The sequence below is a fragment of the Micromonospora sp. NPDC003816 genome, from assembly GCF_042874705.1.
Taxonomy (GTDB): domain Bacteria; phylum Actinomycetota; class Actinomycetes; order Mycobacteriales; family Micromonosporaceae; genus Micromonospora.
Genome location: NZ_JBIANP010000016.1, coordinates 1 through 55738, shown reverse-complemented (window position 1 = coordinate 55738; position 55738 = coordinate 1). Strand labels below are relative to the sequence as shown.

Below are 55738 nucleotides of genomic sequence, written 5' to 3'. Positions count from 1 at the left end.
GGTCGAGTACGGCCCGCGCGGCATCCGGGCGAACACGGTAGCCCTCGGTTCGGTGGCCACCGAGCGGCACGAGGCGTTCCTGGCCGCGCAGACGCCGGAGCAGGCGGGACGGGTCGAGGCGGAGCTACACCGCCTGCACCCGGTGGGCCGGATCGGCCGGCCCCAGGACGTCGCCGAGGTGGTGGCGTTCCTGCTCTCCCCGGCGGCGGGCTTCGTCACCGGCGCCACCCTGCCGGTCGACGGCGGACGCGCGGCCCTCGGCCTCGATCCGGAATCCCGCTGACCTGGGCCGGTCACGGCAGCGGAGCGACCAGCAAGGACTGGCGGGGCTGAGGCGAGCCCCGGTTCGTCGGCGGGAGGCGTCGTCCACCGGCTGCTCTCCTCCTCCGCCCTGTCGCCCTCGGCAGGATTCGTCTCGCCGTCACCGCCCTGTCGCCGGTCGCTCATAGCCAATGAACGGTGCACGCCCTCCGAGCGGAAGATCACGCTCGATCCGGGATCGAGTGGCATCCGAGCGCGACGGTGACCACTCGATCCGGGATCGAGCGTGATCTTGCGGTGGAGGCGACAGCGACCTCGGTGGCAGCGCAGCACGGAAGCATCCCCGGCCCGGTGAGGTCCGTCGGGTCCGCCGGGTCCGACGGGTCCGGCCATAGCACGAACGATGCGTGATCAGGCGGTTGTCCACAGACGACCGGTTATCCACAGCCGGGGCGATCGACGGCGGCGCGCGTCGTGCTCGCCGTCCTAGCCTCGCGCCGTGTCCAACGACGACGAGGAGACGGCGGTCCGGGATCGCCTGTGGCGGCTGATGCCCGGCACGACATCGCGGGATCCCGTCGTGCCTGCCGGTCGACCGCCACCGGCAGGCCAGGACGTCGACCCGATGTCCGTGCACGTCACCGGCCCTCACACCTACGGCTACCCTCCGGTGTCGTCGTCGATGCGGCGCGCGCCGGTGGAGTGGCCGACCGTCGCGCTGCCCGTCCACACGCCGGTCGCCCCGGAGTTCTCGTCGGACACCGGGACCTACGCCACCGGTCCGCAGCCGTCTCCCTCGGCACCTGGCGGCACGGTGGTCACCGATCCGTACCCTGCTGCGGCACGAACCGGCCGGTCGAGTGCCGAGGCGCAGACGAATGCCGACGCGACGCCGGCACCGTCCCGGCTGCCCGGGCCCGGGGCGTTCGACCCCGGGCGGCGCGGGGTCCGGGTGCTCGCCGTCGTCGCCATTCTGGTCGTGGTCGTCGCCGCCGTTTGGGCGTGGCGGTCCCGTCCGCAGGTCGAGCCGGTCGTCACGGTCACCGGTCCCAGTGGCGTCGCCGACACCGGGGACCCGTCCGTTCCTGCCGGTGACGAGCAAGTGACCGACCCGTCGGCCGTACCCGTCGGTGAGGTGGTCGTCGCCGTCGCGGGCAAGGTGCGTCGGCCGGGTCTGGTGCGGCTTCCGGCCGGGGCTCGGGTGGCCGACGCCGTCGAGGCGGCCGGTGGAGCGCTGCCCGGGGTGGACGTGGCGATGCTGAATCCGGCCCGCAAGGTGACCGACGGTGAGTTGATCGTGGTCGGCGTACCGGCGCCGACACCGGCCGCCCCGGCGCCCGGTGTCGCCGTACCCGGTGCCGTACCCGGCGGCCGGGTGAACCTGAACACGGCCACGCTCGCGCAGCTCGACGCGCTGCCCGGGGTGGGACCGGTGCTCGCACAGCGGATCATCGAGCACCGCGACCAGCGCGGCGGCTTTCGCGCCGTCAGCGACCTGCGTCAGGTCAACGGCATCGGCGACGCCCGGTACGAAGAGCTGAAGGACCTGGTGACGGTGTGACCGCCGAGGCGACGGTTCCCGATCTCCGGCTGGCCGGGCTGGCCGTGGCGGCCTGGCTCACCGCCCTGGCCGGACTGCACCTCGGCGCGGGGCGGACGTTGCTGGTGGCCGTGGTGGCGGCGGCAGTGGCGATGCTGGTCGCGGTGCACCTGCTCGGGTTCGCCGGGCGGCAGGGTGCGGTCAGCCGACGCTACGGCTGGATCGTGGTGGCGGCGTTGATCGGGATCGTCTGCGGCGGTGCGGCGACCTCGGCCCGACTGGCGGTGCGGGACGCCGGTCCGTTGCGCGCCCTGGTCGAGGAGGGCGGGCAGGTCACCGCGGAGCTGGTCGTCCGGGACGATCCCCGGGCGCTACGCGGCGGCATCGTCGGCCGCCCGCCGACGTTGCTGGTGCCGGCCCGGCTGGTGGGCGTCACCGGCCCGACGGGGCAACGGGTCACCGCGCCGGCCCGGGTGCTGGTGCTCGCCGACGAACCCGCCTGGCGCGGGTTGCTGCCCGGGCAGCGCATCACGGCCGAGGGCCGCCTGACCGAGCCGCGTGGCGGTGACCTGACCGGTGCGGTGCTGCTGGCCGAGGGCGAGCCCGTCCGGCTCGGGTCGGCGTCGGCGCTGCAACGGGCTGCCGGGCTGCTGCGGGCCGGTCTGCAACGCGCCTGCGCGCCGCTGCCCGACGACCCGGGCGGCCTGCTGCCCGGTCTGGTCGTCGGCGACACCAGCGCACTGCCCGACACGGTCGAGGAGGACTTCCGGGCCACCGGCATGACGCATCTCAACGCGGTCTCCGGGTCCAACGTGGCGATCGTCGTGGGGGCGGTGCTGTTGGCGGCGCGCTGGGCCCGCGCCGGTCCGACGCTGGCCGTCGTCCTCTGCGGGCTCGCCCTGGTGGGCTTCGTCATCCTGGTCCGGCCCTCGCCGAGCGTGGTGCGTGCGGCGACCATGGGGGCGATCGGACTCGCCGCGTTGGCCACCGGGCGACCTCGGGCGGCAGTGCCGGCCCTGGCCGCCGGGGTGGCGGTGCTGGTGCTCGTCGACCCCGATCTGGCCGGGGACGCCGGCTTCGCGCTGTCGGTTCTGGCCACCGGTGGTCTGCTGCTGCTCGCGCCACGATGGCGCGACGGGTTGCGTCGACGGGGCGTACCGGCGGGGGCGGCCGAGGCGCTGGCGGTACCGGCCGCCGCGCAACTGGCCTGCTCCCCGGTGATCGCCGGGCTGTCGGGCACGGTCAGTCTGGTCGCGGTCCCGGCGAACCTGCTGGTCGTGCCCGCTATCGCCCCGGCCACGGTGCTCGGGGTGCTGGCCGCGACGATCTCGCCGGTCTGGCCCGCCGGTGCCCAGGCCGTCGCCTGGCTGGCGCACTGGCCGGCGTGGTGGCTGGTGCTGGTGGCCCGGCACGGGGCCCGCGTGCCGGCCGGCAACCTGCCCTGGCCGGGTGGGGTGTCCGGGGCGCTGCTGCTGGCAGCGCTGACGGTGGCCCTGCTGGTGGCGGCGCGGCGGCCGGTGGTGCGCCGCCTGGTGGCGGTGCTGACCGCAGCCGTCGTGGTCGGCACCCTGCCGGTGCGGGTGGCGGCGCCGGGCTGGCCCCCGAAGGGGTGGGTGGTCGTCGCCTGCGCGGTGGGTCAGGGCGACGTCGTGCTGCTGCCGGTGGCGGCGGGGCGCGCCGTCGTGGTCGACGCCGGACCCGATCCGGCGGCGGCGGACGCCTGTCTGCGCCGGCTCGGCGTACGGCGGGTGCCACTCCTGGTGATCAGTCACTTCCACGTCGACCACACCGGGGGAGTGGCCGGGGTCTTCCGGGACCGTCGGGTGGACACGGTGGTGACACCTCGCTGGCCGGAGCCGGAGATGGGGCGGGACCTGGTGCACGACACGGCCGCCGCGAACGGCACGCCTCTGGTGGCCGCCCCGGCCGGGTGGCGGTACCAGGCGGGCGCGGTCGACCTGGTGGTCCTCGGTCCGCCCTACCCGATGCGGGGGACCAGGTCCGACCCGAACAACAACTCCCTGGTGCTGCGGGCCACCGTGGCCGGGGTGCGGATCCTGCTCGCCGGGGACGCGGAGACCGAGGAGCAGGAGGCGCTGCGGGAACACCTGCCGCCGCACGGGCTGCGGGCCGACGTGTTGAAGGTCGCCCACCACGGCAGCGCGTACCAGGATCCGGCCTTTCTGGACGCGATCGCGCCGGCGGTCGCGTTGGTGCCGGTGGGCGCGGGCAACACCTACGGGCACCCCAACGAGGCGGTCCTGGCCCGGCTGAGTCGAGGTGGGGCGCGGGTGCTGCGGACCGACCTCGACGGGGACGTGGCCGTGGTGGTCGGTCCGTCCGGGCTCGCTGTGGTGGCAGGGGGAGTGGACCTGACCAGGGCGAACAGATGAGCGAATCCGACTTATGGAGAAAGAAGGCTAATTGTAAATATGTCTGGATTTGCGCTGAGTGCGGGGTCTGCCAGCACAGTACCGACGAGCAGACTGGACCTCGCCGCAGAGCGTGCGAGTATGGGCGGCGTGACCGCCGCCAGTGCCGCTCCCATTGTGCTCGTCCTCGGCGACGAGGAGCTGCTCGCCACGCGTGCGGTGACCGAAACCGTCACCGCCGCCCGCGCCGCCGACCCGGGCGCGGACGTGCGGGAGTACCAGGCGGGGCAGCTCACCGTGGGCGAGATCGACGAGATGCTGAGCCCGTCGCTGTTCGGCGGGCGGCGGGTGCTGGTGCTGCGGTCCGGTCAGGACGCCCGCAAGGATCTGACCGCCGCTCTGCTGGCGTACGCGAAGAATCCCGACCCCGAGGTGCAACTCGTCGTCCAGCATCTCGGCGCGGCCAAGGGCAAGGCGTTCGCCGACGGGCTGAAGGCCGCCGGTGCGCAGGTGCTGGCGGCCACCAAGCTCAAGGGACACCGCGACCGGGTGGCCTTCGTGCGGGACGAGTTCCGCCGGGCCGGTGCACGGTGCACCGACGACGCCGCCGAGGTGCTGATCGCGGCGGTCGGCAACGACCTGCGGGAACTCGCGGCGGCCTGCTCGCAGCTGATCGCCGACACCGACGGCCGGATCGGCGCCGACACGGTCTCCCGGTACTACCGGGGTCGGGTGGAGGTGAGCGGCTTCACCGTCGCCGACGCCACCATGGTCGGTGACCTGCCCGCCGCACTGGAGGCGTTGCGCTGGGCGCTGCACGTCGGGGTGGACCCGGTGCCGATCGCCGACGCCCTCGCCGACGGGATCCGCACCGTGGCCCGGGTCGCCTCGGCCGGCCGGGGCAGCCCGTACCAGCTCGCCAGCAGTCTGGGCATGCCGCCGTGGAAGGTCGAACGAGCGCAGCGGCAGGCCCGGGGCTGGACGCCGGACGCACTGGTGGACGCCATGCGGGCGGCGGCCGAGTGCAACGCGGCGGTGAAGGGCGGCTCCGACGACCGGGCGTACGCGCTGGAGAAGGCCGTCTTCTCGGTGGCCGCCGCGCGGCAGCAGGGCGGCGCCAGATGAGCGGAGCCCTCCGTGGCTCCTGGGCCACGATCCCGGCCGACGAGGAGCGGTACCGACCGCTCTACGCCCGGGTGCTCGGGTTGCGTGTGGTCAACCCGGGCGGGGTGCTCTGTTTCCTCTTCTTCGAGGGGGCGATCGCGCTGGCCGCCCTGCTCGTGCTCGCCGAGTTGGTGAAGTGGTGGGCGGTGCTGGTGCTCCCGGCGGCGGTGGCCGTCATGGTCAAGCTCAACGACATGGTGGCGGCCGTGGTGGTCCGTTCCGCGGCGGCCGTGCCGGAGCAGGAACGCGACCGGTTCCGGCGGCAGATGGAACCTGTGGTGGGACGGGCCCGGGTCGACTGGCTGCCGCACAGCGTGCCGGGCGTCGTGCTCCGATCGGAGCCGCTGCCCGCCGTGGAGCCGTCGTCACCGACGCGTCGGCCCGGCCCGCCCGTACCCACCCTGCGGCCGGCCCACCCCGGCACCACGAACATCGTGCCCGCCCCGGACGTGCCGAAGGTGCCCGGACGTCGTCGCCGCACCGCCGAACCCGGCTCCTGAACCACCTGTGCCCGAGTCGGACGAGGACGTGCGGAAGCCCCGAGGCAGTGCCCCGGGGCTTCCGTCAGGTCTGAGGTCGCTGAACTCAGGCAGCGAGCGACGTGACGCGCTTGGCGATCGCCGACTTGCGGTTGGCGGCCTGGTTGGCGTGGATCACGCCCTTGCTGGCAGCCTTGTCCAGCTTGCGCGAGGCGTCCTGCATGAGGTTGGTGGCCTTCTCGACGTCACCGGCCTCAGCGGCCTCGTGGAACTTGCGGATGGCGGTCTTCAGCGACGACTTGACCGACTTGTTCCGCAGCCGGCGCTTCTCGTTCTGCCGGTTGCGCTTGATCTGGGACTTGATGTTCGCCACGCGACAGCCTCGTCTTGATAGCTCGGGTTGGTCAGCTTGTGCGCGCGACGACGAGCAGGCGTCATCGCTGCGCGAAAAGCCAGGTTACCAGGTCGGTCGGCACGGGCCAAAACAGCCCTCGCGGGCAGGCGGCGCGTGACCGGGCTCGCTCAGGTCCAGCCCTGTCGGCGGGCCAGCCAGCCGAGCGCCTGTTCGCCGGTCCACCGCTGGTGCGCCGGCAGGTGGGCCGACGCGGTCGGGGGTGCCGACGCGGCGGCGGTGAGGTGATAGCCGGCCAGGGCGGCCAGCGTCACGTCGAGCGCGTCGTCGGGTGCGTCGGCGACGGTCGGGTGGGCGGCGAAGAGGGTGTCGACGTCGAGGCCGGAGGCGTACCCGGTGATCAACAGGTTGACCAGGTCGAACCAGGCCGGGCCATGGCAGAGCCAGGTCCAGTCGCAGAACCAGGCGGTGCCCGCGCCGTCGATCAGGACGTTGTCCGCCCGCAGGTCGCCGTGGGTCAGGCCGGTCGCGGCGGCGGCGTACCCGGGAAGCCGGGACTCCAGCGCGGCCAGGTCGGCGATCCGCCCGCGCAGCGGATCGGGCAGCGGCGGCACCGGTTCCCGGCCGGCGGCCACCTCGTCCCACCAGAGGATGTCGTCGCGGGCGAGGTCGGCGAGCCGGGGCAGCCCGAGGGCGACCAGGTCGGATGGTGGGTCGGCGAGCGCGGCGGCGAGATCGGCGTACCCGGCGAGGGTGTCGGCCAGTTCGGCGGGATCCCAGGGCAACCGGGGGAGGCGGCCGTGGACCGGTTCCAGGCAGAGCGCGTACCAGTCGGCCACGAACAACGTCCAGCGCAGGCGGGGGGCGGGGAGGCCGGCGGGCAGTCGGCTGAGGATGGCCGCCTCGCGGGCGTACCAGTCGACCAGATGCGGCTGCTCGACGCGGGACGCGGCCTTGACGAAGGCGCTGCCGCCGTCGCCGGTGCGCAGCACCGCGGCGAAGCCCCGGGTGAAACCGGCATCGGCGGTCTCGGCGGCGACGACCGGGGCGCCGAGCCGGTCCGACAGAGCGGCGCGGACCACCCCCGGCAGGGTGTGCCAGGGCGGGCGCTGGGCGGTCGCGTGGTACGGCACGGGCGGCGGGGCCGGGTTGCTCACCCGACCATGCTGCCCGGTACGGCGTCGCCGCCGTGCTCCGCGCGCCGGACTCGTCGGGTCCCGCCGCCGTCTGACCTCTCTGTCAGACTGCCGGGTCATGAGGACCGAGGACTTCTGGCAGCTGATCGACCGGGCCCGCGCCGGTGGCGGGGAGCCGGACGCCATCGCGGCCCGCGCCGTCGCGCTGCTCGCCGCCCGCGACCCGGAGGAGATCGTCGGGTACGCGGAGCACCAGCGGCGGGTGCTCGCCGCCTCCTACCGGGTCGACCTGTGGGGCGCCGCGTACATGATCAACTATGGTGCCTCGGACGACGGCTTCGAGTACTTCCGGGGCTGGCTGATGACACGGGGCCGGGAGGTCTTCGCCCGTGCGGTCGCCGACCCGGACTCGCTGGCCGAGTTGCCGGAGGTCCGGGCGGCCTCGCTCAGCGGCGAGGAGTTCGAGTGCGAGGACATGCTCGCCGTGCCGTGGGACGCGTACCGCAAGGCGACCGCGTCCGACATGCCGGTGGCGCGTGAGGCGGCGCGGACGCCGGACCTGAACGACTTCTGGGACTTCGACAACTCCGACGAGGCCCAGCGGCGGCTGCCCCGGCTGGCCGCCCTCTTCGTCGAGCCGCCGCCGGAGTGAGTCCGGGTTCGCCCGCGCGGCGGTCGTCCGCCGGGGACGTGGGAGCATAGAGGGGGCCGGCGGTGCCGGCCCGCTCACGTCAGCCGACCAGAACGGACCGCTGTGCCACCGACGCTCGATCCCGGCGCGAACGCTCCTGGTGCCACCGACCCGGGGCGGATCAGGAACTTCTGCATCATCGCCCACATCGACCACGGAAAGTCGACCCTGGCCGACCGGATGTTGCAGCTCACCGGTGTGGTCGACCCGCGGCAGATGCGCGCGCAGTACCTCGACCGGATGGACATCGAGCGCGAACGCGGCATCACCATCAAGAGCCAGGCCGTTCGCATGCCGTGGACGATCCGCGAGGGCGAGCGGACCGGTGAGCAGGCCGTGCTCAACATGATCGACACCCCGGGTCATGTGGACTTCACCTACGAGGTGTCCCGCTCGCTGGCCGCCTGCGAGGGCGCCGTCCTGCTGGTCGACGCCGCGCAGGGCATCGAGGCGCAGACGCTGGCCAACCTCTACCTGGCGCTCGAGAACGACCTGCACATCATCCCGGTGCTCAACAAGATCGACCTGCCTGCCGCGCAGCCGGAGAAGTACGCCGAGGAGTTGGCCCACCTGATCGGTGGCGACCCGGCGGACTGCATCAAGGTCTCCGGCAAGACCGGTGTCGGCGTGCCGCACCTGCTCGACGAGATCGTCCGGCAGTTCGTCCCACCGGTCGGCGACGCCGACGCTCCGGCGCGCGCGATGATCTTCGACTCGGTGTACGACGTCTACCGGGGCGTGGTCACCTACGTCCGGGTGGTGGACGGGCGGATCAGTGCCCGGGACCGGATCAAGATGATGTCCACCGGTGCGGTCCACGAGCTGCTGGAGATCGGCGTCATCTCGCCCGAGATGGTGAAGTCCGACGCGCTCGGGGTCGGCGAGGTCGGCTACCTGATCACCGGTGTGAAGGACGTCCGGCAGTCCCGGGTCGGTGACACGGTCACCATCAACGGTCGGCCGGCGGCCGAGGCGCTCGGCGGGTACAAGGACCCGAAGCCGATGGTCTACTCCGGCCTGTACCCGATCGACGGGTCGGACTACCCGGCGCTGCGGGACGCGCTGGACAAGCTCAAGCTCAACGACGCCGCGCTGACCTACGAGCCGGAGACCTCCGGGGCACTGGGCTTCGGGTTCCGCTGCGGCTTCCTCGGCCTGCTGCACCTGGAGATCATCGGGGAGCGGTTGGAGCGGGAGTTCAACCTGGACCTGATCTCGACCGCTCCGAACGTGGTCTACCGGGCCATCCAGGAGGACGGCGTGGAGATCGTCGTCACCAACCCGAGCGAGTACCCGACCGGCAAGATCGCCGAGGTGTACGAGCCGACGGTGCGCGCCAGCGTGCTCACCCCGAACGACTACGTCGGTGCGGTGATGGAGCTCTGCCAGGGGCGCCGGGGCAATCTGCTCGGCATGGAGTACCTCTCCGCCGACCGGGTGGAACTGCGCTACACGCTGCCGCTGGCCGAGATCATCTTCGACTTCTTCGACCAGCTCAAGAGCCGGACCAAGGGCTACGCCTCGTTGGACTACGAGCCCACCGACGAGCAGGCGTCCGACCTGGTCAAGGTCGACATCCTGCTGCACGGTGAGCCGGTGGACGCGTTCAGTGCGATCGTGCACAAGGACAAGGCGTACGCGTACGGGACCACGATCGCCGCGAAGCTGCGCAACCTGATCCCGCGCCAGCAGTTCGAGGTGCCGATCCAGGCCGCCATCGGCAGCCGGGTGATCGCCCGGGAGACCATCCGGGCGATCCGCAAGGACGTGCTCGCCAAGTGCTACGGCGGTGACATCAGCCGCAAGCGCAAGCTGCTGGAGAAGCAGAAGGAGGGCAAGAAGCGGATGAAGATGGTGGGCCGGGTCGAGGTCCCCCAGGAAGCCTTCATCGCCGCGCTCTCCTCCGACTCCGGTGACGGGAAGCAGGCGGGCAAGAAGTAGTCGGCGCCGGGTGCCGGGTCGGTGGCCCGGCACCGGCCGCGACGTGTGCGAATGGTGGCGGTATCGACAGGCGACATGGCCGGGATGCCGTCCGGTGGTGCTCCGATCGGTTTGGGAATTCGGCGTCGAGGGAACTGAGTCGCCCGACAGAAAACCCGCCGATTGACATCTTCTGCTTGAGGAGGGCCACCATGGAGCTCACCGTCTGGGGCATCATCACCGCACTGTTCGTGGGTCTGATCATCGGCGCGCTGGGCCGCCTCGTGGTCCCGGGCCGGCAGGACATGCCGATCTGGCTGCACATGGTCATCGGCGTCGGCGCCGCGCTGCTGGGCACCGTTCTCGCCCGGGCCGCGGGCATCGCGACGTCCACCGCCGGCATCGACTGGGGCGAGCTCCTGGTGCAGGTCGCGGTGGCAGCGATCGCCGTGGCCGTGGTGGCCGGGGTCGGCGGTCGTCGCCGTGGTGTCAGCCACCGGTAACACCCCCATACGCCTCGCGGGCGCTCGGCCATCCGGCCGGGCGCCCGCTGGCGTCTGTCGGCGGCACCCCGACTCCCGGAGGTAAGGAAGGGTCCCCTGCTATACACGAGGCGTTAGCAGGGGACCCTTCCTTGCACCGGCGGCCGCGCCCGCTGTGGTCGGCCCCCGGGCCGTGCCGGATCTCGTCCGGCGGATCGCCCTTCCCGAGCTGCGTGAACCGCACTTCTGGGTGATCTCGTGCCGTCTGGGCGCAGAAACTCGGTTTGGGGTTCGGCGGGGTCGGGAATTAGCTCTCTCGACGACAGAAAACCACGAATACCGTGGGAAGTCTTTTGTGAAGGAGAACGACCATGGAGTTCACCGTCTGGGGCATCATCACCGCGCTGATCGTCGGTCTGATCATCGGCGCGCTGGGGCGCCTGGTGGTGCCGGGCCGGCAGCCGATGCCGATCTGGCTGCACATGCTGATCGGTGTCGGTGCGGCTCTGCTCGGCACGGTCATCGCCCGCGCTTCGGGCTTCGCCGAGACCGCCGGTATCGACTGGCGGGAGCTGATGCTCCAGGTCCTGCTGGCCGCCGTCGCGGTGGCGCTGGTCGCAGGGGTGGGCCGCGGCCGCCGGGGTGTCACCCGGTAACAGTTCACTGACGAAAGGCGCCCGACCGTCGAGGTCGGGCGCCTTTCGTTGTCGTACGCCCCGGTTTGCCGGTGGCGTACGGCGCCCTCACCGCTCTGCCCCGCGACACCGGCGGGTCCGCCCACTGTTGTAAAGGAATTCTTCGTATTAGGGTGCGACGCGGAAGGTAAATGCCAGGCGGGAGGGGTGTCGCGTGAACAGGTGGAAACGGCTGGTCCCGGTCACCGCCGTGGTGGCCACGACCGCCATGGTGCTGGCCGGCTGCGGTGGCTCCGGCGACGACGCGGCCGACCCCAGCCGGCTGACGGTCTGGATGATGGGCGAGGGTAGCGAGGCGCAGACCGCGTTCCTCGACGCCGTGGAGACCGAGTTCCGCACCATGCACCCGGACACCGACGTGGTCGTGCAGTACGTCCCCTGGCTGGAGGCGCCCACGAAGTTCCAGGCCGCGCTCGCCGGTGGCGAAGGCCCCGACATCACCGAGCTGGGCAACACCGAGACGCAGGGCTGGGCGGCGCAGGAGGCCCTCGCCGACGTGACCGACCGGATGAACGGCTGGGCCGAGGGCAAGGACATCCTGCCTGACCTGGTGCGCAACGCCCAGCTCGACGGACGGCAGTACAGCGTGCCCTGGTACGCCGGAGTCCGGGGCATCTACTACCGCACCGACTGGTTCGCCGAGGCCGGCGTGCAACCGCCGACGACCTGGGACGAGCTGGTGACGGCGGCGAAGGCGGTGCAAGCCGTCAAGCCCGGCACGTACGGCATCGCCCTGCCCGGCAACTCCGAGCTGCCGTTCTACTCGTTCCTCTGGGGCGCCGGCGGCGAGATCGCCACCCGGCAGGGCGACGCCTGGACCTCCGGCCTGACCTCGCCGCAGGCACAACAGGCGGTGAGGTTCTGGACCGACCTGGTGACCGTCCACAAGGTCGCCCCACCGGCCGCCGCCGGCTGGAACGAGATCGACGCGCGGACCCAGTTCGCCACCGGCAAAGCGGCGATGGCGTTCGCCGGGAGTTGGCAGCAGGGCGCGATCGCCAAGGACAACCCGGAGATCGAGAAGGTCTGGGGTACCTTCCCCATCCCGGGCCCGGACGGGCGGCCCGCACCCGCCTTCGCCGGTGGTTCCGACCTGGCGGTCTGGCAGGACAGCCAGCGTCAGGACCTCGCCTGGGACTACCTCACCGTCCTGCTGAACAAGAAGAACGCCCAAAAGTTCGCGGACAGCCTCGGCTTCTTCCCGGTCTACTCCGACCTGGTGGGCGGCGACCGGTACGCGAATGACAAGATCATGGCGGCGTTCGCGACCACGATGCGGAACACCAAGCTCACGCCGCTCACCCCCAGGTGGGTCGAGGTCAGCCGGACCAAGACGGTGACCCAGGCGATGAACAGCTCGGTCATGAAGGGTCAGAAGACGGTCGAACAGGCCACCGCCGACGCGGCCGCGGAGATGGAAAGCATCCTCAACGCCAAGTGACCACGCTGACCGAGACACCGGAGGCCGCTGCCGCACGGGAGACCCCCGTGCGGCGGCGCCGCCGAGTGGACCGCCTGCCGTACCTGCTGTTGCTGCCCTGCCTGGTGGTCATCGGCGTCCTGCTGCTCTGGCCGCTCGGCCAGGTGGTGGTGATGTCCTTCCACCGGCTGGACAACGTCCGCCAGGTACGCGGCGACCGGGACTGGCCCTGGGTCGGGCTGGGCAACTACGCCCAGATCCTCGGTGACCCGTTCTTCTGGACCGTGCTGCGCAACACGGTCCTGTTCGCCGCGGCCAACGTGGCGCTGACGATGGTCCTCGGCACCCTGGTCGGGCTGCTGCTCCACCGGTTGGGCCGGCGGATGGCGGCGTTCGTGGCCGGTTGCGTGATGCTCGCCTGGGCCACCCCCGCACTGACCGGCACCATCGTCTGGAAGTGGATCTTCAACGACACCAGCGGGCTGGTCACCTGGGCCTTCAACGCCCTGCCGGACGGGCTCTCGCAGACGATCTTCGGCCGCACCGACTGGACCGGGTACGGCTGGTTCAACTCCCCGCTGCTGTTCTTCGCGATCCTCACGCTGGTGGTGGTCTGGCACTCCTTCCCGTTCGTGGCGGTCAGCGTGCTGGCCGGCCTCAAGAGCGTGCCGAGCGAGCTACACGAGGCGGCCCGGGTCGACGGTGCCGGGCCGTGGCGGGTGTTCTGGCAGGTCACCGTGCCGTTGCTGCGGCCGGTCTTCGGCATCCTGATGGTGCTCTCCACGATCTGGGACTTCAAGGTCTTCACCCAGTACTACGTGCTCGCCGGCGGCACCCAGGACCGACCGACCTTCATGCTCTCCGTCTACTCGTACGCCGAGGCGTTCTCACCCCCGCCCAAGTACGGCCTCGGCGCGGCGGTCGCGGTGATCCTCACGCTGATCCTGCTGGTCGTCACCGGCGTGTACGTGCGGATGGTGCTCAGGCAGGAGGAGCAGGCGTGACGGCCGACGCGGCGAGGACCGGACGCACCCCCGAGGGCACCGAGGCGCGTCCCACCACTGCCGGTCGGCAGAGCCGAGGCGGTGGGCGGCGCAGCCGTACCGCCCGACGGATCGCCCTCAACGGCGCCGGCCTGCTGGTGGCGGTCTTCGCCGCCTTCCCGGTCTACTGGATGATCACCACCTCGCTCAAGCCGAGCAGTGAGATCTTCGCCAGCACCCCGCGCCCGCTCCCGGCCGAGCCGACGCTGGCGCACTACCGCCAGATCCTCACCGGAAACCTGATCCCCGGGGTCAGCTACACCGACTTCTTCCTCAACAGCCTGCTCGTCGCGGTGACCACGGTGCTGCTGAGCGGCCTGGTGGCACTGCTCGCCGCCACCGCCGTGGCCCGGTTCCGCTTCACCCTCCGGACCAGCTTCCTGATCATGCTGCTGGTGGTGCAGATGATCCCGCTGGAGGCGCTGGTCATCCCGCTGTTCCTGATGATCCAGCGGCTCGGCCTCTACAACACCCTGCCCAGCCTGATCCTCACCTACCTCGGCTTCTCGCTGCCGTTCGCGATCTGGATGCTGCGCGGCTTCGTCGCGGCCGTACCCAAGGAACTGGAGGAGGCCGCGGCCATCGACGGCGCCAACCGCGCGCAGATCTTCCGCCGGATCCTGTTCCCGCTGGTGGCGCCGGGTCTGGTCGCGACGAGCATCTTCTCCTTCATCACCGCCTGGAACGAGCTGATCTTCGCGTTGACCTTCGTCAACCGGCAGGACCGCTACACGTTGCCGGTGGCGATGACCTTCTTCTTCGGGCGCGACGAGACCGCCTGGGGACCGGTGATGGCCGCCTCCACCCTGTTCACCCTGCCGGTGATCGTCTTCTTCCTGCTGGTGCAACGGCGGATGGTCTCCGGCCTGGTGGCCGGCGCGGTCAAGGGCTGAGCCGGTCGTACGCTGGCCGGTATGACGGCGAAACTGATCTCGGTGAACCTCGCGGTGATCACCGAGGCGGAGTGGGCCGGTGACGCCAGCGGGCGCAGCGGCATCGACAAGCGGCCGGCCGCCGGGCGGGTGACCGTACGCGCCGACGAGGTGGTCGGTGACTTCATCGCCGAACGGGCCCACCACGGCGGTCCCGACCAGGCGGTGTACGCGTACGCCACGGCCGACGCGCAGTGGTGGGAGGCGGAGTTGGGCCGGCCCGTGCCACCGGGACGCTTCGGCGAGAACCTGAGCACGCTCGGGGTCGACGTGACCGGCGCGGTGATCGGGGAGCAGTGGGCGATCGGGTCCGCGCTGTTGCAGGTCACCAAGCCGCGTACGCCGTGCCGGACGTTCGCCGGGTTCTGGGGCGAACCGGACCTCATCAAGCGGTTCACCGTACGCGCGGCGCCCGGGGCGTACCTGCGGGTGCTGCGGGCGGGCACGGTGGGCGCCGGCGATCCGGTCGAGGTGGTGCACCGGCCGACGCACGGGGTCACCATCGGTGAGGTGTTCCGGGCGCTGAGCCTGGAACCCGCACTGCTGCCCCGGCTGCTGGACGCCGAGGACCTGCCCGAGTCGACCCGCGCCAAGGTGCACCGGCGGCTGCGTACGCCCACCGGCTGAGCCCCGCCGGGCGTGCCGCGCGCTGCCGGGCGTGCCGCGCGCTGCCGGGCGTGCCGCGCGCTGCCGGGCGTGCCGCGCGCTGCCGGGCGTGCCGCGCGCCGCCGGACGCGCCGCGCGCGCTGCCTGGATGTTAGGAAGGGTCCCCTGCTATGCACGAGGCGTTAGCAGGGGACCCTTCCTTACACATCAGGTCAGCGGAGCCAGGGGATGTTGCGGTTGAGCTGACCGCGCTCCTTGAGCTCCTTGCGCAGCGGGATCTCGTCGTCGATGTAGCCGTCCCAGTTGATGCCCCAGTAGTTCGCGGTGTGGGTGCCCTCACCGCAGAGCTGGCGCTGCACCGGCGTGCGGTTGTTCCACCACTCGCCGTTCTGGTCGATGTGCAGCTCGTCCAGCGGGCGGATCCACCGGTAGGTGTAGCCCACGAAGAGCATCTTGCGGGTGATCGTCGACAGGTTCGTCGACCGCGAGTGCCACTGGCGGCGGTCGAAGATGAACGCGTCGCCCGGCTTGGCGGTGATCTCGACGGTGCCCTCCGGGTCCGGGTTGTGCACCGTGGTGTCCGCCGGACGGGGCAGCGAGTTCCACAGGTGGCTGCCCGGGATCACCTTGGTCGCGCCGCGACCGTTCTCCGAGAGGTCGGAGAGCACGTAGGCGACCTTCAGCGAGAACATCGGCCGGGGCAGGTTCGGGTCCATCGTCTCCGGGTCGGAGTTCTGCCGGTACCCGTCCTGGTGCCACCCCCAGTACGGCTTCTCCGGCTCCGCAGCCGGCGGGGTGACGTCGAGGTGGTTGTGGTGCGAGTAGATGTTCCACCCGGCCAGGCCCCACATGTACGGGAAGGCGATCGGGTGGGTGAGCAGGTCACCGAAGAGCTCGTCGCGCTCGAGGAAGCCCAGCAGGTGCAGGGTGCCGTCCTTGGTGGTCTTGCCCTTGGCCTTCTCCTCCTCGTACACCCGGTCGACCGCGGCCTCGAGAGCGGCCCGGTGGTCCTCGGTCAGGACGTTGCGCAGCAGGAGGAAGCCCTGCTCGTGGAACTCCTTGCGATCGACGTCGCTGATCGGTTCGTAGCCGGTCCGGTCGCCGTAGTCGAAAGCCACGTCGTACCCCTCCCCAAGAGGTGAAACCATTTCTGGCACAGGCCGCCGATCGTAACTCCCGTCGACACGCCTCCGGGAGTGCCCCGGGGCGATCTCATCGTCATCGCGACCCAGGGGCGCGGATCGACCACAAGGGGTCACGATGTGTCGCACCGGGTGGGCGCTACGGGCGAATAGCCGGATTTCGCGGTGACTGCGGGTAAGGAGATCGGGGTCTTTCAGACGTCGGCGTGGACCTCGGCGGAGACCTGCGAGTCTTCGCGCTCCCGTTCCGGCAGCTGCTTCCAGGTGCCCCGCTTGGCGGTCCACTCCCGGCCGTCGAAGGTCACCCGCTTCACCCCGTGCTCCTTGGCGTGCGAGACCATCCAGTGCGCGTACCGCCAGCCGGCGCGCTCACCGTCGGCGGACGTCGTCAGACCGGCGGGACTCTCCACGAAGTCGCTCACCCCCCAGTCGAGCGTCAGCCCCTCGGCAAGCTTCGCGATCGCCGCCGCGCCGCGCAGCACCGGGTCGCCCCCGACCGTGCAGGTGACCGCCGTGGTGGCGTCACCGAGCAGCGCCCGGGTCAGCACCTCCGACTCTTCGGCCCACTTCTCGTACGCCTCCGGGAAGGCGGAACGCTGCACCTTCTGGGCGGCGTCGGTGACCCGCATGTCCTCCCAGCCGCGCACCTTCTTCAGCGCCGCGTAGAACTTCCGGGCCGCGTACCGGGGGTCGCCGATCTGCTCCGGCGTGCCCCAGCCCTGGCTCGGCCGCTGCTGGAACAGCCCCACCGAGTCGCGGTCGCCGCCGGCCAGGTTGCGCAGACCGGACTCCTGGTACGCGGTGGCCAGCGCCACCACCACCGCCCGCTCCGGCATCTCGCGCTGGGCACCGATGGCCGCGATCGTCGCCGCGTTCGCCATCTGCTGCGAGTCCAGCGTCACCTCGCCGTCGGCCTGCACCGTGCACGCCCGACCGGCGAACGGCAGCCGCAACTGCTCACCGACCTGCCGCAGCCCGAGGACGATCCCGATCGCGGCGATCAGCACGAGGACCACGAAACCCGTCACGACTGCCCGAGTCCGCACCCACACCTCCCGGTATCAAGGTCCGCCAAGCGTACGTCCCGCGTCGAACGGAACGGGCGCTCCGACCGGTTTCCCCCGTCGCCGGTGCCCTATGAGGTTCCCCGGGGCAGCCAGTCCTCACCTGTCGAGTTCGGCGACCCAGCGGGGTGGGCGCTTCTCCCGGAACGCGGTGACCCCCTCGATGCCGTCGCCGGAGAGGAAGTAGCCGGTGGAGAGCGCGGACAGCTCCGCCAGCTCGGCGCGCAGGTCGGTGCCGGCCGGGCGGTGCAGCAGGTCCTTCGCGCCGGCCAGCGCCGTCGGCGCGCCGCGCACCAGCGAGTCGAGGTAGCGCCGCACCGTGGCGTCCAGCTCGTCGCCGGGCACCGCAGCGGTGACCAGGCCGATCTCGGCGGCCCGCCGGCCGTCGAAGGTGTCCCCGGTGAGGTACAGCTCGGCCGCCGCCCGGGGCAGCAGCCGGGGCAGCACCGTCGCCGAGATCACCGCCGGGATCACCCCGATCCGTACCTCGGTGAAGGCGAAGGTGGCCTCCGCCGCGCAGACCGCCAGGTCGGCCGCGGCGATCAGGCCCAGGCCGCCGGCCCGTGCGGGACCGGCCACCCGGGCCAGCACCGGCTTCGGGCACTCCCGGACCGCCGCGAGCACGTCACCCAGCATCCCGGCGGGGACCGTCCCGCTGGCGTACGCCGCCGCCGTCTCCTTCAGGTCCGCCCCGGAACAGAAGACCGGGCCGGTGTGGTCCAGCACGATCACCCGGACCGCGTCGTCGGCGACCGCGGCGGCCAGCCCGGCCAGCAGCTCGGTCATCAACGGGGTGGAGAGCGCGTTGCGGTTGTGCGGACTGTCCAGGGTGAGGGTGGTCACCCCGCGGGCCGTGGCGACCCGCACGAACGCGTCGGGAGAGGTCATGTGAGGGCACACTAGTGGCCATGCCCGGCCTCCTTCCAGCAGGCGAACCCGTACCCGTCGACGGGTCGCTGCCCGCCTCCGCCCGCGCCCACGTAGGGCAGCGGGGCTTCGGGGTGTACGTGCACGTGCCGTTCTGCGCCAGCCGCTGCGGCTACTGCGACTTCAACACGTACACCGCGGAGGAACTCGGCGGCGGCGCGAGTCGCGAGGGGTACGCCGACACGGTGCTCGCCGAGCTGGCGCTGGCCGCGCGGGTGCTGGACGGGACACCACCGGGCCGGGTGGAGACGGTCTTCGTCGGCGGCGGTACCCCCACCCTGCTGCCCGCCGACGACCTGGCCCGCATCCTCGACGCGATCGACCGCACCTGGGGGCTGGCTCCCGACGTCGAGGTGACCACCGAGGCCAACCCGGAGTCGGTCGACCCCGTCTCGCTCAAGGAGCTGCGGGCCGCCGGCTACACCCGGATCTCGCTCGGCATGCAGTCGGCCACGCCCGGGGTGCTCGCCGTGCTCGACCGTCGGCACCGGGCCGGTCGCGCACCGGCCGCCGCACTGGAGGCGCGTGACGCCGGTTTCGCGCACGTCAACCTGGACCTGATCTACGGGACGCCGGGGGAGCGGGCGGAGGACTTCGCCGAGTCGTTGGCCCAGGTGGTGGCGGCGGGCGTCGACCACGTCAGCGCGTACGCCCTGATCGTCGAGGACGGCACCCGGCTGGCCGCGCGGATGCGTCGCGGCGAGTTGCCGTACCCGGACGACGACGTCGCCGCGGAGCGGTACCTGGCCGCCGAGGCCGCCCTCGGCGCGGCCGGTTTCTCCTGGTACGAGGTGTCCAACTGGGCGCGGACGCCGGCCGCCCGGTGTCGGCACAACCTGCTGTACTGGACCGGCGGCGACTGGTGGGGCCTCGGCCCGGGGGCGCACAGCCACGTCGGTGGCGTGCGCTGGTGGAACGTCAAACACCCCCGCGAGTACGCGAGGCGGCTGGCCGCCGGTGAGTCTCCCGGGTCGGCCCGGGAGGTGCTCACCGACGGCGAGGCGCACATGGAGGACGTCATGCTCCGGCTGCGGCTCGCGTCCGGGCTGCCGCTGGACGTCCTCGACGACGCCGGTCGGGCCGCTGCCGCGCAGGCGGTGGCGCAGGGACTGCTCGCCGCGCCCGCCCACGCGGCCGGCCGCGCCGTTCTCACGGTGCGCGGCCGGCTGCTCGCCGACGCCGTGGTGCGGGACCTGCTGCCCTGACCGCCGTCCCCGAGGTCAGGGCTTCACGAAGCCGAGATCAGCGCTTCACGAAGGCGTAGGTCATCGGGTACCGGTAGAGGGCGCCCTCGTTGGCCTTGACCCCGGCGATGATCCCGAAGATCACCGGCACGATCCAGACCAGGAACGGCACGAAGAACAGCAGCCCGCAGGTGATCGCGGTGAGCACCCAGCTGAGCAGCCCGGCGATGGCCCAGGTGAGCTGGAAGTTCAGGGCGGCCACCGAGTGCGCCCGGACCACCGGGCTCTGCTGCCCCCGGGTCATCATCGCGATCAGCGGCGCGACCCAGCCCAGCAGACCGCCGCCCACGACCACCCCGAGCGGGCCGCCGAAGTGGGCGATCAGGGTCCAGGTCTTGTCCTCGTTGCTGGCGTAGCCGCCGCCGGGGGGACCGTAACCGCCCGTCGGGTACCCGACACCGGGCGCGCCGCCCGGCGGGGGGTACTCACCCGGCGGGGGATAACCGCCGGGCGGCGGGTAGCCGCCGGGCGGGGGGTAGTCACCCGGAGTGCCGTAGCCGCCGGGCGACGGGGGCTGGTCGCCGGTGGGCGGCGGATAGCCGCCGGGCGGGGGATAGCCGGGCTGGCCCGACGAGCCCGACAGTGGGGACGTGGGGTCGTCGCCGGATCCTGGAGGACGAGGTGGTTCAGTCATGTGGTCACGGTAGGTGCCAGCGGCAACGGCGCACCATAGCGACACCGGGGAGTGTCAACCCGCCGATCGGTTTCCGGACATCCGGGAAGTCTTGATCATCGCGGGCACGGGAACGCCGACGTAGACTGGCACTCGCTACAGTCGAGTGCCAGAGTGTTCCTCTGGCACTCCGGGCGCTCCGGGCTGACCTGCGACAGGAGGTGGGGAGGATGGGTCTCGACGACCGGAAACTCGCCGTGCTCCGGGCGATCGTCGAGGACTACGTCGCCACCCAGGAGCCGGTCGGCAGCAAGGCCCTCGTCGAACGGCACCAACTCGGTGTGTCCCCCGCCACGGTCCGCAACGACATGGCCGTGCTGGAGGAGGAGGGCTACATCCGCCAGCCGCACACGAGTGCCGGGCGGGTGCCCACCGACCGTGGCTACCGCCTCTTCGTCGACCGGCTCAGTCGGGTCAAGCCGCTCAGCCCCGCCGAACGGCGGGCGATCGAACGGTTCCTGGTCGGCGCGGTGGACCTCGACGACGTGGTGCACCGCACCGTACGCCTGCTCGCGCAACTCACCCGTCAGGTCGCCGTGGTGCAGTACCCGAGCCTGGCCCGCTCCACCGTCCGGCACCTGGAACTCGTGCCGATCTCCACCACCCGGCTGACGCTGGTGATGATCGCCGACACCGGCCGGGTCGAGCAGCGGCTGGTCGAACTGCCCGCGCCGGTCCCCGCCGACGACGTCCTGGACCTGCGCCGACTCGTCAACGAGAAGCTGGTCGGCACCCGCCTGTCCGACACGCCACCGCTGGTGCAGACACTCATCGACGAGTGCGCGCCGCACCTGCGGGCGGCCATGACCACGCTCTCCACCGTCCTGCTGGAGACCCTCGTCGAACGGCACGAGGAGCGGCTCGCCCTGGCCGGCACCGCCAACCTGGCCCGGGGCGGCCTGCTCGACTTCCAGGGGTCGCTGCGCCCCATCCTCGAAGCGCTCGAGGAGGAGGTGGTGCTGCTCAAACTCATCGGCGAGGTCGAGCCGAGCACGCTGCGGGTCCGCATCGGCGACGAGAACCAGATCGACAACCTACGGGCGGCGTCCGTGGTCAGCACCGGATACGGCCCGGGCGCGACCATCGTCGGGGGGATGGGCGTGCTGGGTCCGACCCGGATGGACTACCCCGGAACAATCGCCACGGTGAGGGCCGTGGCACGCTACGTGGGCGAGCTGCTGGCCCAGAACTGACCAGTCAGGGCCGACGGCAGGCTGCCGCCACCGACCGGCGTAACGCGAGACGAACACGAGGACACGGAACCCAGTGGCCAGGGACTACTACGGCATTCTCGGCGTGAGCCGAGGGGCCTCCGACGACGAGATCAAGCGCGCCTACCGCAAGCTGGCGCGCCAGTTCCACCCGGACGTGAATCCGGACCCGGAGGCCCAGGAGAAGTTCAAGGACATCAACGCCGCGTACGAGGTGTTGTCCGACGACCGGAAACGGCAGATCGTCGACCTCGGTGGCGACCCGCTCGCCCCGGGCGGCGGCGGTGCCGGTGGGCCGGGCGGCCCCGGTGGCGCCGGACCCTTCGTCGGCTTCCAGGACATCATGGACGCCTTCTTCGGCGGGGCCACCGGCGCCGGGCGTGGCCCGCGACCGCGTACCCGGCCCGGGGCCGACGCGATCCTGCGGCTCGAACTGGACCTGCAGGAGACCGCCTTCGGGGTCGAGGCACCGATCACGGTCGACACCGCCGTGCTCTGCACCACCTGCACCGGGGCCGGTACCGCCGCCGGCACCCACCTGGCCACCTGCGAGGCGTGCGGTGGTCGGGGCGAGGTGCAGTCGGTGCAGCGCACCTTCCTCGGCCAGGTGGTCTCCGCCCGGCCGTGCACGGTCTGCCAGGGCTACGGCACGACCATCCCGCACCCCTGCCCCACCTGCGCCGGTGACGGCCGGGTCCGCACCCGCCGCTCGCTGACCGTGAAGATCCCGGCCGGCGTCGAGGACGGGATGCGGATCCGCCTGGCGCAGCAGGGCGAGGTCGGCCCGGGTGGCGGCACCGCCGGTGACCTCTACGTGGAGATCCACGAGCGGCCGCACGACGTCTTCTCCCGCAAGGGCGACGACCTGCACTGCCGGGTCACCGTGCCGATGACCGCCGCCGCGCTCGGCACCCGGCTGACCATCAAGACGCTGGACAGCGAGGAGCCGGTCGACGTGAAGCCGGGCACCCAGCCGGGCAGCACGCTGCGGCTACGGGCCCGGGGCGTACCGCACCTGCGCGGTGCCGGTCGGGGCGACCTCTACGTCCACCTCGACGTGCGTACCCCGACCAAGCTCGACGCCGACCAGGAGCGGATGTTGCGGGAGTTCGCCGTGACCCGGGGCGAGGAGGTCGCCGAGCTCAGCAAGCAGGGCGGGTTCTTCTCCCGGATGCGCGACGCCTTCAACGGCCACGCCTGAGGTGTCCGCTCCGCTCTTCCTGGTCGAGTCGCTGCCCACCACCGACTCGACGGTGCTCGACGGGCCTGAGGGCCACCACGCGGCCACCGTGCAGCGGCTCCGGGTCGGCGAGGAGCTACTGCTCGCCGACGGTCGGGGCGGCACCGCCGAGGCGGTGGTCACCGCCGTCGGCCGGGGCACCCTCGACCTGGACATCACCGCTCGCGGGTACGTCGACGCGGCGCACCCGCGACTGGTGGTGGTGCAGGGCATCGCCAAGGGCGACCGGGGCGAGCTGGCCGTGCAGGCGATGACCGAGACGGGCGTGGACGAGATCGTCCCCTGGGCGGCGTCCCGCTCGGTGGTGCAGTGGCGCGGCGAACGAGGCGTCCGGGCCCGGGCCAAGTGGGTGGCGACCGCCCGGGAGGCGGCGAAGCAGGCCCGTCGGGCGTGGCTGCCGGTGGTCGCCGGTGCCCCGGACGAGTCCGGCACGTCGGTGGCCCGCCGGATCGCCGGTGCCGCCGCCGGCTATGTGCTGCACGAGGAGGCGAGCGACCGGCTGACCACCGTCGAGTTGCCCGACCGGGGCGAGATCGTGCTGGTGGTCGGCCCGGAAGGCGGCATCACTCCGGCCGAGCTGGCGGCCTTCCAGGAGGCCGGCGCGCGTCCGGTCCGGCTCGGCCCGTCGGTGCTGCGTACCTCCACGGCCGGGGTGGCCGCGCTGGCCGTGCTCGCCACCCGACTGCTGCGCTGGTGACCGTCACCGGCCACGCCCGCGCGGCGAGGCCGGTACGCCCTGCCCGACGGGTCGTGGCCGGGCCGGGGTAATGCACCTCGGCTCCTTTGCTCTGCTTCAACGGACGCAACGGTTTGCGGCCGGACGCGGCGCTCTCCGGCCGGGGATCTCTAGGTGCGCAGGTAGGAGGCGCCGTTGAGGTCCACGATGGTGCCGGAGGCCCACTCCGCCTCGGGGCTGGCCAACCAGTGCACCGCCGCCGCGATCTCCTCGGGGCGGGCCACCCGGTCGAACGGGCTCTGTGCCCGGACCGCGTCGCCGCGCGGCGACTTCAGGTGCTCGTTGGTCATGTCGGTCGCCACGAAACCGGGCGCGACCGTGGCGACCGCGATGCCGTACGGCGCCAGGGCCACCGCAAGCGACTGGGCCATCGCGTTGAGCCCGGCCTTGCTGGCCCCGTACGCCGGGTTGGCAGGCTCGCCTCGGAACGCGCCGCGCGACGAGACGTTGACGATGCGCCCGCCGCCCGAGCGCATGTGCTGGGCCGCGCACCAGGCGGCGTTGGCGGCACCGAGCAGGTTGGTGTCGAGAATCTCGCGCCACCGTCTCTGCCACTGCTCGTAGCTGCTCTCGAAGACCGGGTGCGGTGGATCGGCCGGGCCGAACACCCCGGCGTTGTTGACGAGTACGTCGAGCCCGCCGAGTCGTTCCGCCGCCTCGTCCACCATCGCCCGTACCGCGTCGGGGTCGGCCAGGTCGGCGCGGACCACCAGATGGCCGTCGCCGGGAAGCGCGGCCCGCAGCGCCTCGGCCAGGTCTGCCGAGTCGCGGTGGTGGATCGCCACCCGGTCGCCGGAGGCGGCGAACGCCGTGACCACCGCCCGTCCGATGCCGCGTGACCCACCCGTGACCAGTACCGCCCGCCCCGACATGCGCGCCATCCTGCCGCACCCGCCCAGATGTAAGGAAGGGACCCTTCCTATACACGAGGCGTTAGTAGGGGGCCCTTCCTTACACTGCCCCGGTGAGTACTCCTGACTGCCTGTTCTGCCGGATCGTCGCCGGGGAGATCCCGGCCACCGTGGTCCGCGAGACCCCCACCACGCTCGCCTTCCGCGACATCGACCCGAAGGCGCCGGTGCACGTCCTCGTCATCCCCAAGGAGCACTACGCCGACGTGGCCACCCTGGCCGCCGGCGATCCGGCGCTGGCCGGTGAGGTGCTGGCCACGGCCGCCGCGGTGGCCGAGGACGAGGGGCTGCTCGGGGACGGCTTCCGGCTGATGTTCAACACCGGGGCGTACGGCGGTCAGGAGGTCTTCCACGTGCACGCGCACCTGTTGGGTGGTGCGCCGCTCGGGCCGATGCTGGCCCGGAGCGTGGCGTGACCACAGCCGCCACTGGTCGACTCGACCGGATGGTCCGGGAGGTCCAGGCGCGGGGACGGGTGCCGGCCGTGGCGGCGGCGGTGCACCGGGCGGACCGCCCGCTGTGGACGTGCGTGGTCGGCGGCACCGGCAACGACACCGCGCTGGACGAGGACACCCGGTTCCGGATCGGGTCGGTGACCAAGACGTTCACCGCCGTGCTCACCCTCCAGTGCCGCGACGACGGCCTGCTCGACCTCGACGACCCGCTGGACCGGCACCTGGACCTGCCGGCGCACGGCGAGCTGACCGTGCGCCGGTTGCTGTCGCACACCGCCGGCCTGCAACGGGAGCCGTACGGCGACGTCTGGGACACGTTGCGGGCGCCGGACGCCGACCGGCTGGTCGCCGAGCTGGCCCGGGCGGAGCGGGTGCTGCCGCCGGGTCGCCGCTACCACTACTCGAACCTGGGCATGGCGCTGCTGGGCCGGCTGGTCGGCCGGGTGCGGTGCGGGACCTGGGCCGAGGTGCTGACCGAGCGGGTACTCACTCCGCTGGGGCTGACCGCGACCACCGCCGACCCGGGGCCCCGCGCGGCGACCGGGTTCCTGGTGGACGCGTACTCCGACGAGGCGCGCCCGGAGCCGCCGACCGACTTCGGCGCGGTCGGGCCGGCCGCGCAGTTGTGGAGCACCGCCGGTGACATGGCCCGGTGGGCCGCGTTCCTGGCCGACCCGGGGGCGCTGGACCCGACCGGCAAGGTGCTCGCGCCGGCCACGCTGGAGGAGATGCGCTGGCCGGTGACGGTCACCGACGAGACGACGTGGTCGGGTGGCTTCGGCCTGGGCCTGATCCTGGTGCCGCAGGGACAGCGGGTGGTGCACGTCGGGCACGACGGGGCGATGCCCGGGTTCCTGGCCGGGGTGTACGGCCGGCGGGGCGGCGAGGGGGCGCCCGCCGCGTTCGGCGCCGCCGTGCTGGGTTCCTCCGGTACCGCCGTGGACCTGCTGGAACTGCCGCACCGGCTGCTCGCCGCCTCGGTCGAGCACGACCCGGCCGACATCGTGCCGTGGCGGCCGGGCACGCCGGCCCCGGAGCACCTGCGAGGGCTGCTCGGCCGCTGGTGGGGCGAGGGTTTCGAGTACGTCTTCGGCTGGCACGACGGTGCCCTGCAAGCGCGGGGCGCCGGTGACCCGACGGAGAGGCCGCCGGCGGTCTTCGCGCCGGTGCCGGAGCAGCCGGACGTGTTCCGGACGGTCTCCGGCCGGGAGGTCGGCGAACTGCTCCGGCTGACCCGGGACTCCGCCGGCGAGGTGGTCCGGATGCACTGGGCGACCTACCGGTTCACCCGACGGCAGGAGACCTTCGACGGGTACGACTTCCGGGCCGACGGCTGACTCTTTTGTCTACTTGTGCGCCAGTCGTCGGATCCCGTTGCGGTCACCGGTCCGCGCCGGGGTGGGCAGGCGCACCAGAGGGTCGCGACCGGCCGCCCCGAGGTAAATGGGCGGCGTGTCCCCGGCGGGGAAACGATACGATGGAGTCAACGTCCGCACGCCGTGGCAGCAGGCCCGGCGCCGAGATCGAGAGCAGGTGGCGCAGGGCCCCTCGGCCCGACCTATGACCGGCACCCCACCTCCCGACCCGCCCCGGGTGCAGACCAAGATCACGGTCCCCGACTCGAAGATCATGGTCAACCTCCTCGGCGCGGGTGACGAGATCCTGCGACTGGTCGAGCGCTCCGTGAACAGTGACGTGCACGTACGCGGCAACGAGATCACGATCACCGGTGCTCCCGCCGACAACGCCCTCGCCGAGCGGATCTTCAGCGAACTCCTCGAACTGATCGAGAAAGGCGAGATCCTGACCACAGACGCCGTCCGGCGTACCGTCGGCATGCTCGAACAGGGCGGCGCGGAGCGGCCCGCAGAGGTCCTGACGCTCAACATCCTGTCCCGGCGCGGGCGGACCATCCGCCCCAAGACGCTCGGGCAGAAGCGCTACGTCGACGCGATCGACGCGCACACCATCGTCTTCGGCATCGGCCCGGCCGGCACCGGCAAGACCTACCTCGCCATGGCGAAGGCGGTCCAGGCGTTGCAGGCCAAGCAGGTCAACCGGATCATCCTGACCCGACCGGCGGTCGAGGCGGGGGAGCGGCTGGGCTTCCTGCCCGGCACGCTCAACGAGAAGATCGACCCCTACCTGCGCCCGCTCTACGACGCGCTGCACGACATGCTGGACCCGGAGACCATTCCGAAGCTGATGGCGGCGGGCACCATCGAGGTCGCCCCGCTGGCATACATGCGAGGTAGGGCACAGCCGTACGACGCGCGGGTCCTGACGCCGGAGGGCTTCAAACCGTTCGGATCGCTCCGGATCGGCGATCTGGTCATCGGGTCGGACGGGACGCCCACGCCGGTGATCGGGATCTACCCGCAGGGGCTCAAGAAGGTCTACCGGGTCACCACCCAGGACGGGGCGTCCACCCTGTGCTGTGGCGAACACCTCTGGACCGTCGCCACGCCGGAGGACAAACGGCGCGGCCTTCGGCGCACCCTCGAGACCCAGGAGATGGTCGGCCAGGAGTGGCGGGGTCACACCCGGCGCTACGAGCTTCCGGTCGTCGCGCCCGTGCACCTGGAGCCGCAGGACGTTCCGCTCGATCCGTACGTGCTCGGTCTGCTGCTCGGGGACGGCTCCATCTCGTGCCGGACGACGCCGGGTTTCTGCACCGCGGACCCGGAGCTCGCCCACGCGATCGAGGAAACGCTCACCGACATCGAACTCGTTCGCAAGAGCGAGTACGACTACGTGCTCCGGCACGTGCACGGGCACCGCGGCGGGGTGATCGTGGCCAACCCGGTGACCGTCGCGCTCCGGGAGCTGGGTCTGGCCGGGGCCAGGTCGCGGACCAAGTTCGTGCCGGACGTCTACAAGCACAACAGCGTCGACGTCCGCCTGGCCGTCCTGCAGGGGCTGCTCGACACCGACGGTGGGCCCTCGACGCAGGCGGGACGCACCTGCCGCGTGCAGTATTCGACGACCTCTCCCCGACTACGGGACGACGTCGTCTACCTCGTCCAGTCGTTGGGCGGTGTCGCCACGTGGGGCGTCCGAGCGGCGGAGGGTCGGAAACCCGGCCTGGCGAACGGCCGCTCGGTCGCCCATCGGGCCGACGCCTACGTGGTGGAGATCCGTCTACCCGAGGGTGTCCCACCCTTCCGGCTGGCCCGGAAGCGTCAGCGCTACGAGGAGCACGGTGGTGGCCGCCCGATGCGGTTCATCGACTCGATCATCCCGGCCGGGGTGCAGGAGACGATGTGCATCCAGGTGGCAGCGGAGGACTCGCTCTACGTCACCGACGAGTTCCTGGTCACCCACAACACGCTCAACGACGCGTTCATCATTCTCGACGAGGCGCAGAACACCACGCCCGAGCAGATGAAGATGTTCCTCACCCGGCTCGGGTTCGGTTCCAAGATCGTGGTGACCGGTGACGTCACCCAGGTGGACCTGCCCGGCGGGACCACCAGCGGGCTGCGCGTGGTCCGGGAGATCCTGGAAGGCGTGCCGGACGTGCACTTCGCGCAGCTCTCCAGCGCCGACGTGGTGCGACACCGACTGGTCGGTGAGATCGTCGACGCGTACGCCCGGTGGGACGCCGAGCGCGAGAACCAGCAGGCCCAGGGCGTGCACGCGGTGGCCGGGCGCACTGCCCAGGGCAACCGCGCCGGCCGGCGCCGCTAGACCGAGGGAAGACAGTTGTCCATCGAGATCGCCAACGAGTCCGGTGTCGAGGTCGACACCGACGCCGTGCTCGCCGTCGCCCGGCACGCGCTCGACGAGATGGGGGTCAACCCCCTCGCCGAACTCTCCGTGCTGCTGGTCGACATCGACTACATGACCGAGCTGAACCATCGCTGGATGGGCGGCGACGGTCCGACCGACGTGCTCGCGTTCCCCATGGACGAGGGCAGTGTCGACCACGGGCCGGGGGAGAACGCCGCCGCCGGTGGCGAGCCGGCCCTGCTCGGTGACATCGTGCTCTGCCCGGAGGTGGCGGCGAAACAGGCCGCGACCGCCGGGCACGGTGCCGCCGACGAGCTGCACCTGCTCACCGTGCACGGCGTGCTGCACCTGCTCGGCTACGACCACGCGGAGCCGGAGGAGGAGCGGGAGATGTTCGGGCTCCAGGCCCGGCTGCTGTCCAGCTGGCGGTCGACCCGCTCCCGGTGATGGACACTGTGCTGGCCGCGCCCACCACCGGCCTACCCGATCTGCAACTGCTCGTCTTCGCTGCCGGGCTGGTGGTGCTCGCCGGCCTGATCGCGATGACCGAGGCCGCCCTGGCCGCGGTCTCCCCGGCCCGCGCCGCCGAACTGGCCCGTGACGGAGCCCGGGGAGCCCGTACGCTCCAGGCGGTCGCAGGTGACGTGGTCCGGCACCTCAACCTCCTGCTGCTGCTCCGGCTGCTCGCCGAGCTGACCGCCACCACGCTGGTGGCGCTGGTCGCGGTGGACACCTTCGGCGCGGGCTGGCGGGCGGCACTGGTCACCGCCGGGGCGATGACCGTGGTCAGCTTCGTGGTGGTCGGTGTCGGTCCGCGTACCCTCGGCCGGCAGCACGCGTACGCGGTGGGTCGCTCGGCCGCGCCGCTGGTGCGCTGGCTGGGCCGGGTGCTCAACCCGCTGGCGTCGCTGCTGATCCTGATCGGCAACGCGGTGACGCCCGGGCGCGGTTTCCGCGAGGGACCGTTCGCCACCCAGGTCGAGCTGCGTGAACTGGTCGACCTCGCGGAGCAGCGGGGCGTGGTGGAGCACGGCGAGCGGCAGATGATCCACTCGGTCTTCGCGCTCGGCGACACCATCGCCCGCGAGGTTATGGTGCCCCGGACCGAGATGGTGTGGATCGAGTCGGGCAAGAACCTGTCCCAGGCGCTCGTGTTGTTCCTGCGCTCCGGGTTCTCCCGGATCCCGGTGATCGGCGAGAGCGTCGACGACGTGCTCGGCATCCTCTATCTCAAGGACCTGATCCGGCGTACCCAGGGCGGGGCCGCCGAGGACCGGCAGCTTCCGGTCGCCGAGCTGATGCGGCCGGCGACCTTCGTGCCGGAGTCCAAGCCCGTCGACGACCTGCTCTCCGAGATGCAGGCCGCCCGCAACCACCTGGTCATCGTGGTCGACGAGTACGGCGGCACCGGTGGTCTGGTCACCATCGAGGACATCCTCGAAGAGATCGTCGGGGAGATCACCGACGAGTACGACGTCGAGCGCCCGCCGATCGAGCAGTTGCCGGACGGCGCGGTGCGGGTCACCGCCCGGCTGCCGGTGGAGGCGCTCGGCGAGTTGTTCGACACCGAGCTGCCGCACGACGAGGTCGAGACGGTGGGCGGTCTGCTCGCCCAGTCTCTCGGCCGGGTGCCGATCCCCGGCGCCGAGGCGGAGGTGTCCGGCCTCCGGCTGATCGCCGAGGGCACCACCGGCCGCCGCAACCGGATCGACACGGTGCTGGTGCACCGGGTCGAGCCGTCCGACACGCAGGAGAACCCGGGTGGCGAGGCGACGGCCTCCCGGGGCGACACCGACCGATCCGAGGAGAGGCTGCCCGCCGATGCCTGAGTCACCCGCCGTGCCGACCGCCCTGCCCGCCGAGGCCGAACTGAGCGCCGAGGACGGCAAGCTGGTCATCCTCGCCCGGGGTGCCCGGGGTCGGGTGGGTGCCGTGGAGGGCGCGGCCGTCCGGGACCAGGACGGTCGCACGTACGCGGCGGCGAGCGTGTCGCTGCCCTCGTTGACGATCACCGCGCTCCAGTTGGCGGTCGCCTCGGCGGCTGCGGCGGGCGCCACGCGGCTGGAGGCCGCCGTGGTGGTGACCGAGGCGTCCACCCTGGACGGCGCCGGCTACGCGGCCGTACGCGACCTGGCCGCCGACGCCCCGGTGCACCTCGCCGCCCCCGACGGCACGGTCCTCGGCACGGTGACCGCATGAGCCGCGACCACGTCGGAGTGCCGGCATGAGCGAGCGGAGTGCGGGCATGAGCGCGAGGGACGCCGGTCCGGGCGAGCGGGACTACCGGGCCGGGTTCGCGTGTTTCGTGGGGCGGCCGAACGCCGGCAAGTCCACGTTGACCAACGCGATCGTCGGCCAGAAGATCGCCATCACCTCGAACAAGCCGCAGACCACCCGGCACGTCATCCGCGCGGTGCTGCACCGGCCGGACTCGCAGCTGGTGCTGGTCGACACGCCGGGTCTGCACCGACCCCGGACGTTGCTGGGGGAGCGGCTCAACGATCTGGTGCGGCAGACCTGGAGCGAGGTCGACGTGATCGGCCTGTGCATCCCGGCGGACGAGCCGGTCGGTCGTGGTGACCGGTTCATCACCGGGGAGTTGGCCGAGTTGAAGGCGACCGTGCTGGCGGTGGTCACCAAGACCGACCTGGTCGACAAGAAGCGGCTGGCCGAGCAGTTGCTGGCTGTCAGCGAGCTGGGCGAGTTCGCGGCGGTGGTGCCGGTCAGCGCGGTCTCCGGACACCAGGTGGACACCCTGGTCGAGGTGATGACGGGGTATCTCCCCGAGTCTCCTCAGCTCTATCCGGACGACATGCTCACCGAGGACCCGGAGCAGGTGCTGGTCGCCGAGCTGATCCGGGAGGCGGCACTGGAGGGCGTACGCGACGAGCTGCCGCACTCCATCGCCGTGGTGGTCGAGGAGATGTTCCCCGAGGGCCGTCTGATGAAGATCTTCGCCGACGTGTACGTCGAGCGGTCGAGCCAGAAGGCGATCGTGATCGGGCACCGTGGCGCTCGGCTGAAGGCGGTGGGCACTGCGGCCCGGCGGCAGATCGAGGAGCTGTTGGGCAGCCGCGTCTATCTCGATCTGCATGTCCGGGTGGCCAAGGACTGGCAGCGCGATCCGAAGCAGTTGCGCAAGCTCGGTTTCTGAACGGCTCCGACGCGTACCGGACGAAATGGACGACGAGCGCCTCAGCGTCTGATCGGTACCGGTCAGGCATATGGGAAGTTTCACTATACCGCTGGGTAGTTGGTCGTTTCCGCGACGCGCATCAGAGGGTAGGGAGGGTATGCCTCTGCCCCCGGACATAGATGCAGGCTGATGCGAAACCGTTACCTTGACCTGTTGCGTGCACTGGCCATCGTGCGGGTCGTCGTCTACCACGTCACTGGCTGGGCGTCGCTGACCGTGCTGTTCCCGGCGATGTCGGTGATGTTCGCGATGGCCGGGTCGCTGATGGCCGCCACGTTGTACCGGGTCGGCCCGTCGGCGGTGGGGCGGCGGCTGCGGCGACTGCTTCCGTCGCTCTGGGTGGTCGCCGCCATCTTCGTACCGGCGATGCTGCTCACCGGGCTGCCGCTGACCCCCAAGGTGTTGTTCTGGCTGTTCCCGGTCGTCGATCCACCGGCGAACTACTGGGGTGCGCTGGCGCTGAGCCCGATCTGGTACCTGCGGGACTACCTCTGGTTCGTGCTCGCCTCGCCGATCGCCATCTGGCTGTTCCGGCGGTTCCCGCTGCCCACCCTGCTCGCCCCCTACTTCCTGCTGATCTGCATCGAGTTCGGCATCTATCAGAACCCGCACGGCGTGCTGCGCGAGTTCGGCCTCTACTTCGGCGCGTGGCTGCTGGGCTTCGCCCACCAGGCGGGCATGCTGCGCCGGATGACGAACCGGGTGCTGGTGCCGGTCGTCCTGACGCTTGCGGCGACCGGCGGCGCCTGGATCCTCGCCAATCCCGGCCCGCGTGGTTACGACCTGAACGACATCCCGCTCGGCAACGCCCTCTGGTCGGCCGCGTTCATCCTGGTGGCGCTCGGCCGAGCGCCGTCGGCCGCCGCCTGGGTGGACCGCAACGAGCTGATCGGGCGCGCGGTCACCGTGCTGAACCGGCGGGCGCTGACCGTCTATCTCTGGCACATGGCCTTCGTGGTCGCGCTCACGCCGCTGGTGGACGTGGTCGGCTGGTCGCACCAGAACCTGCTGGGCCAGGTCATCCGGGTGGTCCTGGTCTTCGCCCTGGTGGGCGTGGTGACCGCGGCGTTCGGCTGGGTCGAGGACGTGGCGGCGCAGCGCCCGCCGGAGCTGATCCCCGGTGGGCGTCCGTCGTCGGCCCGCCCGCAGGCCGCACCGCGTCGGCCGGTGGGCGACCCGACCCCGGACGGGCGTCCGGGACCCGGTGGCGAGATGCTGCGGATCGATCGCGGGCGTCCGGGAACCGGTGGGGACAGACCGACGGATGGCGGCCCTCCGGGATCCGGCGGGGAAGCGCCGGCCGATGGCGACCGGACCGGCGCGGAGGAACCGGTCGCTGCCGGCCGTGCCGCCGGTCGGGCCGCCCAGCGGCGGGAGGAGTCAGTGCCGGGCCCCCGTGGGCCCAGTGGCGGCGTCAGCGGGACGTGACCGCGAGGTCGCCGCTACCGGTCGCGACGTCGAGCACGAGCTTCGCGGTGGGGTCGTGCGGTACGCCGAGGTCGGCCGAGCCCGAGCCGACCGTCGAGATCACCTGGTACGCGCCGGCCGGCACGGTCAGCTCGACGTGACCGCTGGACGCGTGCGCGCGGGCGGGGGCGGGTCGGTTCAGCTCCACGGTGACGTTGCCGGACCGGGCCTCCGCGTCCACCTCGCCACCGAGCCGGTTCGCGGTGATGTTGCCGGACCCGCTGCGGAGCACCACCGGCTCGGTCACGTCGTACACCTCGATGTTGCCGGAGCCGGTCTCCACCCGGACCGGGCCGGCGGCGCCGGCCACCCGGACGTCGCCGGAGCCGACGGTGACCTCCACCGTGCCGACCCGGCTCAGGTCGACCTCGCCGGAGCCGGTCTCGCCCCGCACACTGACCCCCTCGCCGGTGGTGACCTCGTAGGAGACGCTGCACCGGTTGCCGCAGGAGGTGTCCAGCACCAGTTCGGTGCCGGTGATCTCGTATGACGTACGCGGCTGGTTGCCCTGGTAGCGCACCACGCGCTTGATACGGACGCCGTCCACTCCGCCGTCGGCCCGGACCACCACGTCACCGGCGCCGGGCAGGAGCCGGATCGCGGTGATCCGGGTGGACTCGGTGGTGTCGAAGTCCAGCCGGCCGAAGGAGAGGTTGTCACACCCGGCGAGGACGATCAGGGCGGTGGCCGCGACCGCCGCCACGGTGGCTCGACGGCCGGTGATGCGACGTGTGGTGACGCCCCGGCGGGTAGCGTCGGCCGGGTGTGCGGTGGCCGCCGGGGGTGCGGCGGCGGCCGGGGGTGCGGCGGCGGCCGGGCGCGGGGTGGCGGTCCGGCGCGCCGGGGTGGTCAGGTGCAGAGCCATGCCGAGCACGCTACGTCCGGTGCCGGCGGCGCACATCGGGGTAAGAAGGCCCGCCGACCCCGAGCGGACCCTGAGATCCGACCCGGGGGCAGACCCGAGTTCCGGCGGGGAGGGAGAATGGCGCGATGGCCGGGTACCGCCGACAGCTCTACCGCGACGACGCGGTGGTGCTGCGTGTGCAGAAACTCGGCGAGTCGGACCGGATCATCACCCTGCTCACCCGGCGGCACGGCCGGCTGCGCGCGGTCGCCCGGGGGGTACGCCGCACCACCTCGAAGTTCGGCGCCCGGCTGGAACCCTTCGGCCACGTCGACCTGCAACTCGCCGGTGACCCCAAGGGCGAGCTGGGCAGCTCGCTGCACAGCGTCAGCCAGGTCGAGGGGATCGATCTGTACGGCAAGCGGTTCCTCGGTGACTACCCCCGCTACACCGCGGCCAGCGCCATCGCCGAGACCGCCGAACGCCTCACCCCGGTGGAGCGGGAGCCGTCGCTGCGGCTGTTCCAGCTCACCCTGGGCGCGCTCAAGGCACTGTCCGAGGGCACCCACGCGACGACGCTGGTGCTCGACGCGTACCTGCTGCGCGGGATGGCGCTGGCCGGTTGGGCACCGGCACTGACCGCCTGCGCGGTCTGCGGTACTCCCGGGCAGCACCGGGCCTTCTCCGTACCGGCCGGAGGCGCGGTCTGCCCGGACTGCCGCCCGCCCGGCGCGGCCCATCCCGCCCCGGCCACGATCGACCTGATGTCCGCCCTGACAACCGGTGACTGGCGGGTCGCCGACGCCACCGAGACCGGCGTACGCCGGGAGTGCAGCGGCCTGGTCGCGGCGCACCTGCAGTGGCACCTGGAGCGCGCGCTACGCTCGCTGCCGCTGGTGGACCGGGGCGGTCCGGCCACCGGCACGGTCCGACCCGGTGGCGGACGCGCCGGGGCGGCCCCGCCGCGCGACCCGGCCGGCGAGGGCTGACGCCCGACCGGGCGTCGATGGAGTCGAGCAGGGAGAGCCGAGTGATCCGATCCACCAGGGCCGTCCGGCGCGCGCCGGTGCCCCCGACGCCGCACCCGTCGGGCGCCCGACCTCCGGCGCTGCCGTCGGAGGCGGTGCCCCGGCACGTCGCCGTGGTGATGGACGGCAACGGCCGCTGGGCCAAGGAGCGCGGGCTGCCCCGCACCAAGGGCCACGAGGCGGGGGAGTTCTCCCTCTTCGACACCGTGGAGGGCGCCATCGAGATGGGCATCCCCTACCTGTCGGCGTACGCCTTCTCCACCGAGAACTGGCGACGCTCGCCGGACGAGGTGCGCTTCCTGATGGGCTTCAACCGGGACGTCATCCGCCGTCGCCGCGACCAGCTCGTCGACCTCGGGGTGCGGGTGGTCTGGTCGGGCCGGTCCGGACGGTTGTGGAAGAGCGTCATCTCCGAGTTGCAGACCGCCGAGGAGATGTCCCGGGGGAACTCGACGCTGACGCTCCAGTTCTGCGTCAACTACGGCGGGCAGGCGGAGATCGCCGACGCCGCCGCCGCGATCGCCCGGGACGTGGCCGCCGGCCGACTGGACCCGGGCAAGGTCAACGAGAAGACCATCGAGCGGTATCTCTACCACCCCGAGGTGCCCGAGGTGGACCTGTTCCTGCGGCCCTCCGGCGAGCAGCGCACCTCGAACTTCATGCTCTGGCAGAGCGCGTACGCGGAGCTGGTCTTCCTGGACACGCTCTGGCCCGACTTCGACCGCCGCCACCTCTGGTACGCCTGCGAGCTGTACGCCCAACGGGACCGCCGATTCGGCGGTGCGCTGCCCAACCCGGTGGCCCCGACGGTCTGACGCTTAACGGCGGACCGGAGTGGGTATCAGTGTCGTCAGCAGCCACTGACGGAGGTGAACCCACATGATGCGCAAGCGTGTCGCCCAGTGGGCGGTGATGGCCGTTGCGGTTCCGTTGGCGGCCGCCGGTGCCCGCCGGCTCAGCCACTCGATGGAATCCCGGCGGGGCCCGTCCAGGGCCAGTCGCCTGCTCACGCAGGGAGCGGACCTGATCCGCCCGCAGAAGGCCCGGCGTCGCCGCTTCTTCTGACTGACGTACACGACGCCGCCCCTGGCTCCACGTGGAGCCAGGGGCGGCGTCGTATATGCGGGTGTGCGTGTAAGGAAGGGTCCCCTGCTAACGCCTGGTGCATAGCAGGGGACCCTTCCTAACGCGGAAGACCGGTGGGAAGACGTCAGGCCGGGGTCTCGGCGCGGTCGGGGGTGGCCCAGAGGGTGTGGAAGGAACCGTCGCGGTCGACCCGGCGGTAGGTGTGCGCGCCGAAGTTGTCCCGCAGGCCTTGGATGAGCGCGGCCGGGAGACGCTGCGCGCGCAGCGCGTCGAAGTAGGCCAGCGACGAGGCGAACGCGGGTGCCGGCACGCCGACCCGGGCCGCCTCGGCCACCACCCGCCGCCAGCTCGGCACACCGTCGCGCACGGTGTCCGCGAACCACGGCGCCACCAGCAGCGTGGGCAGCTCCGGCTGCTCGTCGTAGGCCTGCTTGATGCGGTCCAGGAAGCGGGCCCGGATGATGCAGCCGCCCCGCCAGATCTTCGCCGTGCCGCCCAGGTCGATGTCCCAGTCGTACTCGGCGCTGCCGGCCCGGATCTGGTCGAAGCCCTGCGCGTACGCCACGATCTTGGAGGCGAGCAGCGCCCGGCGTACGTCCTCGATGAACGCCTCGCGGTCGGCGACCTGCCACTTCTCCCCGGAGTCCGGGAACGCCCGCACGGCGGCCTCACGCTGGTCGACGTGACCGGAGAGCGACCGGGCGAACGTCGCCTCGGCGATGCCGGTGATCGGGATGCCGAGGTCGAGGGCGATCTGGACGGTCCACCGGCCGGTGCCCTTCTGCTCGGCCCGGTCCTGTACCACGTCCACGAACGCCTCGCCGGTGGCGGCGTCGGTGTGCGCCAGCACGTCGGCGGTGATCTCGATCAGGAAGGACTCCAGCTCGCCGGAGTTCCACTCCCGGAAGATCTCCGCGAGTTCCGACGGGGTCGCGCCCAGTCCGGCGCGCAGCAGGTCGTACGCCTCGGCGATGAGCTGCATGTCGGCGTACTCGATGCCGTTGTGGACCATCTTCACGAAGTGCCCGGCACCGTCCGGCCCCACGTGCTCGCAGCAGGGCTCGCCCTCGACCTGCGCGGCGATCTTCTCGAAGATCGGCCCGAGCTTGCGGTACGACTCGGCCGACCCGCCCGGCATGATGCTCGGCCCCCAGAGGGCGCCCTCCTCGCCGCCGGAGACGCCGGTGCCGACGAAGTGCAGGCCCTTGGTCCGCAGCGCCTCCTCCCGGCGACGGGTGTCGGCGAAGTGCGCGTTGCCGCAGTCGATGATGATGTCGCCCTCTTCGAGCAGCGGCACCAACTCGTCGATCACCGCGTCGGTGGGGCCGCCCGCCTTGACCATGATGATCACCGCGCGCGGGCGCTCCAGCGCGGCGACGAAGTCCACCAGGGACTCCGTCGGCACGAAGGTGCCCTCGTCGCCGTGCTCGGCCACCAGCGACCGGGTCCGTTCCGGCGAGCGGTTGTGCAACGCCACGGTGAACCCGTTGCGGGCCAGGTTCCGGGCCAGGTTCCGACCCATCACCGCCAGCCCGGTCACACCGATCTGCGCCGTAGCCCGATCCGCCATCCTCGTCGCCACCTTCCGCCGTCTACCTGTAGTGCTGCGACGGTATCGCGGCCGGACCCCGGACCGCGCCGTCCCCCCACCGCTGGTCATCAGGTGGTCGCGTAGCGCACGGCACCGGGTTGCCGATAATCCGGATGCGTTCCGCTCTCCGGCCGGGATAGCGTGCGGGCATGCGCTACTGACACCCGCTTCATCGAGCCGGTCCGCCGCCCCTGTGGCCGTGGACCCGTCGCTTCCGGGTGTCCGCGCGTCCCTCTCGTCGCCGTTGACGCGACGTCCTCCGTGGCCGCTCCGGAACGACCTTCCGCTGATTCCGCCCGACCGCCGTCCGGCGGTCCCCACCGACGGCGGTGGCGTGGCGTACGCGCCGACACCGCCGAGCGAGGAGGCTCCGATGCCTGCCAGCCGTAAACCGAAGAAGTCCCGTGGTGCCGCCCGGCTGTCCACGGTGACGCCGCCCCACGTCGACGCGTCGACCGACGCGGTCACCCCACCGCTCGGACTGCCGCCCCTGGTACGGCCCTCCGCCGGGCTCACGTCCCCGGCGGCGTCGTTGCCTCCGGTCGACACGTCCAGGTCGGACCTCACAGACCGGGAGCCGCCGGGCGCACCGCCCGCGCCGACCACCGGTCCGACAGCCTCCGGCCGGGGCAAGGGGGTCCGTTCCGACCGTGGACAGCGTGTCGGAGCGGGCCGGCAGTACGCCTTCCGGCGCAAGTGAGCGACCGGGGCACCGTACGGTGTGGCTGAAAGGTGGGTGGATCTGTTGTCGCTCCGACGACAACAGATCCACCCACCCCCGGCGCGCGGCTCAGCCGATCAGCGGACGGAAGGTGCCGAGCGCGACGCTGACGCCCAACGCGGCGGCGGCCAGCGTCGCCGCGACGACCATCAGCAGCCAGTCGGCCGCGCCGAAATACTGCCGGCGGGCGACGGTACGCGGCACCCCCGCGTCGAAGCCGCGCGCGTCCATCGCGACCGCCAGCCGGGTGCCCCGGCGGATCGCGCCGACCAGCAGCGTGAACGCGGTGGAGACGAAGAGCCGCAGTTTCGCCACCGGGTTGCGTCCCGCCTCGACACCACGTGCCCGGCGGGCCATGACGATCATCTGCCACTCCTGCCCGAGCAACGGGAGCAGCCGGAACGCCGCCAGCGCGCCGATCGCGAACCGGGCCGGTGCGCGGGCGTTCTGCACCAGCGCGTCGGCAAGGTCGGTCGGATCGGTGGTGGCGAAGACGATCACGCCGGGCAGTGCCACCGCGAACAGCCGCAGCACCAGGCCGAGCGCGGTGAGCAGCACCGCCGAGGTGACCACGACCGGTCCGGCGTCGAGCAGGACCCGGCCCGAGCGGTCCGCGGCGAAGAGCACCAGCGTCACCAGTACGCCGACGGCGGCGGCGAGCAACGGCCACACCCGGCGGAACAGCACCCGGTAGCGCACGCCGAACAGCGGCAGGACCGCCAACTCGATTGCGATCGCGATCGCCGGTGCGACCGGGTCCAGCGTCGCCAGCAGCGGAAACGCGAACAGCAGCGCCGCCGCCAGCTTGGCCACCGGATTGCGCCGGGCCAGTGGCGCGTCCGGCCGGGCGACCGGTTCGAAGTCGATCATCGGTCCGCCGCCGGAGGAGACGACGGGGCCTCGGCGGCCGGTGGGCGCGTCAGCGTCAGCGTCCGGTCGGCGAGCGCGGCGACGAACTCGGCGTCGTGGGTGACCGTCACCAGGGCGTGACCGGCGTCGCGTAGCTCCGCGAACAGGTCCACCAGCTCCCGCCAGGTGCGTCGGTCCTGGCCGAAGGTGGGCTCGTCGCAGATCAGCAGCCGGGGCGCGGTGGCCAGGGCGGTCGCGACGCTCAGCCGCCGCGCCTCGCCGCCGGAGAGGGTGTACGGGTTCGCCCCGGCCAGGCGGTCCAACCGCAGCCGTTGCAGCAACTCGTCGACGCGTCGGCGGACCGCCGTCTCGGTGGCGCCGGTCCGTCGGGGGCCGAGTGCCAGTTCGTCGAAGACCGTGCCGGTGACGAACTGGTGCTCCGGGTCCTGGAACACCGAGCCGATCCGGCGGGCCAGCGCGGGTGCCCGCCACCGGTGCGGTGGGGTGCGGGCGTCGGCCCCGGCCAGCTCGACGCCGGCCGCCAGCCGCCCGGTGCCCGGCTTGAGCAGCCCGCCGAGCAGCACCGCGAGGGTGGACTTGCCGGCGCCGTTGGGGCCGAGCACGGCGAGTGCCGCTCCGGCGCGTACCGCCAGGTCGGTGGCGGCCAGCCGGGGCGGGTGGCCGAGCCGGTCGGCGGTGAGCAACACCTCGCCGGGGCCGGTGGTGGCCCGGCGCGGCGGGATCTGGCGGCCGGGCACCCAGACGCCGTCGGCGGCGAGGGCGTCGCCGTGGGCGGCGAACACGGCCTCCGGCGGGCCGTCGACGCGGACGCCGCCACCGGCGTCGAGCACCACCACCCGGTCGACCAGCGGCAGGGCGTCGGCCACCCGGTGCTCGACCAGGATCAGGGTGGTGTCGCCGTGGACCGCGCGGCCCACGGCGGCACGGACCAGGTCGGCCCCGGCCGGGTCGAGGTTGGCGGTGGGTTCGTCGAGCAGCAGCAGGTGGGGACGGAGCGCGAGCACGCCGGCCAGGGCGAGCCGCTGCTGTTCGCCGCCGGAGAGCGCGGCGGTGGGGCGGTCGCGGGGGTACGGGAAGCCGACCCGGCGCAGCGCCTCGTCCACCCGGGACCAGATCTGCGTGGCGGGTACGCCCCGGTTCTCCAGCCCGAACGCGACGTCGTCGCCGCTGCGGGCCATGACGAGCTGGGACTGCGGATCCTGGAAGACGATGCCGACTCGCTCGCGGATCTCGGCGGGCGGCCGGCCGTCGATCTCGATGCTGCCCTCCTGTTCGCCGGAGTCCTCCGGCAGCAGTCCGGCCAGCGCGGCGAGCAGGGTGCTCTTGCCGGCGCCGGAGGGCCCGAGCAGCAGTAGCCGCTCGCCTCGGCGTACCCGCAGGTCCACGCCGCGCACCGCCCAGGCGCGCCGCCCGGCGTGGCGCCAGCCGAAGCCGCGCAGCCGCACCTCACCCACCCGCCACCCCCGTCTCTCGTGCCCGACCCGTCGGTGGCCCGGTGGAGCCGGTCGGGCCGGCTCCACCGGGCGTGGTCAGACCAGGTTCCGCTCGCGACCGGCGGGGAAGCGGTCCAGGACGCCGGTGCCGGCGAGCGCCTTGGTGAGCGCGTAGCCGCCGGCACCGGCGATCACGGTGGCGCTGAGCACGGTGAGCAGCGCGTACGGGATGCGGTAGGTGCCCAGCTCGTACGCGGCGTTCCAGGTGAAGAAGTCGAACAGGGCGGCGCCGAGGCCGGTCATCGCGCCGGCGAGCAGCGCCGTCGGCAGCCGGAACGAGCGGTACCGGAAGGCGGCGAAGGCCATCTCCGCCCCGAGGCCCTGGATCAGGCCCTGGACGATGGTGACACCGCCCCACTCGGAGCCCAGCAACGCGGAGACCGTCGCCGCGACCGCCTCGCAGAACAGCGCGGCACCCGGCTTGCGGATCACCAGCCCGCCGAGCACCGCCGGGACCAGCCAGACGCCGTACATGACGGCCTGGCTGGCCGGGAAGAAGGCGAAGGCCGGGTCGACCGCCCGCCAGAGCAGGCCCCAGGCCCAGAAGATGACACCGAAGCCGACGGCGATCACCGCGGCCACGACGATGTCGACGGTGCGCCACCGGGTGGTGGTCGGTTGGCTCATGAGTGCTCCCAGTCCAGTGTCGAACCAGGCAAGACGCACGCCGCGACCGGCGTGGCCGGGCGTGGCGGGCTGGAGGTGGACCGAACTCCCTGCGCTGGCATTACCCAGATCAGGTACGGAGGGTCTGCGGGCGGACCCGCACTCTCAGCGCTGTGCGCTCCCCTGTCGGAGGTGGTGTTGTCCCGCCGACGCTAACACCTTCGAAGATCGACGGACAATGTGATCTACGCAGGTCATGCCGGTTGCCGACGACCGTTGGTTCCGGAGGTGCCCACCGGGCGCGGGAACCCGCCCGGTTTCGTGACATCCATCGACGTCATCGGCTCCGGACGGTAATCTCAGGCCGCCGATCCACGAGGGCCGAGAGGCGGCAGGGTGAGCACAGACACGGACCATGCCGTGCCGGCCGGTGAACCGGAGGGTCGTCCGACGGGCGTGGCCACCGAGGAACGTCCGGCCGGGCCGGGCGGCGGCGAGCCGCCCCGACGTTGGCTCGGCGACCGGATCGGTTCGGTGGAGATCCTGGCGGCGCTGCTGGTCCTGCTGATCATCTTTCGTGATCCGTTGGCCGGGGCGCTCGACGATCCCCGCATCCAGACGTGGACCACCGTGTTCGTCTCGATCATGGTGCAGGCGGTGCCGTTCCTGGTCTTCGGCATCCTCCTCTCCGCCGTGATCGCCGTCTTCGTACCCCGGTCGTTCTGGGCCAGGGCGTTGCCCCGGCACCCGGCGCTCGCGGTGCCGGCGGCCAGCGCGGCCGGTGTGGTGCTGCCGGGCTGCGAGTGCGGGTCGGTGCCGATCGCGGGCTCGCTGATCCGCCGGGGCGTCACGCCGGCGGCGGCCCTGGCCTTCCTGCTGGCCGCCCCGGCGGTCAACCCGATCGTGCTCGTCGCCACGGCGGTCGCCTTCCCCAACAATCCGGAGATGGTCCTCGCCCGGGGGGTCGCCAGCCTGATCGTGGCAATGATCATGGGGTGGCTCTGGCTGCGGCTCGGCCGCACCGAGTGGATCAAGATGCCGCGTCGCCCGGAGCTGGACGATCCCCGGCGGAGCCGGGCCTTCTGGGCCGCCGTCCGGCACGACGTCACCCACGCCGGTGGCTTTCTGGTGCTCGGCGCGATGGCCGCCGCCAGCATCAACGTGCTGGTGCCGGAACGCTGGCTCCAGACCCTCGCGGACAACGCCTGGCTGTCGATCCTGGCGCTGGCGCTGCTGGCCGTCCTGCTCTCGCTCTGTTCCGAGGCGGACGCCTTCGTCGCGGCCTCGCTGTCGCAGTTCTCCCTCACGTCCCGACTGGTCTTCCTGGTGGTGGGGCCGATGGTCGACCTCAAGCTGATCTCGATGCAGGCCGGTGTCTTCGGCCGGCGGTTCGCCTTCCGGTTCGCGCCGGCCACGTTCGCGGTCGCCCTGCTGATGGCCACCGGAGTCGGGATGGTGCTGCTGTGAACCGACAGGCGCAAGCGGTGATCCTGCTGCTGCTCGGCGGGGCGGTGATCCGGGCCAGCGTCACCGACCTCTATCTGCGGTACGTCAAGGAGGGCCTGCGCCCGTTCCTGATCGCCGCCGGTCTGCTGCTCGTGGTCGCCGCGGTGATGACCCTCTGGCACGAACTGCGTCCCTCCGCGCCCCGCGCGACGGCCCCGACCGGCGGCGGGTCCACCGGCCCGGTGAGCGGTCCCGCCCCGGTGGCGACGGGCCAGACCGACGAGCACGACGACCACGGCCACCACGAGCCCCGGATCGGCTGGCTGCTCATCCTGCCCGTGCTCGGGCTGCTGCTGGTCGCCCCGCCGGCCCTCGGGTCGTACGCGGCGGGGCAGGCCGGCACCGCGCTGAACGCCCCCCGCGAGTCCGACTACCCACCCCTGCCGGAGGGCGACCCGGTGCGGGTCAGCGTGCTCGACTACGCCTCCCGGGCACTGTTCGACCGGGGCACCTCGATCGGCGACCGGCGGGTGGTCCTCACCGGGTTCCTCGCCACCGGCGCCGGTGGCGAGCCGATTCTCGCCCGGATGGTGCTCTCCTGCTGCGCCGCCGACGGTCGGCCGATCAAACTCGGGCTCACCGGTGACGTGCCGGTCGGGCTGCCCAACGACAGTTGGGTCGAGGTGGTCGGCCGCTACAGCGACCGGATCGGGCGGGACCCGGTCAACGACGCCGAGATCCCGTACCTGGAGATCGAGTCGTGGCGGCAGGTGCCGGTGCCCAAGCGCCAGTACGAGTAGCGTTCCGGACATGCAGGTCGACGCCCGAGGTCTACGGTTCGAGATCCACCCCGGCGGCCCCGACTCGGGTGACCCGGTGCTACTGCTGCACGGCTTCCCCCAGCACTCGGGCGAGTGGGACGCGTTGGCGCCCGTCCTGCACGGCGCGGGCCTGCGCACGTACGCGCTGGACCAGCGGGGCTACTCGCCGCAGGCACGGCCGACCGAGGTGGCGGCGTACCGGCTGGGAGAGTTGGTCGCCGACGCGGTGGCGGTGCTCGACGCCCTCGGCGTGACGCGGGCGCACGTGGTCGGCCACGACTGGGGCGCCGTCGTCGCCTGGGCGCTCGCCGCCGGCCACCCCGACCGGGTACGCACGCTCACCGCGGTCTCCGTGCCGCACCCGGCCGCCATGGCGCACGCGTTGGCCCACGACCCGCAGCAGAAGGCGCGCTCGGCGTACATGCTGCTGTTCCGGCAGCAGGGCATGGCCGAGAAGACGCTGCTGGCGCTCGACGCGCTCGGGTTGCGGCGGCTGTTGCGCGACGTCGGTGACGACGCCCGGGTGGCCGCGTACGCCGACCCGCTGCGCGAGCCGGGCGCGCTCACCGCGGCGCTGAACTGGTACCGGGCGATGTCCCGCTCCGAGTTGGCGGCGGTCGGCCCGGTGTCGGTACCGACCACCTTCGTCTGGAGCGACCGTGACGTCGCCATCGGACGGACCGCCGCCGACGCCTGCGCCGCACACGTGACCGGTGACTACCGTCTCGTCGAGCTGTCCGGCGTCAGCCACTGGATCCCGGACGAGGCGCCCACGCCGTTGGCCGAGGCGATCCTGGCCCGCGCCCGCCCGACCGCCTGACGGGCCGCCCGACCGGCCGGACGGCGGCACGGGCCGTGCGGGAAGCTGGGTGGGGTCGTCGGGCGGCGGCGATCCGAGGGAGGCGGGAGAGAGCATGACGCTGAGTGCCGAGGGCTACCTGGCCGAGGTGACCGCGACGATGACCCGGGTGGCGGGCAGCCAGCGGGAGCAGGTGGGCCGGGCGGCCGACCTGATCGCCGAGGCGATCCGGGCCGACGGGGTGGTGCACGCCTTCGGTACCGGCCACTCGGAGGCCCTGGCGATGGAGATCGCCGGCCGGGCCGGCGGGCTGGTGCCGACCAACCGGATCGCCCTGCGGGACCTGGTGCTGCACGGCGGGGAGCCGGTCGACGTGCTGGGCCCGAAGCTGGAGCGGGACCCGTCGGTCGCGCATCGGCTCTACGACCTCGCCCCGATCGGCCCGCGTGACGTCTTCGTGCTCGCCTCGAACTCGGGCGTGAACGGGGCGATGGTGGAGTTCGCCTCGCTGGTCGTCGCGCGGGGCCATCCGCTGGTCGCGATCACCTCCGCCGCGCACTCGGCCCGGATGGAGTCCCGCCACCCGTCCGGGCGCAAGCTCGCCGACTTCGCCGACGTGGTGCTGGACAACGGTGCCCCGTACGGGGACGCGACGCTGCCACTGCCGTCCGGCGGTGCGGTGGGCGCGGTCTCCTCGATCACGGCGGCGTTGCTGGCCCAGCAGATCGTGGTCGAGGTGGTGGCCCGGTTGGTGGCCGCCGACGAGCAGCCGCCGGTCTACCTGTCGGCCAACATCGCCGGTGGCGACGCGCACAACGACGCGCTGGAGGCCCGTTACGCAGGGCGGATCCGGCGCGGTTCCTGAGTCGGTTTCGGGTCGTGCGCGGCGGGGCATCTGCGTTCCGCCGGTCGGGCGTGCCGACCGGGTGGAGCGTGTTCCCTCGGAGGTTCGCGGTGTCCAAGGAGACCGAGAAGCAGCGCTGGCAGCGGAACTTCGCTGACCTGCTTCAGGAGTTACGGGTCGCGCAGACCGGCGTACAGATTCTCTTCGCCTTCCTGCTCACCCTGCCGTTCAGTAACGGTTTCACGCGTACCACGGAATTCCAGCGCGACGTCTACGTCGTCGCGCTGATCGCGGCGGCCGGCGCCACCGCGATGATCATCTCGCCGGTGGCGTTCCACCGGGCCCTGTTCCGTCAGGGCCGCAAGCCGGAGCTGGTGCAGTTCGCCCACAAGATGGCCAGCGCCGGTCTCGCCTTCATGCTGGTCGCGATGGTCAGCTCGGTACTGCTGATCACCGATTTCGTGCTCGCCCGGCCGATCGCCTTCCTGCTCAGTGCGGTCACCGGCCTGTGGTTCCTCACGTTCTGGGTGATCCTGCCGTTCAGCCGTCGTAACTGGGGGGACGACGACATCGACGACGAGGAGGACCCGAGCGGGCTATCCCCGGGCTGACCCCGCCGGGTCTGGACCGCTTCCCCCACCCCCCACCATGGCCGCGTTGATCAAGAAGTTTTGGCCATGCCCCATGGGCTCGGACGGCGAAAACTTCTTGATCAACGCGGTGTCGGGGTTAGGGGGTGGGGGTTAGGGGCGGGGGTGGGAGTGGGGGTCGTGGAGGCCCAGGCGGCGGAGTTCGAGGGCGGCCAGGGCGTTGACGGTGGCGTCGTCGCCCTGGCGCCACGCCTCAGCGACGTCCGGGGAGATCCGGGTGAGCTTGCGCAGCGGTTGACCGGCCAGGGCGCGCAGGGCCAGCAGGTCCCGGCCGGCGGGAGCGGCGGCCAGAGCCGCCGCCGAGGCGGCCCGCCGCATCCAGCGCACCCGCAGTGGCAGCCAGCCGAACAGCACCAACCCCAGCGGGACCACCAGCAACCCGACGGCCAGCGCCACCGCCAACTGGTCGACCAGTTCCTGCTGGTCCCGCCCGGCCTCGGCGAGCGAACGGGCCGCGCCGGCCGCCCGCTCGAACGGGCCGGTCAGCTCGTCGCCCACCAACGGCACCCGGCCGACCTTGCCGCCCGCGTCGGCCAGGTTGTCGGCCAGTCCGCCGCCGGCCCCCTCCAGCTTCTGTCCGGGTACGGCCAGCTTCTGCACCAGATCGTGCAGCCAGAGCGCACCCCGGATCGCCACGTACACCCAGGCGACGACGAGCAGATCGGTGAGGAACTGGCGCAGCGCGGTCGGGAAACGATCAGCGTAGATCTTCACGCCGGACAGCGTGCCACGCCCCGGCGCGGCGAGCACTCCCACGGACGCCCGATCGTGCGGCAGGCGGGATCAGCGGGCGCAGTCCGGGCAGGTGCCGAAAATTTCCAGGGTGTGGCTGACGTCGGTGAAGCCGTGCTGGGCGGCCACCCGGTCGGCCCAGTTCTCCACCGTCGGCCCGGCCACCTCCACCGTCCGGCCGCAGGCGCGGCAGACCAGATGGTGGTGGTGCCCCTCGCTGCACCTGCGGTAGAGGTGCTCGCCGCCGGGCGGACGCATCACGTCGATCTCGCCCGCGTCGGCCAGGCCCTGCAACGTCCGGTAGACCGTCGTCAACCCGACCCGCTCGCCGCGTTCACGCAGCATCGCGTGTAGGTCCTGGGCGCTGTGGAAGCCCTCCAACTCGGCCAGCAACGCGCTCACCGCCGACCGCTGGCGGGTGTTGCGGACCACCGCACTCTCGCTCATGCCGACCCTCCGCTTCGCTGCGTGCCGGCATTTGTGCTGAACCTGATGATTCGCTCGCTGCGCTCGCTCATGCCGACCCCTCCGCTGCGCTGCGGTCCGGCATGTGTGCTGGGCCTGATGATTCGCTCGCGTGGCTCGCTCATGCCGTCACTCCGCTTCGCTGCGTGCCGACATTTGTGCTGAACCTGATGATTCGCTCGCTGCGCTCGCTCATGATTCCTCCCCGGCATGGCTGACCGCGTCGGCGACGATGTGCGCGACATGCTCGTCGACCAGGGCGTACGCGATCTCCCGGCCCCGCCGCGAGCCGCGGACCACGCCGGCCCCGCGCAGCACCCGCAGGTGCTGGGAGACCAGCGGTTGCGCGACGCCGAGTTTATCCACCAGCTCGTGCACGCACCGCTCGCCGCCGGCCAGTTCGCTGACGATGGCGAGCCGGATCGGCGCCGAGAGGGCGCGCAGGAGCTCGCTGGCACCCTCGAAGGCGTCATAGCCCGATCCGCTGGTCACCCTGCAACGGTAACCAATACCGAAGCGGAACCCGTGATCAGGACCGGCTGAGCACCACCTCGTGCGGTTCCGGATCGGGTGTGGGTTGCGGCCGGGAGCGGCGGATCCGGCGCCAGGCGGCGGCCAGCAGGGTGACCACCACGAAGGAGGCGATGGCCAGGACCACCACCGACGCGCCCGGTGCGGTGTCGGCGAGCGCCGCCATCCAGATGCCGGCCCCGGCGGCGAACAGGCCCAGTGCCATGGCTGCCGTCATGGTGCTGCGGAAGCCCCGGGTGACCTGCTGGGCGGTGGCCACCGGTACGACCATCAACGCGCTGATCAGCAGGACGCCGACGGCCCGCATGGCGATCGTGACGGTGATCGCGGTGGTGATCGCGAGCAGCAGGTTCAGCGCGCGTACCGGCAGGCCGGAGACCCGGGCGTACTCCTCGTCGTGGCAGACGGCGAAGAGCGCGGGCCGCAGCGCCAGCATCGCGGCCAGCACCGCCACACCGAGCACCGCGATGGTGACCAGGTCGTCGCGGGAGGTCGTGGTCAACGCACCGAAGAGGTACGCGTTGAGGTTGGCGCTGGTGCTGTCGGAGAGCCCCACCAGGACCACGCCACCGGCGATGCCGCCGTAGAAGAGCAGGGCGAGTGCCAGGTCGCCGGAGGTGCGACCGCGTTCGCGGATCAGCTCGATGGCGATCGCCCCGATGGTGGCCGCGATCACCGCCATGATCACGGGCGAGGTCTGGAACAGCAGGCCCGCGCCGACGCCGGTGAGCGCCACGTGCCCGATGCCGTCGCCGATCAGCGCGAGTCGTCGCTGCACCAGGTAGATGCCGAGCGCCGGGGCGGCCAGCCCGATGATCAGCGCGCCGATCAGGGCGCGCATCATGAATTCGTACTGGAAGAGACTCACCTTGTGCTCCACATGCCGGCGGGCTCCTCGGGGCCGTGCGGATGCACGTGGTCGTGGTCGGGCTCCGCGTGGTGCCCGGCCGGGTCCGGGACCGCGCCGTCGTGCGCGATCTGCCCCTGGTGTACGACGATCGCGCGGCTGATCAGCGGCCGGAGCGGGCCCAGTTCGTGCGCGACGAGCAGGACGGTGCCGCCGTCGTCGACGAAGCCGCGCAGCGCCCCGGCGAACGCCTCCTGGCTGGCCGCGTCCACCCCCGCCGTCGGTTCGTCGAGCACCAGCAGTTCCGGGCGTCCGGCCAGCGCCCGGGCGATCAGGGTGCGTTGCTGCTGCCCGCCGGAGAGCGTGGCCACCGGGTCCTTCGCCCGGTCGGCCAGGCCCACGGCGCGCAACGCCTCCGCCACCGCCTCCCGGTCGACCCGCCCCGGCGGACGCAGGATGCCCCGGCGGGCCAGCCGGCCGGAGGCGACCACCTCGGCCACGGTGGCCGGTACGCCGCTGCCCGCACCGAGCCGCTGGGGCACGTAGCCGAGCCGCTGCCACTGTCGGAACCGGCGTACCCGCTGGCCGAAGAGGGTGATCGAGCCGGCGGTGAGCGGGACGAGCCCGAGCACGGCGCGGATCAGGGTGGACTTGCCGGAGCCGTTGGCGCCGAGGACCGCGACCACCTCGCCGGTGGTCACGGTCAGGGATACGTCGCGGAGCACGGGGCGGCCGTCGTAGCCGACCACCCCGTGCTCCACGGTGATGACGTCAGGTGTCACGAGCAGCTCAACGCCGTCCTCAGGGTCTGCAGATTGGTGCGCATCACCGAAAGGTAGTCGCCGCCGTTGTCGGCGGACAGGCCTTCGATCGGATCGAGCACCGCGGTCTGGGCGCCGACCTCCTTGGCGATGGTCTCGGCGACCTTCGGGCTGACGAGAGTCTCGAAGAAGATCGTGGTGGCGCCGTGCTCCCGCGCCTCCTCGGTGACCTCGGCCAGCCGTTGCGGCGACGGCTCGTCCTCCGGGGAGAGCCCGGTGATGCCGATCTGCTCCAGCTGGTACTTCTGCGCGAGGTACCCGAACGCGGTGTGGCTGACCACGATCTCCCGCCGCTGGCAGGTCTTCAGGCCCTCGCTGAACTCGGTGTCCAGCTTCTCCAACTCGGTACGCAGAGCGGCGGCCCGCCGGGTGTACTCGCCGGCCCGGTCCGGGTCGACGGCGCCGAGGCGCTCGGCCAGCTTGTCGCCGATGGTGGCCAGCCGGGTCGGGTCCAGCCAGACGTGCGGGTCCTTGGCGCCGTCCGAGGTCTCCTCGGCGTGCTTCGCCTCCTCCGCCGGCTTCTTCTCCTCGTCGTGGTCGTGACCGTGGTCGTCGTCCTCGTGACCGTGGTCGTCGTCGCCGTGGCTGTGGGTGTGGCCACCGGCGGCGGCCTCGAGCAACGGCTCCACGGTCGCCACGTCGAACGCGCGGTCACCGCCGTTCTGGTCGATCGCCTCGTCCACTGCGGGCTGGAAGCCGTGCAGGAAGATGATCAGCTCCGCCTCGCTGATCTGACCGACCTGCCCCGGGTTCAGCTCCAGGTCGTGCGGCTCGGCACCGGGGCGGGCCAGGTTCGTCACCGCCACCGCGTCGCCGCCGACCTGCTCGGCGAGGAACTGCAACGGGTAGAACCCGGCCACCACGTCGATCCGGTTCGGGTCGGCGCCGGCCGGGCTGTCCTCGGTCGAGCAGGCGGTGACGCCACCCAGGGCGAGCAGGGCGGCCGTGGCGGTGGCCAGAGCGCGCGGAGCGGTGCGGTAGGTCATGACACCGACTCTCCGCGACAACGACAATGATTGTCAAAAACGCATGAGTGCATGTCAGAGCAGCTTCACCAGGCCGACGGTGACCAACAGGGTGAGCGCGACGAGCCGGATCGCCCGGGTCGGCGGGGTCTGCACCTGCCAGGTCGTCACCAGCAGTGCGGCCAGCGCGGCGGCGATCGTCAAGGTCAACAGCCCGCCGATCACCCCCGGGACGAAGAACGCGGCCAGCATCAGGAACAGGGTGATCAGGAACACCGTCGTGGGGTTGGCCCGGGCCAGCCGCTCGTGGATCCCGCGCTGCGTACGCTGCATCCCACAGACTCTACGAGGAGGGGGAGCCGGTGCTGGTGACCAACCGGTTCGTGGTCGAGGAAGACGCCGCCGAGGACTTCGCCGGTCGGGCCCACGCGGCCCTCGCCGCGCTCGCAGCCCGGCCCGGCTACCTGCGGGGACAGGTCGTCCGGGCACTGGACGACCCGCGCCACTGGTGCCTGGTCACCGAGTGGGAGTCGGTCGGCACCTACCGGCGGGCGCTGGGCGGCTTCGACGTCAAGGTCACCGCCGTCCCGCTGCTCGCCGAGAGCATCGACGAGCCGTCCGCGTACGAGGCGTTGGCGACCGCGGCACCCGGCGGGGACGTGGTGGTGGTCGCCAGCGATCGAGCTGCGGGTCCTTACCGGTGAGCCGCCGGGCACTACGCTGGCTTCCATGACCGCTCCCGGACCGGCAGCCCCACCACCGCACCAGCCGCTGCCCGGCCAGCAGGGACCTCAGGCCCCGGGCGGCCCCGGCTGGCCGCCGGCCCCGTCCGGCGCGCCGCCCACCGGCGACCCCGGCGTGCCCCCGCCCACCGGTGCTCCCGGCGGCCCGTCCCCGTCTGACGGTTTCCACGGCCTGCCGCCCACCCCGGTCGGCGGATCGGACCCCGGCACACCGGCACCGCCCGCCGGGCCCGGCGTGGCCCCGCCGTTCGCGGCCCCACCGACCGAGGGCGGCCGTACCCGGCTCTGGCTCGGCCTCGGCGCCGGTGCGCTGGCCCTGGTGCTGTGCTGCGGTGGCGGCGGCACGGCGGTGGTCGGCCTGCTGGTCAGCGGGGTGCAGGCGATCGACGAGCAGGGACGCACCGTCTCCGGCGACTACTACCGGGCGCTGTCCGACGGCGAGTTCGGCCGGGCCTACGACCAGCTCTGCGAGGACGCTCGGCGCCGCGAGTCGCGGCAGGAGTTCGAGCGCCGGGCGGCGGCCGAACCGCAGATCTCCTCCTACCGGGTCGGGCAGGTGGACACCACCACGCTGACCGTGCCGGTGGACGTGACCTTCAGCGGTGGCGGCCAGGAGCGCCAACAGGTCGTACTCCAGCAGGACCAGCAGACCGGTGGCATGGAGGTCTGCGGAGTCAACTGACCGGCCGCAGGTAATGTGCTGGGTCCGAGGACCGGCGGGGTCGTACCGTGGTCCCGGACCGTTCGACTCATCCCACACTGTCCCCGCCGACCGCCAGTCGGCGTAGGAGGAAAAATGCCAGCCGACCGTATCGACGCCGTCGTCAGCCTCGCCAAGCGTCGAGGATTCGTCTTCCCCTCCAGCGAGATCTACGGAGGCACCCGGTCGGCGTGGGACTACGGTCCGCTCGGCGTGGAGCTCAAGGAGAACGTCCGCCGGCAGTGGTGGAAGACCATGGTCCAGCAGCGGGACGACGTGGTGGGTCTGGACTCCGCGGTGATCCTCTCGCGTGACGTCTGGGCCGCCTCCGGACACCTGGACGCCTTCGTCGACCCGCTGACCGAGTGCCAGTCCTGCCACAAGCGGTTCCGCGCCGACCACCTGGAAGAGGCGTACGAGGCCAAGCACGGCAAGCCGCTCGCCGCCCTGACCGAGCTGAACTGCCCCAACTGCGGCAACAAGGGCACCTTCACCGAGCCGCGGATGTTCAACGGCCTGATGAAGACCTACCTCGGCCCGGTGGAGAGCGACGAGGGTCTGCACTACCTGCGGCCGGAGACCGCCCAGGGCATCTTCGTCAACTACAAGAACGTCGAGACCGTCGCCCGCAAGAAGCCGCCGTTCGGCATCGCGCAGACCGGCAAGTCGTTCCGCAACGAGATCACCCCGGGCAACTTCATCTTCCGCACCCGCGAGTTCGAGCAGATGGAGATGGAGTTCTTCGTCGAGCCCGGCACCGACGAGCAGTGGCACGAGTACTGGTTGCAGGAGCGCTGGAACTGGTACATCGACCTCGGTCTGGCCGAGGAGAACCTGCGCTTCTTCGAGCACCCGCAGGAGAAGCTCTCGCACTACTCGAAGCGCACCGTCGACATCGAGTACAAGTTCCGGTTCGGCGGCACCGAGTTCGCCGAGCTGGAGGGCATCGCCAACCGCACCGACTTCGACCTGTCCACGCACAGCAAGCACTCCGGCGTCGACCTGTCGTACTTCGACCAGACCAAGCAGGAGCGCTGGGTCCCGTACGTGATCGAGCCGGCCGCCGGCCTCACCCGCGCGGTGCTGGCCTTCCTGCTGGAGGCGTACGACGAGGACGAGGCGCCGAACACCAAGGGCGGCGTGGACAAGCGCACCGTGATGCGCTTCGACCCCCGGCTGGCCCCGGTGAAGGTGGCGGTGCTCCCGCTCTCCCGCAACGAGGCGCTCTCGCCGAAGGCCAAGCAGCTCGCCGCGGACCTGCGCAAGCGCTGGGTGGTCGAGTTCGACGACTCGCAGGCGATCGGGCGTCGCTACCGTCGGCAGGACGAGATCGGCACCCCGTTCTGCGTCACGGTCGACTTCGACACGCTCGACGACAACGCGGTGACCGTCCGGAACCGGGACACCATGGCCCAGGAGCGGATCCCGCTGGACCAGGTCGAGCGCTACCTGATCGACCACCTCCCCGGCTGCTGAGGTGAAAGGAAGGGTCCCCTGTTAACGCCTGGCGTATAGCAGGGGACCCTTCCTAACACCGTCAACCGCGCGGATCGCCGGTCGGCGGAGTCGGTGGCGTCGACACGTCGACCCGCAACCGGATGTTGACACCGAGCCCGCGCCGTGACTCGTACGCCTCCTCCACCGACCGCCGTACCCGGTCCGGCTCGCGGCGGATCTGTGCTGGCGTGAAGTGCAGCACCAGCACGCCGAACCGGCTCAGCTCGTTGTGCCGGTCGAGGGTGCGCGCCCAGTCGCCGGGGCGGAAGTGGTACTCCTGCGAGTCGACCTCCAGAGCCACCGCCGCCTCCGACAGGTAGCCGTCGGGCGTCGGCACCGCCCGGCCACCCGCGTCCCGCAGCCGGGGATTCCACAGGATCTCCGGCAGCACCGTGCTCGCCGCGAGGCAGTCCCGCAGCTCGGCCTCCGGCGCCGACCGCACGCCCTGCGTCACCTCGGCGAACGCCTTTCTGACCAGCGCCGTACGGCTGCGCCGGGCCCGACGGATCTCCTCGTCCAGGGCGGCGAGGTCCGCGTACCCCCGCTGCACGGCCTCGGCGACGACGGCCCGCACCGGACGGAGCTGCCGCAGGCCGCGTGCCGCGTCGACGACCGCGCGGGCCGGCGAACACACCGGGTAGAGCGGCGTGGCGCGGGCCCGGTCGTCCAGTGTCAGAGCCCGCGAGATCACCGCGAAGCCGGTGGACGTGCGGCGGGCGTGATGCGGCACGACGAGCTGCACGGCGTCGGTGCGCGGGCTCTGCCGGAAGCCGTACCAGGTCAGCGCGGCGAGGCCGGTCAGCTGCGCGTCGGACCCGGCGTACAGCGCCGCCGAGATCCGCCGCTGCTCGTCGGTCAGGGCGCCGGTGACCAGGGCGTACGTCGCGGGCAGCACCCGCTGCCAGAGGCCGCGTCGGGCCTGCCGGTAGAGATACATGTCGTCGAAGCCGGCGGCGAGGAGTTGAGCGCGGCTGACGATCTGCTGCTGGTGTTCGGCCAGGTCGGCGAAGTGGGGCGGATGGCTGCGCATGCCGCACAGCATCGACCGCGATCGTGGCCCGTGGGTGGTTCCCGGCCGGACCTGTGGACAGCCGCCGGGCCTGTGGACAACCCTCTCGGGCGGGTGCGGATGTGGTATGCGTCGCGTTAGCAGGGGTCCCCTGCTATGCACGAGGCGTTAGCAGGGGGCCCTTCCTTACACTTGGGCGCGTGCCGACCACCGCTCCCGTCCTGCGCCCGCTGACCATCGGGCCGCACCAGGTATGGCCGCCGGTCGTGCTGGCACCCATGGCCGGCATCACCAACGTCGGCTTCCGGCAGCTCTGCCGCGAGCAGGGTGGCGGCATCTACGTCTGCGAGATGATCACCACGGTCGCGGTGGTCGAGCGCAATCCGAAGACGATGCGCATGATCGCCTTCGGGGCGGACGAGAGCCCGCGCAGCCTCCAGCTCTACGGCACCGACCCGGAGACCACCGCCGCCGCCGTGCGGATCGTGGTCGAGAAGAACCTCGCCGACCACATCGACCTCAACTTCGGCTGCCCGGTGCCGAAGGTGACCCGCCGGGGCGGGGGCGCGGCCCTGCCGTGGCGCCGCCGACTCTTCGCCCGCCTGGTGCGGGCCGCGGTGGACGCCGCGTCACCCGCCGGGGTGCCGGTCACCGTCAAGATGCGCAAGGGCATCGACGACACCCACCTGACGTACGTCGAGGCGGGGCTCGCCGCGCAGGACGCCGGGGTCGTCGCGGTCGCCCTGCACGGGCGTACGGCTGCGCAGCGGTACTCGGGCACCGCGGACTGGGACGCCATCGCCACCCTCAAGCAGGCGCTGGACGTACCGGTGCTCGGCAACGGCGACATCTGGGAGGCCGACGACGCGCTGCGGATGGTCGCGCACACAGGCGTGGACGGGGTGGTGATCGGGCGCGGCTGTCTCGGTCGGCCGTGGCTCTTCGCCGACCTGGAGGCCGCGTTCGACGGCCGTGCCGAGCGGCGACTGCCGAACCTCGGCGAGGTGGCCACGACCATGCGCCGGCACGCCGAGCTGCTGGTCGCGCAGTTCACCGCCGGGGCCCGCAACCCGGCCAGGGGCGAGCGCGACGGCTGCACCGACTTCCGCAAGCACGTCGCGTGGTACCTGAAGGGTTTCCCGATCGGCGGTGAGGTGCGCCGTGCACTCGCGATGATCGACAGCCTTGCCCAGCTCGACGACCTGCTCGGCAAGCTCGACCCCACGGTGCCGTTCCCGGTGGAGACGCTCGGTCAGCCGCGTGGGCGGACCAACTCCCCGGGCAAGGTCTTCCTGCCGGACGGCTGGCTGGCCAGCCGCGACGACGACACCGTCCCGGTCGGCGCCGAGCTGGACGACTCCGGCGGCTGACCCCCGCCGCCATCGCACCCACGCGGTGAGCCGGACGTTAGGAAGGGCCCCCTGCTATGCGCGAGGCGTTAGCAGCAATGCCGCTCAGTTAGGGCGGTGGGCGGGTTGTCAATGCTGCTGTTTCGAGGATGTTGATGTTGATGGTGGCGTGGTAGTTGGTGCGGTCGA

The 55738-nt window shown here is 72.1% G+C and carries 57 protein-coding genes, 3 pseudogenes and 1 riboswitch (1 of these 61 cut by a window edge); of the genes and pseudogenes, 40 read left to right on the top strand and 20 right to left on the bottom strand.

The features are described from left to right. The 5 genes from ACFYTT_RS29255 to ACFYTT_RS29235 form a co-directional block, all read left to right on the top strand. Positions 1–283, top strand: the final stretch of a protein-coding gene (locus ACFYTT_RS29255; protein ID WP_387264012.1) for an SDR family NAD(P)-dependent oxidoreductase. It extends 485 nt beyond the left edge of the window; only the last 283 of its 768 coding nucleotides appear in the window; its start codon lies off the left edge, out of view; the stop codon is at positions 281–283. A 528-nt stretch (positions 284–811) separates the two neighbouring features. After that, complete coding sequence (locus tag ACFYTT_RS29250; RefSeq protein ID WP_387264055.1) at positions 812–1822, top strand: helix-hairpin-helix domain-containing protein; 1011 nt, start codon at positions 812–814, stop codon at positions 1820–1822. Beyond that, on the top strand, positions 1819–4194 hold the full coding sequence (locus ACFYTT_RS29245) for a ComEC/Rec2 family competence protein (protein ID WP_387264009.1): 2376 nt from the start codon (positions 1819–1821) through the stop codon (positions 4192–4194). The genes ACFYTT_RS29250 and ACFYTT_RS29245 overlap by 4 nt, the downstream gene beginning before the upstream one ends. Before the next feature lie 120 nt (positions 4195–4314). Then, positions 4315–5298 (top strand): DNA polymerase III subunit delta, encoded by a 984-nt coding sequence (holA, locus tag ACFYTT_RS29240; protein WP_387264006.1) that lies wholly within the window; start codon positions 4315–4317, stop codon positions 5296–5298. Further along, a complete protein-coding gene (locus ACFYTT_RS29235; protein ID WP_236145750.1) occupies positions 5295–5837 on the top strand; it encodes a hypothetical protein in 543 nt (180 codons plus the stop codon). The genes holA and ACFYTT_RS29235 overlap by 4 nt, the downstream gene beginning before the upstream one ends. 85 nt (positions 5838–5922) lie before the next feature. On the opposite strand, the gene rpsT is transcribed toward ACFYTT_RS29235, so the two are convergent. Together rpsT and ACFYTT_RS29225 are read right to left on the bottom strand one after the other, a co-directional pair. Continuing rightward, complete coding sequence (rpsT, locus tag ACFYTT_RS29230) at positions 5923–6189, bottom strand: 30S ribosomal protein S20 (RefSeq protein WP_131053411.1); 267 nt, start codon at positions 6187–6189, stop codon at positions 5923–5925. A gap of 149 nt (positions 6190–6338) precedes the next feature. Then, positions 6339–7325 (bottom strand): phosphotransferase, encoded by a 987-nt coding sequence (locus ACFYTT_RS29225; RefSeq protein WP_387264002.1) that lies wholly within the window; start codon positions 7323–7325, stop codon positions 6339–6341. A gap of 97 nt (positions 7326–7422) precedes the next feature. Here ACFYTT_RS29225 and ACFYTT_RS29220 point away from each other — a divergent pair, with 97 nt between their 5' ends. The 8 genes from ACFYTT_RS29220 (at position 7423) to ACFYTT_RS29185 (ending at position 15114) form a co-directional block, all read left to right on the top strand. Beyond that, the gene (locus tag ACFYTT_RS29220) at positions 7423–7956 is read left to right on the top strand and encodes a DUF4240 domain-containing protein (RefSeq protein ID WP_131053409.1); all 534 of its coding nucleotides are present in this window, start codon (positions 7423–7425) and stop codon (positions 7954–7956) included. A 102-nt stretch (positions 7957–8058) separates the two neighbouring features. Continuing rightward, positions 8059–9936 (top strand): translation elongation factor 4, encoded by a 1878-nt coding sequence (gene lepA / locus ACFYTT_RS29215; RefSeq protein WP_131053408.1) that lies wholly within the window; start codon positions 8059–8061, stop codon positions 9934–9936. Positions 9937–10127: 191 nt separating this feature from the next. Continuing rightward, positions 10128–10418, top strand: a complete 291-nt coding sequence (locus ACFYTT_RS29210; RefSeq protein ID WP_131053407.1) for a GlsB/YeaQ/YmgE family stress response membrane protein — start codon at positions 10128–10130, stop codon at positions 10416–10418. Between the two features lie 350 nt (positions 10419–10768). Then, entirely contained in the window at positions 10769–11053 is a 285-nt protein-coding gene (locus tag ACFYTT_RS29205) for a GlsB/YeaQ/YmgE family stress response membrane protein (RefSeq protein ID WP_131054649.1), read from the top strand. A gap of 193 nt (positions 11054–11246) precedes the next feature. After that, positions 11247–12533 (top strand): sugar ABC transporter substrate-binding protein, encoded by a 1287-nt coding sequence (locus tag ACFYTT_RS29200; protein WP_387263997.1) that lies wholly within the window; start codon positions 11247–11249, stop codon positions 12531–12533. After that, a complete protein-coding gene (locus tag ACFYTT_RS29195) occupies positions 12530–13516 on the top strand; it encodes a carbohydrate ABC transporter permease (RefSeq protein WP_387263994.1) in 987 nt (328 codons plus the stop codon). The genes ACFYTT_RS29200 and ACFYTT_RS29195 overlap by 4 nt, the downstream gene beginning before the upstream one ends. Positions 13517–13626: 110 nt before the next feature. Beyond that, complete coding sequence (locus tag ACFYTT_RS29190) at positions 13627–14448, top strand: carbohydrate ABC transporter permease (RefSeq protein ID WP_131054650.1); 822 nt, start codon at positions 13627–13629, stop codon at positions 14446–14448. Positions 14449–14469: 21 nt separating this feature from the next. Then, a complete protein-coding gene (locus ACFYTT_RS29185) occupies positions 14470–15114 on the top strand; it encodes an MOSC domain-containing protein (RefSeq protein ID WP_387263991.1) in 645 nt (214 codons plus the stop codon). Between the two features lie 191 nt (positions 15115–15305). Here the strand turns inward: ACFYTT_RS29185 and ACFYTT_RS29180 are convergent, their stop codons facing one another. The 3 genes from ACFYTT_RS29180 to ACFYTT_RS29170 all read right to left on the bottom strand — a co-directional run bounded on the left by ACFYTT_RS29180 (position 15306) and on the right by ACFYTT_RS29170 (position 18187). Further along, positions 15306–16211, bottom strand: a complete 906-nt coding sequence (locus ACFYTT_RS29180) for a phytanoyl-CoA dioxygenase family protein (RefSeq protein WP_236145865.1) — start codon at positions 16209–16211, stop codon at positions 15306–15308. A gap of 218 nt (positions 16212–16429) precedes the next feature. Beyond that, positions 16430–17287 carry a hypothetical protein gene (locus ACFYTT_RS29175; protein WP_387263988.1) on the bottom strand — a complete coding sequence of 286 codons (858 nt, stop codon included), beginning with the start codon at positions 17285–17287 and terminating at the stop codon, positions 16430–16432. Between the two features lie 111 nt (positions 17288–17398). Further along, positions 17399–18187 carry an enoyl-CoA hydratase-related protein gene (locus ACFYTT_RS29170; protein WP_131054643.1) on the bottom strand — a complete coding sequence of 263 codons (789 nt, stop codon included), beginning with the start codon at positions 18185–18187 and terminating at the stop codon, positions 17399–17401. Positions 18188–18207: 20 nt separating this feature from the next. Here ACFYTT_RS29170 and hemW point away from each other — a divergent pair, with 20 nt between their 5' ends. Then, positions 18208–19431, top strand: a complete 1224-nt coding sequence (gene hemW / locus ACFYTT_RS29165) for a radical SAM family heme chaperone HemW (protein WP_176095309.1) — start codon at positions 18208–18210, stop codon at positions 19429–19431. A gap of 37 nt (positions 19432–19468) precedes the next feature. On the opposite strand, the gene ACFYTT_RS29160 is transcribed toward hemW, so the two are convergent. Beyond that, positions 19469–20104, bottom strand: a complete 636-nt coding sequence (locus ACFYTT_RS29160; RefSeq protein ID WP_176095308.1) for a DUF4870 domain-containing protein — start codon at positions 20102–20104, stop codon at positions 19469–19471. A gap of 209 nt (positions 20105–20313) precedes the next feature. Here ACFYTT_RS29160 and hrcA point away from each other — a divergent pair, with 209 nt between their 5' ends. From hrcA to ACFYTT_RS29145, 3 genes are all read left to right on the top strand, one after another. Continuing rightward, the gene (gene hrcA, locus ACFYTT_RS29155) at positions 20314–21336 is read left to right on the top strand and encodes a heat-inducible transcriptional repressor HrcA (protein ID WP_131053813.1); all 1023 of its coding nucleotides are present in this window, start codon (positions 20314–20316) and stop codon (positions 21334–21336) included. A 73-nt stretch (positions 21337–21409) separates the two neighbouring features. Then, positions 21410–22555 (top strand): molecular chaperone DnaJ, encoded by a 1146-nt coding sequence (gene dnaJ / locus ACFYTT_RS29150; RefSeq protein WP_131053814.1) that lies wholly within the window; start codon positions 21410–21412, stop codon positions 22553–22555. Between the two features lies 1 nt (position 22556). After that, positions 22557–23291, top strand: coding sequence for a 16S rRNA (uracil(1498)-N(3))-methyltransferase (locus tag ACFYTT_RS29145; RefSeq protein ID WP_131053815.1), 735 nt, complete (start codon positions 22557–22559; stop codon positions 23289–23291). A gap of 149 nt (positions 23292–23440) precedes the next feature. On the opposite strand, the gene ACFYTT_RS29140 is transcribed toward ACFYTT_RS29145, so the two are convergent. Then, positions 23441–24202: an SDR family NAD(P)-dependent oxidoreductase gene (locus ACFYTT_RS29140; RefSeq protein WP_131053816.1), complete on the bottom strand. Its 762-nt coding sequence runs from the start codon at positions 24200–24202 to the stop codon at positions 23441–23443. A gap of 92 nt (positions 24203–24294) precedes the next feature. Here ACFYTT_RS29140 and ACFYTT_RS29135 point away from each other — a divergent pair, with 92 nt between their 5' ends. The 10 genes and pseudogenes from ACFYTT_RS29135 to ACFYTT_RS29090 all read left to right on the top strand — a co-directional run bounded on the left by ACFYTT_RS29135 (position 24295) and on the right by ACFYTT_RS29090 (position 33052). Further along, positions 24295–24657 (top strand): histidine triad nucleotide-binding protein, encoded by a 363-nt coding sequence (locus tag ACFYTT_RS29135; RefSeq protein ID WP_176095306.1) that lies wholly within the window; start codon positions 24295–24297, stop codon positions 24655–24657. Positions 24658–24686: 29 nt separating this feature from the next. After that, entirely contained in the window at positions 24687–26033 is a 1347-nt protein-coding gene (locus ACFYTT_RS29130; protein ID WP_387264052.1) for a serine hydrolase domain-containing protein, read from the top strand. Positions 26034–26256: 223 nt separating this feature from the next. After that, a pseudogene (locus ACFYTT_RS29125) lies at positions 26257–27108 on the top strand (PhoH family protein); the annotation flags it as partial. A gap of 102 nt (positions 27109–27210) precedes the next feature. Continuing rightward, positions 27211–27741: pseudogene (locus tag ACFYTT_RS29120) on the top strand (LAGLIDADG family homing endonuclease); the annotation flags it as partial. Positions 27742–28023: 282 nt separating this feature from the next. Beyond that, positions 28024–28386, top strand: a pseudogene (locus tag ACFYTT_RS29115) (PhoH family protein); the annotation flags it as partial. Between the two features lie 15 nt (positions 28387–28401). Continuing rightward, positions 28402–28875, top strand: coding sequence for an rRNA maturation RNase YbeY (gene ybeY, locus ACFYTT_RS29110; RefSeq protein WP_131053820.1), 474 nt, complete (start codon positions 28402–28404; stop codon positions 28873–28875). Further along, positions 28851–30257 (top strand): hemolysin family protein, encoded by a 1407-nt coding sequence (locus ACFYTT_RS29105; RefSeq protein WP_387264050.1) that lies wholly within the window; start codon positions 28851–28853, stop codon positions 30255–30257. The genes ybeY and ACFYTT_RS29105 overlap by 25 nt, the downstream gene beginning before the upstream one ends. Continuing rightward, positions 30250–30627 (top strand): cytidine deaminase, encoded by a 378-nt coding sequence (locus ACFYTT_RS29100; protein ID WP_131053822.1) that lies wholly within the window; start codon positions 30250–30252, stop codon positions 30625–30627. Before ACFYTT_RS29105 ends, ACFYTT_RS29100 begins: the two co-directional genes overlap by 8 nt. 46 nt (positions 30628–30673) lie before the next feature. Beyond that, positions 30674–31582 carry a GTPase Era gene (gene era, locus ACFYTT_RS29095; protein ID WP_357218666.1) on the top strand — a complete coding sequence of 303 codons (909 nt, stop codon included), beginning with the start codon at positions 30674–30676 and terminating at the stop codon, positions 31580–31582. A 171-nt stretch (positions 31583–31753) separates the two neighbouring features. Then, the gene (locus ACFYTT_RS29090) at positions 31754–33052 is read left to right on the top strand and encodes an acyltransferase family protein (protein WP_254876986.1); all 1299 of its coding nucleotides are present in this window, start codon (positions 31754–31756) and stop codon (positions 33050–33052) included. Here ACFYTT_RS29090 and ACFYTT_RS29085 read toward each other — a convergent pair. After that, the gene (locus ACFYTT_RS29085; RefSeq protein WP_387263979.1) at positions 33039–33956 is read right to left on the bottom strand and encodes a DUF4097 family beta strand repeat-containing protein; all 918 of its coding nucleotides are present in this window, start codon (positions 33954–33956) and stop codon (positions 33039–33041) included. The two genes, ACFYTT_RS29090 and ACFYTT_RS29085, sit on opposite strands and share 14 nt — an antisense overlap. Positions 33957–34081: 125 nt before the next feature. Here ACFYTT_RS29085 and recO point away from each other — a divergent pair, with 125 nt between their 5' ends. The 3 genes from recO (at position 34082) to ACFYTT_RS29070 (ending at position 36028) form a co-directional block, all read left to right on the top strand. Further along, on the top strand, positions 34082–34924 hold the full coding sequence (gene recO / locus ACFYTT_RS29080) for a DNA repair protein RecO (RefSeq protein ID WP_176095302.1): 843 nt from the start codon (positions 34082–34084) through the stop codon (positions 34922–34924). A gap of 77 nt (positions 34925–35001) precedes the next feature. Continuing rightward, the gene (locus ACFYTT_RS29075; protein WP_254877086.1) at positions 35002–35778 is read left to right on the top strand and encodes an isoprenyl transferase; all 777 of its coding nucleotides are present in this window, start codon (positions 35002–35004) and stop codon (positions 35776–35778) included. A 64-nt stretch (positions 35779–35842) separates the two neighbouring features. After that, entirely contained in the window at positions 35843–36028 is a 186-nt protein-coding gene (locus ACFYTT_RS29070; RefSeq protein WP_176095300.1) for a hypothetical protein, read from the top strand. A 145-nt stretch (positions 36029–36173) separates the two neighbouring features. Here ACFYTT_RS29070 and gndA read toward each other — a convergent pair whose 3' ends face one another. Next, positions 36174–37619: an NADP-dependent phosphogluconate dehydrogenase gene (gndA, locus tag ACFYTT_RS29065; protein WP_387263975.1), complete on the bottom strand. Its 1446-nt coding sequence runs from the start codon at positions 37617–37619 to the stop codon at positions 36174–36176. 394 nt (positions 37620–38013) lie between these two features. On the opposite strand from gndA, the gene ACFYTT_RS29060 reads away from it, so the two are divergent. Continuing rightward, on the top strand, positions 38014–38340 hold the full coding sequence (locus ACFYTT_RS29060; protein ID WP_387263972.1) for a hypothetical protein: 327 nt from the start codon (positions 38014–38016) through the stop codon (positions 38338–38340). A gap of 90 nt (positions 38341–38430) precedes the next feature. Here the strand turns inward: ACFYTT_RS29060 and ACFYTT_RS29055 are convergent, their stop codons facing one another. From ACFYTT_RS29055 to ACFYTT_RS29045, 3 genes are all read right to left on the bottom strand, one after another. Further along, positions 38431–39231, bottom strand: coding sequence for an energy-coupling factor transporter transmembrane component T family protein (locus ACFYTT_RS29055; protein ID WP_387263969.1), 801 nt, complete (start codon positions 39229–39231; stop codon positions 38431–38433). Continuing rightward, positions 39228–40685, bottom strand: coding sequence for an ABC transporter ATP-binding protein (locus ACFYTT_RS29050; RefSeq protein WP_387263966.1), 1458 nt, complete (start codon positions 40683–40685; stop codon positions 39228–39230). The genes ACFYTT_RS29055 and ACFYTT_RS29050 overlap by 4 nt, the downstream gene beginning before the upstream one ends. A gap of 75 nt (positions 40686–40760) precedes the next feature. Further along, positions 40761–41351 carry an ECF transporter S component gene (locus tag ACFYTT_RS29045; protein WP_131057735.1) on the bottom strand — a complete coding sequence of 197 codons (591 nt, stop codon included), beginning with the start codon at positions 41349–41351 and terminating at the stop codon, positions 40761–40763. Between the two features lie 68 nt (positions 41352–41419). Next, a riboswitch (TPP riboswitch) is annotated at positions 41420–41525 on the bottom strand. A 201-nt stretch (positions 41526–41726) separates the two neighbouring features. Between ACFYTT_RS29045 and ACFYTT_RS29040 the strand changes: the two genes are divergently transcribed. The 5 genes from ACFYTT_RS29040 to ACFYTT_RS29020 all read left to right on the top strand — a co-directional run bounded on the left by ACFYTT_RS29040 (position 41727) and on the right by ACFYTT_RS29020 (position 45851). Then, complete coding sequence (locus ACFYTT_RS29040) at positions 41727–42797, top strand: permease (protein WP_387263963.1); 1071 nt, start codon at positions 41727–41729, stop codon at positions 42795–42797. Next, entirely contained in the window at positions 42794–43576 is a 783-nt protein-coding gene (locus ACFYTT_RS29035) for a TIGR03943 family putative permease subunit (RefSeq protein ID WP_387263960.1), read from the top strand. Before ACFYTT_RS29040 ends, ACFYTT_RS29035 begins: the two co-directional genes overlap by 4 nt. Positions 43577–43586: 10 nt before the next feature. Continuing rightward, positions 43587–44417, top strand: a complete 831-nt coding sequence (locus tag ACFYTT_RS29030; RefSeq protein ID WP_131056896.1) for an alpha/beta fold hydrolase — start codon at positions 43587–43589, stop codon at positions 44415–44417. Between the two features lie 94 nt (positions 44418–44511). Then, positions 44512–45261 (top strand): sugar isomerase domain-containing protein, encoded by a 750-nt coding sequence (locus ACFYTT_RS29025; protein WP_176095294.1) that lies wholly within the window; start codon positions 44512–44514, stop codon positions 45259–45261. An 89-nt stretch (positions 45262–45350) separates the two neighbouring features. After that, positions 45351–45851, top strand: coding sequence for a DUF6328 family protein (locus ACFYTT_RS29020; protein WP_131056892.1), 501 nt, complete (start codon positions 45351–45353; stop codon positions 45849–45851). A 132-nt stretch (positions 45852–45983) separates the two neighbouring features. Here the strand turns inward: ACFYTT_RS29020 and ACFYTT_RS29015 are convergent, their stop codons facing one another. The 7 genes from ACFYTT_RS29015 to ACFYTT_RS28985 form a co-directional block, all read right to left on the bottom strand. Next, entirely contained in the window at positions 45984–46604 is a 621-nt protein-coding gene (locus tag ACFYTT_RS29015; RefSeq protein WP_387263956.1) for a hypothetical protein, read from the bottom strand. 69 nt (positions 46605–46673) lie between these two features. Next, on the bottom strand, positions 46674–47069 hold the full coding sequence (locus tag ACFYTT_RS29010; protein WP_131056492.1) for a Fur family transcriptional regulator: 396 nt from the start codon (positions 47067–47069) through the stop codon (positions 46674–46676). A gap of 210 nt (positions 47070–47279) precedes the next feature. Next, positions 47280–47579, bottom strand: coding sequence for a helix-turn-helix transcriptional regulator (locus ACFYTT_RS29005; RefSeq protein WP_131056490.1), 300 nt, complete (start codon positions 47577–47579; stop codon positions 47280–47282). Between the two features lie 37 nt (positions 47580–47616). After that, positions 47617–48486 (bottom strand): metal ABC transporter permease, encoded by an 870-nt coding sequence (locus ACFYTT_RS29000; RefSeq protein ID WP_131056488.1) that lies wholly within the window; start codon positions 48484–48486, stop codon positions 47617–47619. Further along, positions 48483–49247 carry a metal ABC transporter ATP-binding protein gene (locus ACFYTT_RS28995; protein ID WP_131056486.1) on the bottom strand — a complete coding sequence of 255 codons (765 nt, stop codon included), beginning with the start codon at positions 49245–49247 and terminating at the stop codon, positions 48483–48485. Before ACFYTT_RS28995 ends, ACFYTT_RS29000 begins: the two co-directional genes overlap by 4 nt. Next, positions 49244–50272 carry a metal ABC transporter substrate-binding protein gene (locus ACFYTT_RS28990; RefSeq protein WP_387263952.1) on the bottom strand — a complete coding sequence of 343 codons (1029 nt, stop codon included), beginning with the start codon at positions 50270–50272 and terminating at the stop codon, positions 49244–49246. Before ACFYTT_RS28990 ends, ACFYTT_RS28995 begins: the two co-directional genes overlap by 4 nt. A 54-nt stretch (positions 50273–50326) precedes the next feature. Further along, on the bottom strand, positions 50327–50584 hold the full coding sequence (locus ACFYTT_RS28985) for a hypothetical protein (protein ID WP_131056482.1): 258 nt from the start codon (positions 50582–50584) through the stop codon (positions 50327–50329). Between the two features lie 29 nt (positions 50585–50613). Between ACFYTT_RS28985 and ACFYTT_RS28980 the strand changes: the two genes are divergently transcribed. From ACFYTT_RS28980 to ACFYTT_RS28970, 3 genes are all read left to right on the top strand, one after another. Beyond that, positions 50614–50955, top strand: coding sequence for an antibiotic biosynthesis monooxygenase (locus ACFYTT_RS28980; protein ID WP_131056481.1), 342 nt, complete (start codon positions 50614–50616; stop codon positions 50953–50955). 211 nt (positions 50956–51166) lie between these two features. Continuing rightward, on the top strand, positions 51167–51676 hold the full coding sequence (locus tag ACFYTT_RS28975) for a hypothetical protein (protein WP_176096022.1): 510 nt from the start codon (positions 51167–51169) through the stop codon (positions 51674–51676). A gap of 114 nt (positions 51677–51790) precedes the next feature. Further along, positions 51791–53170 carry a glycine--tRNA ligase gene (locus ACFYTT_RS28970; RefSeq protein ID WP_131056554.1) on the top strand — a complete coding sequence of 460 codons (1380 nt, stop codon included), beginning with the start codon at positions 51791–51793 and terminating at the stop codon, positions 53168–53170. A 61-nt stretch (positions 53171–53231) separates the two neighbouring features. On the opposite strand, the gene ACFYTT_RS28965 is transcribed toward ACFYTT_RS28970, so the two are convergent. Further along, on the bottom strand, positions 53232–54221 hold the full coding sequence (locus ACFYTT_RS28965; RefSeq protein ID WP_254876985.1) for a type IV toxin-antitoxin system AbiEi family antitoxin domain-containing protein: 990 nt from the start codon (positions 54219–54221) through the stop codon (positions 53232–53234). A 179-nt stretch (positions 54222–54400) separates the two neighbouring features. Between ACFYTT_RS28965 and dusB the strand changes: the two genes are divergently transcribed. Then, a complete protein-coding gene (gene dusB / locus ACFYTT_RS28960) occupies positions 54401–55570 on the top strand; it encodes a tRNA dihydrouridine synthase DusB (protein ID WP_176095290.1) in 1170 nt (389 codons plus the stop codon). Positions 55571–55738 lie beyond the last annotated feature (168 nt).

Bases quoted from the DNA above. Each gene is read 5' to 3' on its own strand.
- ACFYTT_RS28985 (WP_131056482.1), bottom strand. From the start codon at position 50,584: ATGCAGCGTACGCAGCGCGGGATCCACGAGCGGCTGGCCCGGGCCAAC.
- ACFYTT_RS29160 (WP_176095308.1), bottom strand. From the start codon at position 20,104: ATGACTGAACCACCTCGTCCTCCAGGATCCGGCGACGACCCCACGTCC.
- ACFYTT_RS29085 (WP_387263979.1), bottom strand. From the start codon at position 33,956: ATGGCTCTGCACCTGACCACCCCGGCGCGCCGGACCGCCACCCCGCGC.
- ACFYTT_RS29250 (WP_387264055.1), top strand. From the start codon at position 812: ATGCCCGGCACGACATCGCGGGATCCCGTCGTGCCTGCCGGTCGACCG.
- ACFYTT_RS29210 (WP_131053407.1), top strand. From the start codon at position 10,128: ATGGAGCTCACCGTCTGGGGCATCATCACCGCACTGTTCGTGGGTCTG.
- ACFYTT_RS29090 (WP_254876986.1), top strand. From the start codon at position 31,754: ATGCGAAACCGTTACCTTGACCTGTTGCGTGCACTGGCCATCGTGCGG.
- ACFYTT_RS29060 (WP_387263972.1), top strand. From the start codon at position 38,014: ATGCCTGCCAGCCGTAAACCGAAGAAGTCCCGTGGTGCCGCCCGGCTG.
- ACFYTT_RS29070 (WP_176095300.1), top strand. From the start codon at position 35,843: ATGATGCGCAAGCGTGTCGCCCAGTGGGCGGTGATGGCCGTTGCGGTT.
- recO (WP_176095302.1), top strand. From the start codon at position 34,082: ATGGCCGGGTACCGCCGACAGCTCTACCGCGACGACGCGGTGGTGCTG.
- ACFYTT_RS29185 (WP_387263991.1), top strand. From the start codon at position 14,470: ATGACGGCGAAACTGATCTCGGTGAACCTCGCGGTGATCACCGAGGCG.
- ACFYTT_RS29220 (WP_131053409.1), top strand. From the start codon at position 7,423: ATGAGGACCGAGGACTTCTGGCAGCTGATCGACCGGGCCCGCGCCGGT.
- ACFYTT_RS29130 (WP_387264052.1), top strand. From the start codon at position 24,687: ATGGTCCGGGAGGTCCAGGCGCGGGGACGGGTGCCGGCCGTGGCGGCG.
- gndA (WP_387263975.1), bottom strand. From the start codon at position 37,619: ATGGCGGATCGGGCTACGGCGCAGATCGGTGTGACCGGGCTGGCGGTG.
- ACFYTT_RS28970 (WP_131056554.1), top strand. From the start codon at position 51,791: ATGCCAGCCGACCGTATCGACGCCGTCGTCAGCCTCGCCAAGCGTCGA.
- hrcA (WP_131053813.1), top strand. From the start codon at position 20,314: ATGGGTCTCGACGACCGGAAACTCGCCGTGCTCCGGGCGATCGTCGAG.
- holA (WP_387264006.1), top strand. From the start codon at position 4,315: ATGGGCGGCGTGACCGCCGCCAGTGCCGCTCCCATTGTGCTCGTCCTC.
- ACFYTT_RS29055 (WP_387263969.1), bottom strand. From the start codon at position 39,231: ATGATCGACTTCGAACCGGTCGCCCGGCCGGACGCGCCACTGGCCCGG.
- ACFYTT_RS29235 (WP_236145750.1), top strand. From the start codon at position 5,295: ATGAGCGGAGCCCTCCGTGGCTCCTGGGCCACGATCCCGGCCGACGAG.
- ACFYTT_RS29030 (WP_131056896.1), top strand. From the start codon at position 43,587: ATGCAGGTCGACGCCCGAGGTCTACGGTTCGAGATCCACCCCGGCGGC.
- ACFYTT_RS28990 (WP_387263952.1), bottom strand. From the start codon at position 50,272: ATGACCTACCGCACCGCTCCGCGCGCTCTGGCCACCGCCACGGCCGCC.
- hemW (WP_176095309.1), top strand. From the start codon at position 18,208: ATGCCCGGCCTCCTTCCAGCAGGCGAACCCGTACCCGTCGACGGGTCG.
- ACFYTT_RS29170 (WP_131054643.1), bottom strand. From the start codon at position 18,187: ATGACCTCTCCCGACGCGTTCGTGCGGGTCGCCACGGCCCGCGGGGTG.
- era (WP_357218666.1), top strand. From the start codon at position 30,674: ATGAGCGCGAGGGACGCCGGTCCGGGCGAGCGGGACTACCGGGCCGGG.
- ACFYTT_RS29205 (WP_131054649.1), top strand. From the start codon at position 10,769: ATGGAGTTCACCGTCTGGGGCATCATCACCGCGCTGATCGTCGGTCTG.
- ACFYTT_RS28965 (WP_254876985.1), bottom strand. From the start codon at position 54,221: ATGCGCAGCCATCCGCCCCACTTCGCCGACCTGGCCGAACACCAGCAG.
- ACFYTT_RS29140 (WP_131053816.1), bottom strand. From the start codon at position 24,202: ATGTCGGGGCGGGCGGTACTGGTCACGGGTGGGTCACGCGGCATCGGA.
- ACFYTT_RS29025 (WP_176095294.1), top strand. From the start codon at position 44,512: ATGACGCTGAGTGCCGAGGGCTACCTGGCCGAGGTGACCGCGACGATG.
- ACFYTT_RS29100 (WP_131053822.1), top strand. From the start codon at position 30,250: ATGCCTGAGTCACCCGCCGTGCCGACCGCCCTGCCCGCCGAGGCCGAA.
- ACFYTT_RS29045 (WP_131057735.1), bottom strand. From the start codon at position 41,351: ATGAGCCAACCGACCACCACCCGGTGGCGCACCGTCGACATCGTCGTG.
- ACFYTT_RS29010 (WP_131056492.1), bottom strand. From the start codon at position 47,069: ATGAGCGAGAGTGCGGTGGTCCGCAACACCCGCCAGCGGTCGGCGGTG.